Genomic DNA, 55,533 nt, shown 5'->3' on the forward strand with positions numbered 1-55,533 from the left:
ATCCAGTTCAGCGCATCCACATTGCCACCGGGCGCAGACTTGGCGGCCGCTTTGGCCCAGGCGTCCAGCGTGGCGGTTTTGAATTCAGGGTTCTGGTCAGTCATGGCGTGGTCCGCGGGTCGTTCATGGGCTCCCCCAAGGTGGAACCGGGAGGGTAATCCCGGCAGCGTTTGGGTGGAAGCGAGTTTACATTATTTATAATTATTGATTCAGAATATTGATGTCAGCTTACAATTCAACCCCATGCCCACCCTGATGCCTGAAACCCGCCCCGCCGTCTCGCTGGCCCCCCGCCCTCTGTATGAGGAAGTGGCCGAGCTGCTGCGCCAGCGCATCTTCAAGCGCGAGCTGGAACCCGGCAGCTGGATTGACGAACTGAAGATTGCTGAAGAATTTGGCATCAGCCGCACGCCGCTGCGCGAGGCGCTCAAGGTACTGGCCACCGAAGGCCTGGTGACCATGAAGGTGCGCCGCGGTGCTTATGTGACCGAGGTGTCGCAGCAAGACCTGGCCGATGTGTACCACCTGCTCAGCCTGCTGGAGAGCGACGCGGCTGGCGTGGTGGCCACCAAGGCCACGGATGCAGAGCTGAAAGAGCTGCAAGCCCTGCACAAGGCGCTCGAGACCGCCGCCACCCCCGCGACGAAAGCCGGCAAGGCCAATACCGACCAGTTCTTCGCGGTGAACGAGCAGTTCCACATGCGCCTGCTGCAGATCGCCAACAACCGCTGGCGCGATCAAATGGTGGCCGACCTGCGCAAGGTGATGAAGCTGAACCGCCACAACTCCCTGCTCAAGACCGGGCGCATTGAAGAGTCACTGGCCGAACACCGCGCCATCATGGAGGCGCTGGCTGCGCGCAATGCCGCGCTAACCGTGCAGCGTGTGCGAGAGCATTTTGCGAATGGGTTGGAGGCGGCGGAATAGCGTTAGGGCTAATGCGCCCGCTACCGCCTGAACCAAATTTTCTTATATTCAGTTCGATATCCGTTGTCAGGATCAAAATTATTGTTTTGCCCCCCATCGAACAGAATCGTCTGCGGGGTTACCAAATGCACCGGAGTGTTGTATCCACTCGGGACGGTCCCGGACATTGCGCGATTGAGCTCATCCACAATTTGCCAACCATGCAAATTCAGTGGCTCTGGCACGGTGCCGGCCTGGAACTGGTATTTGCGGATTCGCTCATATGCAGTGGTAGAGCCATCGCCCGCTGACAGATTCATGGGTTGGAAGCCCGCCGCTTCAAGCGTTGGTTTCATAAAATCAAAATAGACATCATTGATCGCGAGCGTATGGGTCCATTGCGCCCCATATTTCTGCATAAATCCTGCCGTCAGCGATGGCATCAGCTGCGCTGCGTTGGCCATGGGTATGTTCTCAATACCCAGCAACGTACAACCGCGACAGTTCTTCACAATGCGAGCCATAGCATCCGACTTTGCAAGTGCAATGGAATACGTTGAATCCGTCATGATGACAATGCCCGCGTTGCCCCTGGACTCTAAAACTGCATACAAAGCGGTTGCTTCAGCAACGTCTTGGGAATTCGTCGCTACGTTGTAAAAAAGCTCCGACGCACCGGCCGCCGTACCGCTGGAATGCCAACCCACCACTGGGATTTTTTTTCTGTTGGCTTCTTTCAACGCAATGGACTGTTCATTTGCGTCAAAACCACCCAAAACGACGCCATCCACATTGGCCTTCAACGCCTTCTGAAACGCCAGGGTTCTCACTTCAAGGGATCCCTGACCATCCCAAACCTGGCAACGCCACCCAATCACCAGGCATGCTTCATTCACCCCATTAGCGACCCCCGACACTCCCCCATTGCGCAGATCAGCGGCAATGTAGACCACCGTCTTACCCTGATTGGCGAGGGGTCCCGCAGTCGGACCGTCCCACATCTTCTTTCGCGCCAGCGCCCCTAGAACGCGCCGTTCAACATGCCGGGTGTACTGATCTCGGAAAACGCCAATGTTGGTTGACGCTGCATTGGAGGAAGCTTCAGCCTTTGGAAAAGCAGATGCTGTCTGCGCACAGACATACGGCCCCGAAATGCCAAAGATCAAGGAAGCCCATCCCAACAATAGAATTTTTTTTGCAGGCGATTTCATAAGAATCAGTAAAGCCCTCGCTACGAGGAAAAATCAGACCTGAAGGCGAGGCCTTTACGCAGTAAGTGCCAGCCGGGACAACCGAAAGACATTGGCGACTTGTAAGAGGTCCGCCGCTTGTTTGCCGGTACTTGCAGCAGCAGATGCCATTTCTTCCACAAGCGCCGCGTTCTCCTGGGTGAAAGTTTCCATAAACTTGATGGAATCCCATACTTGATTCACATCCCTGTTCTGGCTGGCTCCGCCCGCATGGATCTCTGAGATCAGCGCGTCGAGAGAATCAATGGATTGGGAAATAAGCTGGACGGCCTCGCCCACCTTCGCAATTTGCGCATTGCCTGAATTGACCCGTGAAGTACTGTCGTCGATCAGTACACGTATGCCCTTGGCAGCATCAGCACTCTTGCCAGCCAGAGATCGCACCTCTGAGGCCACAACCGCAAACCCACGCCCGTTCTCTCCTGCCCGGGCGGCTTCCACAGCTGCATTGAGGGCCAATATATTGGTTTGAAACGCGATGGAATCAATCAACCCCGTGATATCGGAGATCTTCTTCGAAGACTCATCAATGCTCGCCATCGTTTTGACCATTTGGTTGGCGATGGCGCGTCCAATTTCGGCTTGCTGGTTTGCCTGCTTGGCCAACACAGTGGCTTCCACTGAGCTCTTGACGTTGCTCGAAACAGTGACCTTGAGATCTTCAATCGAAGACGTCGCCTCTTCGACGGCCGCGGCCTGACTCTCTGTGCGGTTGGACAAGCTCAGATTGCCTTGTGCAATTTCAGCAGATGCCAATGCCACGTGTCCTGCGCCCGTTTGCACCGCCGTCACAATTTCGATCAGCTTCTCCTGCATCAAGCCGACTTCTTGCAAAATTTCAGCCACCTCGTCATGGCCACCAAACGCCACCTTCGAGGTCAAATCACCCGTGCCAATTCGACTGACACAATGCTTGACTTGCAAGAGCCCACGGACCACATACTTCGCTACACGGACACTGGTAAACAGCGAAACCAATAAGCCAAGGAGAAGAATCACTCCCCCTGACAGGTACAGACGTTTAAAACCCTGGTTCAAACCGTCGTGGGCCTGTCGTGCCTCCTCCGCCTGCATATCAATGAGTCGCTGCGACTTGAGATTCAACTGATTCACGACCTCCAGGAACTGGCTCTGCAACATTTCTCTTGCGGCCCCTACATCTCCCTCCGAACGGAGCTTGAGCATCTCTTGTTGTAAATTTCCCCAACCATCGATGAGCGTCTGGTGTGCCTTGAACTCAGGGGCCAGATCCACCGAGATTCCTTCGGCGGTGATGGCGTTCAGATGCTCATTGATCCTCTGTGCCGAACTGGCCAGATCCTTTTGGAATAACCCCAAGACTGTGCTGCCATCCGAAAACCCAATGGCAATGGAGCGCACGGAGTTTTGCCGAATCTCCTTCTCCAGAGCACCCAGTTTTTGGGTCAATGAGTTGGTCTTCAAAAGGCGGGCTGAGGCTTTGGATACCTCCGATATTTCGTAGGCAGTGACTACTGCAAAGGAAAAGAAGAAAAACAGAACCGTGCCGAACGCAAGGGTAAGTCTCTTGGCAATGGACATATGCATGGTTCCAATCCCTTTTACATGTGGATTCGACTACGTCAGGTATTCATGCCCTGAGCCAACAACTAGGCCAGAACATAGGATGTCTTCACCGTGGTGTAGAACTCACGGGCGTAGGCACCTTGCTCTCGGGGGCCGTAACTACTTCCCTTTCGTCCGCCAAATGGCACGTGGTAATCCACACCCGCTGTGGGCAAATTCACCATGACCATGCCGGCCTGTACGTGGCGTTTGAAGTGGGTTGCGTGCTTGAGCGATGTGGTCGCTATGCCTGCCGACAAGCCGAATGGGGTGTCATTGGAAACAGCCAAGGCTTCTTCGTAATCCTTCACACGGATGACGCTGGCCACGGGGCCAAAGATTTCTTCACGATTAATCCGCATGGAATTGGTACTCTCGGCAAAGAGTGCGGGTGCCAGAAAATACCCCTCTGTCGACCTTTGGAGGCGTTCTCCACCCAGCACCAGCCTTGCCCCCTCTGACTTGCCGATGTCGATGTAGGCGAGATCCTGGTCCAGCTGTGCCTGCGACACAACGGGACCGATATCGGTACCGATCTCGCAAGCATCACCGACTTTGATCCGTTCCATTCGCTTCTGCATCGCCTCAATGAAACTGGGATAAATCTTTTCAGTAACAATCAATCGGCTGGACGCAGTGCATCTCTGCCCGGTCGAATAAAAGCTGCTCTGAACGCTAAGTTCCACTGCTTGCGTCAGATCCGCATCGTCCAAAATGACTTGGGGGTTCTTGCCACCCATCTCCAGCTGCACTTTTTTGAGCTTCTGTGCACAAGTCTGCGCAATACGACTCCCCACACCCACAGAGCCTGTAAAGCTGATGGCCGACACACCGGGATGATTGACCAATGCGTCGCCAATGATCCGGCCCGGCCCCATCACCAAATTGAAGACTCCAGCAGGCAATCCGGCGCGGGAAATGATCTCAGCCAGTGCCCAAGCGCAGCCTGGCACTTGGTCTGCTGGTTTCAAGACCACGCAGTTGCCAAACGCCAATGCCGGAGCCACCTTCCACGCGGGGATAGCAATAGGAAAGTTCCAGGGTGTGATCAGCCCGACAACTCCAACAGGCTCTCTCGTGATTTCAACACCTATATGGGGTCGAACCGAGGGGAGCGTCTCGCCAGCCAAACGAAGACACTCCCCGGCAAAGAATTTGAAGATGTGCCCCGCCCTAGTCACTTCTCCAATACCTTCTGGCTTCGTCTTTCCCTCTTCGCGCGCAAGCAGTGTCCCCAACTCTTCCTTGCGAGCCAAAATCTCACTACCGATTTTGTCGAGCGCATCTGAGCGGGCCTGGATACCGCCATGGCTCCACGCAGGGAAAGCGGCAAGGGCTGCGGCGACCGCAATATTCACATCCTCTGCATCCCCTTGGGTGAACTCTCCGATCAGATCGGACAAATTGCTGGGGTTGAGATTCTGGCTTGTCGTGCTTCCCGCAACCCATTCACCATTGATATAGTTTTTAAAGATAGTCATGGAGCTCATCACTGTGTAGTTGTCTCGGTGGTGTTCTGATTTATCGGGTCCAGCGCAGCACCAGAGGATCCAAGCGCTTGGCCGTGTCCAGAAGCCCACGGCGGACCTCCGGGTGCATGGACGGAAATGGATGGCGCGGGGCATCGGAAGCGATGACGCCCCCCGCTTTCATCAAGGCTTTGGCCGTGAGAATGCCCCCCTGGCGGTTTTCATAGTTAATGAGAGGGAGCCAATGCTGGTACGCCTGCGTAGCGGCATCAACATCGCCAGCCGTCCAAGCATCCATGATCTGGCGAATGCCATCTGGAAATGCACCGCCCGTCATGGCCCCTGTGGCGCCTGCATGCAGATCAGGCAGAAGCGTGATTGCCTCCTCTCCATCCCACGGCCCTTCAATTGCCGCCCCACCCAGTCGAATCAACTCACGCAACTTGGATGCAGCGCCTGGAGTCTCAATCTTGAAATAGGCAACGTTTTCAATCTCTCGGGCCATGCGCGCCAAGAACGCCGCAGACAAGGGGGTACCACTCACAGGGGCGTCCTGGATCATGATGGGAATGTCAATGGCGTCGGAAAGACGTGCATAGAACTCATAGATCTGTTCTTCTGGAACACGGATCGTGGCGCCGTGGTACGGCGGCATCACCATCACCATGGCAGCACCGGCGTCTTGGGCACGCTTGCTGCGCTGAGCACAAACCTGCGTACCAAAGTGCGTGGTTGTTACGATGACAGGGATGCGTCCCTTGACATGCTCCAAGATAGTGGATGTCAGCACTTCTCTTTCGGAATCTGACAGTACAAACTGCTCTGAGAAATTGGCCAAAATACAGAGTCCGGTTGACCCCGCATCGATCATGAAATCAACGCATCGTTTTTGACTTTCCAGGTCCAGTTCTCCGGACTCGGTGAAGGTGGTAGGGACGACAGGGTATACACCTCGGTAGCGAGGCGAGGAAGGAGAAATCATCTGCGCCTCAATAGTTTTCATTGACGTTCTTGAACGGGCCAAATTTGGCGCGCTGGTACGCCTTGGGCTGGTCTACGAAATGCTCGGGAATCGCGAAACCTTGTGGGCGCAAAGCCGCATCGGTGTACAGCTTTATGCGGTTGGGATTCTGACCACGCAGGGTGCTGTCATCGTTGATGTATGCCGCAATATCAAGTGCTTGTGCAGGGGTCAGCTGCGGCCTGTCGGCCTGTGTTCCAAAAGGCATGGACGCACGTATGTACCGTGCAAACAGTGGGATGGCAAACATATGCCCTGCGTTGTCATAGGTGTCGCTCCCAGCCAGTGGGGGAAACAGATAACCGCCACCGGTATCAAAATCGGGTTTGCGTTGTCCAGTGGCATCGGCACCATGACAACTCTGGCACTTGCTTGCGTAAAGCACTTTTCCACGTACCGGGTCCGCGGCTCGCCCAATCGGCTTCATGGGCAACAAACCCACACCCACCATGGCACGCTCCGGTTGTGCCTCTGAGTTCAACCATCGCAAGTAGGCCATGATGGCCTGGAACTCTGGCTTGTCTACCGTCATCTTCACCGGTGCGGAACCGAACATGCCCAGTGCACGTTGCTCCAGCGAAATGATTTTTCCAGATTTGGTGTCGAATCGCGGGTAATCGTTCACGGCGTTCACGAGTGCCAGTGCAAACTTTTTAGTCCCAGGTAGCCCGGACGGTCCGGCCTGGTGGCAATTGACGCAGTTCAGGCTGTTCCAGTTCAGGCGTTTGTTTTCGTCAGGCGAGCGGTTGCCCACACGCTGCGACGTATGCAGCATCAGGTCTATACCTTCGCGTATCGCATCGCCCTCCGGGCCTGCCGGAATTTTGGCCGGATCAGGCTCGCGCCAGGGCTGCAGCGGGCGACTGGCATATCTGCTCAGCATGGCCTGTGCGTCTTCGGTAGACAAGGCGTCACCGACCTTGTAGGGGGAAACGTCGTTTGCGTGGGAGACACCCACCGCCAGCAGCAAGGCGCACAGACACAACAATGCTTTGCTCATCGTGCTACTCCGTAATGGTGAAGTGTTCCAGATACTCGGTCTTCAGCGACAAGCCGAGTCCGGGCTTGTTGTCATCCAGTTGCAGGAATCCGTTCTCCGCCGCAGGATCTCCATCAAAGATGTAATAGAACAGCTCGTTGCCGACCTCAACATCAAAGATTGGGAAGTACTCGCTGATCGGGCAGTTCAAACTGCTCATCGTGAGGTGGTAGTTGTGCATTTGCCCAGCGTGTGGGATGACCGGTACGCTGTAGGCTTCGCATAGCGCATTGATCTTGTGCGCCATCGTGATGCCACCTACCCGGTTCGTGTCGTATTGCACGACGGAAACCGCTTTGCGATCCAGCAACTGCTTGAATCCGTACAGGCTGAACTCGTGCTCACCGCCGGAAATCGGAATGCTGGTGAGCTGGTTCAGTTCAGCATACCCATCAATGTCGTCCGCAATGACAGGCTCTTCCAGCCAGCGCGGCTGGTACTTCTCCAGTTTGGGCAGAATTCGCTTGGCATATTCCACATTCCAACCCATATAGCATTCCAGCATCAGGTCGTTGTCATACCCAATGACTTCGCGGACCGCCTCCACTGACTTCAGGTTTTCAACTACGCCCAATTGACCATGGGCGGGACCATAGCCAAAACGCATCTTGAACGCCTTGAAGCCCTGGTCTTTGAACTTCTGCGCTTCAGCTTGCATTTCCTTCAAATCGGTGCGGTACAGCTTGCTGTAGTAACAAGGAATTTTTTCCTTGGTACGGCCTCCCAACAACTTGAAAACGGGCTTGCCTACGGATTTACCCAGGATGTCCCAAATGGCGATATCGATGGCAGAAATAGCCGCCATCCCCACACCTTTGCGCCCCCAAGCCTGCGTCGCGCGGTACATGCGTTGGTTCAGGTACTCGTAGTCCCATGGATCCTGGCCTAAAACGAGTGGGGTGAGGTATTCGTCGATGATGGCCTTGGCGATGCGGGGCGCCAAAGCCACGTTGCCCAAACCCACAATGCCGTCGTCCGTTTCCACTTCCACAACCGTCCAGCAGTGAAAGCGGAATGTGTTCATGGTGTCGGCACCCGCCGCATGCTGGTTGGCCTTGTTGTCGTACACCAGATCCATGGCGTTGGAACAGAAATTTCCTTGAGGAGGAACGGTCTTGCCCTTCCATTCATAAACGCGTGCGCGAACAGATTTGATTTTCATGAGAACCCTGATTGAAAGATGAAATGATTTGGAACGCTTTAGGCTGCGACTTGCTCTTGCAAACGGGCCAGGCCCATACGACAGGCGATCTTGAAAGCATTCGCCGTGGCGTCTACGCTGGCTTTACCCCTGCCGGAAATGTCGAAAGCAGTACCGTGTGCAGGAGTCGTAATGGGTATAGGGAGACCACCTTGAACCGTTACGCCCTGGGAGAAGCCCATTAACTTGATGGCAATTTGGCCCTGGTCGTGGTACATCGTCACGATCGCGTCGAGCTCTCCATCGCGCGCTTTGAGGAAGATGGTGTCAGCAGGAAATGGGCCTTGAACAGGGATGCCCATGTTCGCGAGCGCGGCTACAGCCGGAACAATGATGTCAATCTCTTCCCGACCGCATGTCCCGCCATCACCGTTGTGGGGGTTGAATCCGGCGACTGCAACACGAGGAGAGTCATTGCCGTTGCGTTGTAAGGATTTATAGATCAGCGTTGCAGCATCAATAATGCGCTGCTTGTCCAAGTATTGGGGAACGTCCTTGAGTGGGACATGCGAAGAGATTCGTGAAGTCCACAAACCGTTCAGCGTGTTGAATTCGCAGAAGTAGCTCTTAACGCCTAGATGTTGTGCAAAGTGATGCAGCTCATCCTCATGTTTGAGCCCCCCAAGTTTCATGGAGTGCTTGTTAAGCGGCGCGAATGTGATCGCATCGATATGGCCCGCCAAGGTCGCATCCATGCAGCGGTCCAGCACAGACAACACCGAGGCGCCAGCTGCGGCTCCAGGCTGGGACCTAGTCACCTGAGATGCATGCACTGTGTCCATCTCCAAAAATGCCGGGGTAGACAGCATGGTTCGATCACGTACTTCGGCGAAGTCGCCCACTGGCGCGGTTTGAACCTTGACACAAGCTATTGCCTGTCCCTCTTCCCACAGCCACCGGTCACCTACCAATACGACGTTGGCCAAGCGCATTAAGTCTGCACGTGAAAGCAGCTTGGCCACCAGTTCAGGGCCAATGCCAGCGGGATCCCCCAGTGTCACGGCGACTACGGGTTTGAGAGCGGTTTCTGTCATATCAGTCTTCTTGTGAGTTGAAAAGTGGGGCTGCAACCATGCGCGTTGCAGCCCGCCCGGGTTACTTCGCCCAGATTTTTTTGTACTCGTTGCGATAGCCGTTGTCTGGATCGAACAAGTTTTTGGGTCCACCGTCTTTGCTGACGTTGTCAGCAGTCACCAAGTGCACTTTGGGGATGTAGCCAGACCAGTTCACCTTGTTAAAGGCGCGGTTCAACTCATCCACAATCTGCCAGCCTTGCATGTTGAGCGGCTCTGGCACCGTGCCGGCTTGATAACGTTTGCTGCGAATACGCTGGTAGGCGGCTTCAGAGCCATCACCTGCAGAGACGGCCTTGGGCGCGCCATCACCCTTTTTGCCCGCTGCAGCCAGGGAGCTGCCCATGAAGTCAAAGTACAAATCGTTGATGGCCAAGGAGTGTGTCCACTTGTCTCCAAAACGCTGCAGCAATGAGGTGGTCAATTGCGGCATGCGAGTAGAGCTTTCAGCAATGGGGCTGTCCTCGAAGCTCAGAACTGTGCACCCACCACACTTCTTGATAACGGCTTCCATGGCACGGGCTTTGTAGACCGCAATGGCGTACTGCGAGTCGGTGAAGATCACCACACCAGCCTTACCACCAGAGTCCGCCACCGCAGACAGTGCCGCGACTTCAGACACATCGTCTGCCGTAGTTGTCACATTCGTAAACAAACCGGCAGTCGCATTCGGGCCAGGCTTTTCTCCAGAATGCCATCCCACCAGCGGGATGCCTGCTTTGGACGCGTTTTCAAACGCTACTTTTTGCTCTGTGGTGTCAAAGCCACCGACCACAATGCCAGCTGGCTTCAAGGCGAGCGCCTGATTAAGGGCCGCTGTGCGCGCACTAACGGAACCTTGCCCATCAAGTACGCGAACACTCCAACCAATGGCCGCGGCGGCCTCTTCAACACCTTTGGAAACACCCAGGATGCCGCCATTCTTCAAGTCTGCGGCGACGAAAACAATGGTCTTGCCAACGGAAGCCTTGGGGCCTGATGTTGGGCCATCCCACACACTCTTGGACATGGTCGCCACTTCGACTTTTTTCTTGGCGGCATCCAGGAAATCGTCAGCCATGACGTGGCTGGCGAAACTGGCAGCAGTCAGTGCAACCGCTATCGCTCCAAGGCGAACATTGAGTCTTTTCATTGTTGTCTCCAAAATAGTCTTTGTTTCAAGGGAAGATGAATACCGCTTACCCAGCGGTGGAGGGGGAACCGGGGACCGCGGCAGGAACCGCGTCATTGAGTTGGCGCTCTGCAATACGCCGTTTGATGGATTGGTTTCGGCGCTGCTGTGCCCAACCGGCAATGCCAATTGACACTAGCAATGTCAAGCCGTTGAACAAAGGCTCAACAAAGAATGCACCGCCAAACTGCTGAATACCGGAGATACCAATGGCCAGGATGGCAACCCCTACCAGGGTTCCCCATACATTGACCCGGCCAGGACGAATCGTGGTGGAGCCCAAGAACGCACCAACCAAGGCGGGAAGCAAAAACTCCAGTCCTACACTTGCTTGTCCAATCTGCAACCGGGATGCCAGCAATACGCCTGCAAAACCAGAAAGTGCACCCGACGCAACAAACGCTCCCATGACGTGCTTGCGCACTGCAATGCCATTGAGCTGTGCTGCCTTGGGATTCGCACCGATGACATACAACGCCCGTCCCAGTGGGGTGAACTCGGTGATCAGCCATATGACGATACTTACAACCAACACATAGAAGGCACCGATGGGCAAACCCAAGAAATTGCCACCGGCAATGTCGACAAAGCCTTCGGGCAACTCACCCACCACCTGGCGGCCACCGCTGTGCCACATCGCTACCGCGTAGACCACCGTTCCAGTACCTAGTGTTGCAATGAAGGAATCAATCTGGGCCATCTCCACAAGCAACCCGTTCAGCACGCCAAACAGTCCAGCACACACAACAACAATCACCACGGCAACGGGCCAGGGAATGCCAAATTTGGTCTGCAGACTAATGGCCAGGATGTGCCACAGCACAATTCCGTAGCCGACGGTGAGATCGATCTTCCCGGTGATCATGGGAATCGTCGCGGCCAAGGCCAAGATTGCAATGACGGACTTGTCCGCCAGAATGGCGCGCAGATTGAAGAGCGTAGGAAACGTATCAGGCAACATCACCGAAAACATTGCCGCCAAAAGGACGGTCAGAACGACCAGCCCATAGACAGGCATTGCACGCGTGAATCGCTGCACCAAAGTAGCGGCATCACCGTCCAAAGAGTGATCCGGCTCCAACGCCGTGGATTGGATTGAGGTTGTCATTTTTCTGTCTCCATTTCTGTAATCTCTTGCTCACTTTTCGCAGATCCACCGGCCGCCAGGGTCAACAAGCTCTCCACCGTGATGGAGTCGCCTTTAAGTTCTGCGGCGATCAACCCGTTTCTGAATACCAGCACACGCGTGCACACCGTGGCGACTTCTTCAAAGTCGGTCGACACCACTGCAATAGCAGTACCCCTATCGGCATGCTCCCTAAGGATTTCGTAGATCTGGCGCTTTGCACCAACGTCCACCCCGGCAGTGGGTTCTTCCAGGACAACCAGGTCCTTGTCCAGGTTGAACCACCGGGCCAGAACCACCTTTTGCTGGTTGCCGCCAGAGAGCTGCTGCGCCTCTGCCATAGGTGCAGGCGGGTTCACATCAAAAAGTTTGATGAGGCGCATGGCGTTGGCCGCCTCGCGCTTGCGTCGGTCAAATGCCAACCCCCTCTCTCCGGTGAGCGTTGGATTGGGAAAGAGGTTCTCCAACACGCTCATGGCTGGGGCCAGGTTCTCGTCGAGACGCTCACTTGCAACATACGCAACACCTGCCGCAATGGCATCAGCGCTGGTCTGAAAAGTCACTTGCTCGCCGGACAACTTCATTTTTCCGGCAGAGAGAGGTTCGCGTCCGAAAATTGCGCGACTGATGGCTTCGTGCCCCGCTCCACGCAAGCCGATCAAGCCGACAACCTCACCCTTGCGTATGCAAAAGTTCAATGGTCCCGCATTGCCGCTGGCCGCATTCTCCATTTCGAGAATTGCAGTTCCGGTGCCATCGGATTGGGCCTTGCGTACAGACTTGGACAACGACTTTCCAACAATCAGCTGAACCAGCTCGTTGGTATCCGTTTTGGCCGTTTCTTTGATGTCAACTAACTTGCCGTCTCGCATCACAGCGGCGCGGTCCGAGATTGCCATCACCTCGTCCAGGCGGTGGGACACGTAGATCATGGCCATACCCTGCTGACGCAGCTCTCGCAATACACCGAAGAGCCGCTCCACATCCGACATGGGCAAACTGGCCGATGGTTCATCCAGCACAAGAACCTTGGCCTGCACCTCAAGCGCTCGGCCAATGGCCAACAACGACTTCTCGGCACGGGTAAGCGAAAAAATACGACGACTAGGATCAATGTTGCATCCAACACGCTGCATCACACGTCGTGCCCGCGCGTCAGCTGCTTTCCAGTCAATCAAACCGAATCTCTTGGCGTAGCCCATTCCCAGGGCCACGTTCTCCGTCACGGTCATCCATTCCACCAACCCCAGGTCCTGGTGAATAAAAGCGACTGGTTGCTTGGATCGATCGTTGCTTCTCCAGCGGGACTGAGGCCGTCCGTCAAACAGAATCTCACCGCTGTCTGAAGGGTAGATACCGGCCAGCAATTTAATCAATGTGGATTTTCCTGCCCCGTTCTCACCTAACAAAGCCAGGATTTCCCCCCCGCATACATCAAAGGTGATATTGCTGACAGCTTGAGTGCCACCAAATCGCTTATTCAGCGCTTGAAACTCCAAAATCTTGGTCATCACAGCACCACAACCTTTGAGACGTCAGGCTCCTTCTGCGTTGCAATAAACCGCAAAATCTTCAGGCTGTTGATGTCCAGAACAGCCACGCGATCAGAGTCAAGGGAAATAAAGGCCAGTGGCTGGAAGGGATGGAACGTTAGGGCAATGGCCCTTCCGTCGAGCTTCAGATACGCCGTCTCTTTCAACGTCTGCGGGTCAACAACCGAAATGCTTCGATCACCGTAATTGCTGGTAAAGAGACGTCCATCTGCCGATCTGTAGATGCGAGTCACGTCCTCGCGCGAAGCTGCCGAGTAGCGAACCGCCATGGTGTCCGTATCGATAGCACTAAGCGTGTTGCTCCAGCGATTGCTCACAAACAGTGTCGTCTCATCGGCACTGAGGCAGTAGCCTTCCGGCTTTTGCCCTGGATGGCAGGCTACCGGTGCAAACAGAGGGTCCCAAGGTTTGACCTTCGTTACCGTGTGGCTGAGCAAGTTCATACAGAACGCCGTTTGGCCGTCCTGCGTGAGCGCAAAAAGATGACTCTTGATGCCACCAGAGGGTACCGCTCTACGCGCGGCCGTATCTGTAGCTGGCTGCTCCAATACCAGCAGCGTGGATTTCTCTTCACTCAATGCATACAGCCTGTCTTGCTGATCCATCTGCAATCCATGAATGCGATTGAAGGGCGACAGGTCTATAGACCGTACCAGTTCAGACGAACGAATATCAATTTGGAGAAGGGAATGGCCTCCTTCGCCAACATGACCGGATGTCTCAACGCCATAGTGGCCCACATAGGCATAGCGCTCGGCACGATCAGTGACAAATTCGTGCGGAAAATTGGGGAGTTGCACAGACCGCAGTCGTTCTCCACTGGCAATGTCGTACCAACTAAAGCAGTGCGAACATTTTTCGACCAACAACAAGGTATCTCGGGCCATAAAATTCCTTAGGGAGTTTGAATACCACTTGTGTTCAAGCGGATGCGATACAAAGAGGTACTAGCGCAGATATAAAGTTCGTTGCGAATAGCCCCACCAAACGTCAGATTTCCGACCTTTTCAGGAACATAGATTTTTGCGAGCAGCGTTCCATCGGGATGAATAACCTGCACGCTGTCGGCACTGCTGGTAAATATCCAACCTTGGCGATCAAGGCGAAAGCCGTCAGACAGACCAGGGGAAATCTCTACCAATACCTCTGGATTGAGCAATTCTTTCCCATTGACCACATCAAAGCGAACGATGTGGTGATTACCACCACCATCCTGACGCAAAGCCGCTGAGGTGTCAGATACATACAAGACCGATTCATCCGGTGAGAAGGCCAGCCCATTCGGCTCTTCTACAAAGTCCGTTGCAATTGAAAGCTCCCCATTGCTCGGTTCAAATCGAAACACGTAGTTGTCCCCCAACTCAGAATCCGCCTGATGACCTTCATGGTCAGACGCGATGCCATAAGGGGGATCGCTAAACCAAATGGTTCCATCCCGTTTAACGACCACATCGTTGGGGGAATTCAGCCGCCGTCCATTGAAACGATCGACCACTACTTCATCGATCGATTCATCGGGTCCAACCGGTGAGCGGGTTCTGATGATTGCCCTATGTCCATGCGAGCAATGCAGAAGTGATCCATCCGCCTCACGGCAATGGCCGTTGGTGTATTCGACATGATCACGCCACACCGACTGCCCCTCCGTGGGGTGCCAACGCAGCATGCGGTTGTTGGGTATGTCACTCCATAGGACACTTTCGTCCTCATGCATCCACACCGGCCCCTCGCTCCAGGTTGCGCTGGACGCAAGCCTCTCCAACTGGGCATTGGCGGGCACCAGAGCGCGAGCTCGATCGTCAAAAATGTCGACGTTGCCCATACTCAGCTCGCCATTTCTTTCATGGTCGTTTTCTGAACCTGATCCAAATGTCCACGCATCGCAGCAACTGCCGCATCCGGATTGCGGGTCTTCAACGCCTCAACAATATCTTTGTGATCTTGGACGCTGTGTTTGATGGCCCCTGGCCGTTGCAGCGCTCTGCGGCGGTATTCAAGCGCATAGTCATAGAAGTCTGAAACGACATCGACAAGCAGCGAGTTTCCACAGCTCTTGTAGAGAGTGGTGTGAAATTCGCGGTCCGAAATTTGAAACCCAACAGGATCCTTTAGCATCAGCTCCTGCTCTTTCACCAATGACGATAAACGAACAAGTTCATTGTCCGTAATCCTCTGGGCAGAAAGCCATATCACTTGAAGCTCCACCGCAGCACGGGCCTCCGCGACTTCCTCAAAACTGCGATCTTTGAGATTTCCCAAAGTACTGACCGACTCATGCATGGGAAGCAACCCAGGACCCACTACTTTGGTCCGCGCACCTTGGCTCACATCCACCATCCGGCGAGCATGCAAGACGCCAATCGCAGCCCTGACTGTTTCTCGAGAGACCTCCAAGGTAGTCGCAAGCGTGCGCTCTGATGGCAATTCATCTCCAGCGCGCAACAATCCCGAATGGATCATGTAGGCGAGCTTGTCGCTGATCTGATCCTTGACCGTGCGCTTGCTAACGCGGCCATGTTCTCCTGGGATTCGATCAATGAGTTCCATATTTGAAATTGTGCATACAAGTGGTCAACTGGTAGTGCCATCGTACCAGTTTAATCTCAATTGAATTCTAGGGTTTACCCTGTGTTTGAACTGAAAATCAGGGGATTTGCTTACGCTTACCGCGTTCGTTTGTCACCGTTTGCGCTGCAATAGCCCTCAAATGCATTTCACTGAGGTTTATAAGAGAAATAGTCCCGTAGCCCGCGTATAGACTGCGCAAGCAGCTTCTATTTTTATAGCAAATCAAGCCTACACCGCTGGCTTGCAGGCCGATCTCAGCCTTGCGCTTCTTTCTGCAACCCGAGGCCCCCACCTCTACCCCGCAGCCACTCCGCCGACATCCATTCAGCCCCTTGCCGACATACGACAGCGGCGCCTATATTTATCGGACGGGAAACGATTGAACTTCAAGGAGACTGCAATGAGCAACCGACACGGTACGCCGATCTGGTACGAATTGATGGCCAAGGATCCCTTGGCCGCACGACGCTTTTACAACGCCGTGGTCGGCTGGGAGATCGATGAGTCTGTGCCCGCCGGGTCCACCATGGACTACCGCATGATCAGTGCGAAAGACGGTTTGGTTGGCGGAGTTTTCACGCTGACCGAAGACATGTGCAAGAACGGTGCGGCCCCCTGCTGGATGATGTACATCGGCGTGTACGATGTCGATGCAAGCGTGGCAGCCATCACCGCGGCTGGTGGGTCCGTGCAAATGCCAGCGTTCGACATTCCCAATGTCGGGCGTATCGCGATGGTCTCGGACCCGCAAGGTGCTCCGTTCTACGTGATGCGGGGCGCGAGCAACGAGGCGAGCACTGCGTGCGACCCTGACCGTGCCGGACACGGTGCGTGGCACGAACTGCATACCTCCGACGGCCCGAAGGCGACAGATTTCTACTGTGCCCAATTCGGTTGGACCAAATCACGCGCGGTAGACATGGGGCCCATGGGCACCTACCAGTTATTTGACATTGGTAACCGCAATCTTGGGGGCACCATGACCGACGCCCATTTCCCGCGCCCGGCCTGGTTGGTCTACTTTCGCGTGGACGGGATAGAGAGCGCGGCCCAACGCATCGTCGCGGCGGGTGGCAAGGTCATCAATGGCCCCATGGTGGTGCCCGGCGGGGGCTGGATCTTGAATGGACTGGATCCAGAAGGTGTGATGTTCGCATTGACGGGCACCAAATAATTTTCTCTAGCCTGCGCGGCGCGCCTGAATCATCTTCCAGCCGTTGCCGGATGGATCACGAAAACCCGCGTCCACCGTGCCGTATCGGTCGATAGGCTCCTGCGTGAATTCCACGCCCGCAGCCAGCATGCGCGCATGGGCGGCACGGCAGTCGGCCACCTCCAGCACCAAGGGCGGCATCGCGCCTTTGGCCACCATGGCTTGCAACGTCTGTGCCGTGGCGGCGTCGTGCACCGGTGGACCGGGCCTGAACAGGCCTAGCTGGAAAGGCTGGCCCGGGCACTGCACGGTGAGCCACCGGTAGTCGCCATTGCGCACATCCGACTGGACCGTGAACCCCAGCTTGTCCACATAAAACGTACGCGCCTCATCCTGATCGCGCACATACACACCCACCATTTGAACTGTTTGAGTCATGGAACTTCCTTTCAAGAAGTTGCTTTTATATCGCTGGCCAAACGGCGGCGCTTCTCCAAAACTGCGGTCTTGAGGTCTGGCCGGTGTGCGGCGCTGACGATGCAGGCGGGCACCTGCTGAAGCCCATTCGCAGCGGCCCGGGCGCGTACCCTGAGTGCGCCCGGCGTCTCGCCGGTGATGTCGCGGAAGATGCGCCCGAACGTACCCAGACTGCGCCACCCGGTCTGGAAAGCGATGTCGGTAATGCCCATATCGCTGTCACGCAGCAGCGCGGTAGCCCGCTCGATGCGGCGGGTGAGCAGGTATCGGTGCGGTGGAACGCCAAAGGCCTCCTTGAACGAGCGTGCGAAATGGGCCGCAGACACATGGCTCACTTCGGCGAGCCGTTGCACCGGCCAGTCTTCGTGCGACGCTGCGTCCATGCGGTCTTTGGCACGCAGAAGGCGCCGCAGTAGCTCGGGACTTTGGCTTTCGCCGCTCTCAGCCATACACCCCCTTGAAGCTTTTAACGGCACCATTGTGCCGCGCGTCGGCTACTCGGGAGGGTTGGGCGCGACTTCGGGTGTCACCAGCTCGTGCAAGATACCGCCGCCAGCCACGCTGCCGCTGACCGTGCCTTCACCGCGCGCTCTAGCCACACAGGCCGCGTGGTCGTCTCCTGTCTGGGCATCGCAGCGCGCCTGGGCATTGCGCTCCAGTTGTTCGGCATTGGTGGGGGCGGCGGAACTCGGCTTGTCCGCCAACACGGCGTGCGCCTCTCGCATGCACGATTGATAGGCCGGGCCGGTTCTTCCGAGGAGGCAGGCTTGGCGGTCGGCTTCAAAGCGGCGCATTTTTTCGCTGCGGCTTTGTGCCGCAACAGAAAACGCCTGACCACAAACCAGAACCACCACGGCAACGCCGATGCCGCGGCGAAAGCCCTGCAGTGTGCGTTTCGCAGTTTTCATCATGGATCCTTTCCATCGCAAAAAGGCGATGAGAGGGAACCAGCGTGCCAAGGGCCCCAGCGACTGTCTGTTCGATAGCAGACGCATGGCACCGGCTTCAGATGCCTTCACCCGGATGCACCGCTTGACCCTCACGCTACGTTAGGGTTGATACTGGAGTTTTGAAAGGAAGCCTGGGTTTGTTACTCAAAGTGGGAGAACTGGCCACCCGCACGGGCCTGACGGTGCGCACTCTGCACCATTACGACACGATAGCGCTGCTCAAGCCCTCCGCGCGCTCGGATGCGGGCTACCGCCTGTACAACCAGGCCGACATCGCACGCCTGCACGCCATCCAGGCGCTGCGCCACCTGGGTCTGCCGCTGGCCGAAGTGGGCGAGATGCTGGAGCGCGGTGGCGAAGGCCTGGGCGATACCATCGCCCGGCAGATCCGTGCCCTGGGCCACGAGATCACGCAGGCCACGGAACTGCAGGCGCGGCTGCAGCTGCTGCAAGAGCGCCTGGCAGCCGGCAACGCGCCCGACATGGCGGACTGGCTGTCCACCCTGGCGCTGATGACCACGTACTCCAAATACTTCAGCGCGGCCGAGATCAAGCGCATTCTGGACAACCGCAAGGCGCAGGCGCTGAAGTGGGAAAGCCTGATTGCCGATGTACACGGGGCCATGCAGCAGCACCTGGCTGCCGATACCCGGCCTGTGCAGTCGCTGGCCCTGCGCTGGATGAACCTGACGCTGGCCATGATGGACGACGACTTCAATTTGATTGACCGTTGGGGCCAGATGTACAACGCCGAACCCGTCGGACTGTTCAAGAACGGCCCAGGCCCGGAGGTGGTCAGCTACATCAATGCCGCCATTGCGTTGCGCATGGAGGCCATGTTGCGCCACATGACGCTGGCCGAATTGCGCACCTTGCGCACGGGCTCCGAGGCGGACATTGCCCAACTCTGCCGCGATGCCCACGCACTGCATGCGGCCCAGGCCGACCTCAACGGCCCGGCCGCCCGGGCACTGGTGGCGCGGTGGGAGCAATTCATGCTGACGCTGTGCGGCAACCAGCCTGAACTGCTGCGCAAGTTGATAGCGGCCTACACGGCGGAGCCGCTGCTGCATGGCACCACCGTGTTTGACACGCTGACCCTGGAAACCATCAAGCGGGGATTGGATGTACAAGGCCACCCGCTGGCAACCCCCTTCATCCCCTCCAGCAAAAAGTAAAAAAACAGCTTGACCCTGACGCAACGTGAGGGCGAACCATTGCGGTTTTGAACATACCACCGCAATGAGAGGACACCCATGAGCCGCCCACCACGCCCGCCCAACCCCGACCGCGCCGCACTGATGCGCGACAAGAACTTTGTCTGGCTGATGGCCGGCGCCATCATCTCCATGCTGGGTGACCAGTTCACGCTGGTGGCCCTGCCCTGGCTGGTGCTGCGCATGACCGGCGACACGCTGGTGCTGGGCACCGTGCTGGGGCTGATGAGCCTGCCGCGCGCCGCCTTCATCCTGATCGGCGGCGCCGTGGTGGACCGCTACTCGCCCAAGAAGGTGCTGATGGTGACCAAATACATCAACACCGCACTGCTGGCGGCGCTGGCCGTGCTGGTGCTGGCGGGTGGCCTGACGCTGTGGACGGTGTACGCGCTGGCCTTTGCCATTGGCCTGGCCACGGCCTTCAGCATTCCGTCGGCCACGTCCATGCTGCCGCATGTGATGCCCCCCGCCCACCTGTCTGCGGCCAACGGCGTGATGATGGGCCTGCGCCAGTTATCCATGTTCCTGGGCCCGTTGCTGGCGGGCTTGCTGATCGTGCTGTTTGGCGACGGCCCCTCCGGCAGCGCCACAGAGGGCGCCGTGACCGACGCGACCGGCTTGGGTATGGCGTTTGGCTTTGACGCGCTGAGCTTTCTGCTGTCGACCTGGACACTGGCCCAGGTGCGCCTGCACAGCCGGGCTACCGCCAACCCGGGAGCGCCCGCCTCGGCCAGTCAGGCCGTATTCGCTGCGGTGGGTGCGGGCCTGCGCCATGTGTGGAACGACCGCGACATGCGCCTGTGCTTCATCTACTGGAGCGTGGTGGCGGTGCTGATCACCGGGCCGGTGCAGATTGCGGTGCCGGTACTGGCCACCACACTGAACCTGGGCGCTGCGGCGCTGGGCATTCTGCTGGGTGCGCACGGCGCGGGTACCCTGGTCGGCATGGCCGTATCTGGCGCCAAACCCGGCATGCGACTGGGCACACTGGGCATGACGATGTTGGTGATCGACGTGGTGGTGGGCCTGCTGTTCATGCCCATGGGGCTGATCCACGCTACCTGGCAAGGCGCGGCGTTGTTGGGAGCCATTGGCGTGCTGGGCGGGTTCATGCAGGTGTCCATCTTCACCTGGTTGCAGCGGCGCACGCCACCGGCGCTGATGGGCCGGGTCATGGGCATGTTCATGTTCATCTTCCTGGGTCTGGCCCCACTGTCGGGCGCGGTCACCGGCTGGATATTGCGCTCCATCACCCTGCCGCAGCTGTTCGCGGGCAGCGGCGGCCTACTGGTGTGCATTGCGTTGCTGGCCATGGTGGCCTCTCCCGTACGGCAGGTGACAGACGGGCTCCACCCTCTGGCCGGGCGCTAGCGCAGGTAACGGCCGGGGCCGTCTGGCGGTGTAGCGCGTCCGGCGCGCGGCTCACTCCCGTTTGCGCACAAACAGGCTCTGTGTCGCCCGCCCGATCAGCCCCACTTCGTCGTACAGCGCCGACTCGGCCAGCCCGCCGCCATGGCTGGACAGGTGCGTGCGCGCGTCCAGGCAGATCCATTCACCCACCTGGCGGCGCAGCAGGTTGATGGTGAGGTCGGAGTTGACGAACACGTGGGTGGACAGGTCGAGGATGGCGCTGATGCCGTTGCCTGAATCGGCCGCCACCGCCACGCGCTGGTAGGGGCTGGGCTTCTGGCCCTGCACCAGTGGGTAGCTCAGGCGGAACCACACGGCGCTGGGGCCTTCAAACATGCGCCCGGCGGCAATGCGGCTTTCTACCAAGTCCGGGTAACCAATTTCACCGTGAGCAAACGGGAAACGCTGCACGGGGGAATCTGCGGGCGTCTTGGGGGCCTTGGGCAAAGGGTGTCCTGGCAGGCCTTGCGGAATGTCCACCTCGCCTTCGCGCTGGAACAAGGCAGTCGCGCGGATCAGCTCCTTGCCGTCAGCCAGCGCCACGGCCGAAAAGTGGCCGGCGTTGCGGCCCACGTAGTCCTCTTGCACGCGCACCTCGATGTCAGCAATCGGCACCGGGCGCAGCAGGTTGGCGGTCAGCCGCGCCATGTGCAGCAGCCCGTGCGGCTGTGCGGCGGCCTCCAGCGCGTGGCTCACCAGCGCAATGGGCGGGCCAGCGTGTTGCTGCTGCGGGTGCCAGGGGCCCCGCGTGAGCTGGCTGGCGCGGAACACACGGGCGTCCAGCGGGGCAAAGGCGGCGACGGGTGCATGCTCTGCTGTCGGTTCAAGCGTTTTTGGCATGTCAGTTACTCCTCTTTTGATAGCTGCTCGCGCACATTCCACGGGGGCTAGCAGCCTATTTCGTCTAAAACTACGCCTGCCACACCCCAAACCCTGCCGCCCGCAGGCTGATGCCCAGTTCCACCTCCATGTCGCGCGCGGCCTCGTACTGCATGGGGTTGTAGGCCTCGTACAGGTCGGGCAGCAGGCGCAGGCCAAACTTCAGCACATAGCTGTTGGACTGAATGCCGGCCTTGTGCTTGTCAAAGCGGATGTCCGGGTCCAGCCCGGTCATGCCCACGTACACACAGGGCTTGCCGGTGATGTAGCCGGGGTTGGCGCGCATGAACTTGGCCTGCTCCAGCACCTTGGGGGACAACTCCACCACATACACATGGTGATGCGCGCGCTTGGCCATGGCTGTCTCCTGTGCGTCTGGTGCGCTAGCGGCGCGACACCCAGTACACGCCGGGCAGAATCAGCGCCGCACCCACCAGGTGGTGCACCCCCAGCGGCTCGCCCAGTACGCCCCAGGCGGCCACCGCGGCGTACAGCGGCCCCAGGTACAGCGTGACCGCCACACGGCTGGCACCCAGCACCTTTTGCGCAGCGCCGTAAATCCAGTAGGCGGCCAGGCCCGGCGCCAGCGCCGCGGCCAGCACCAGCCAAGTGGCGGCCCACGACCATGCGGGCGTCTCAGGCAGCTGCGCCTCCCACACCGCGCAGGGCAGCAGCGTCAGCACTCCGCCGGCGCAGATGGCCGCCAGCCGCGCAGTAGGCCCCAGCGGGCTGGGCCACAGCTTTTGCAGCAGCGCATAGGCCGCCCAGGCCACCATGGCCGCCACGATCCACGCGTCGCCCACCACCCACTGCACCTGGCCCAGCGCCAGCCACTGGCCTTTGACGATGACGTGCACCACGCCAACAAGCGCCACCACCACGCCCAGCACCTGTTGCAGGCGAAAACGTTCGCCCAGCCACAGCACAGCGCCCACGGCAATCAGCACGGGAGACGCGGCGTAGATGAGAGAAATGTTCATGGCGCCGGTAGTGCGGGCCCCCAGGTAAACCCAGGCGCCGCAGACCAGCATGCCGCAAAAGCCCAGCACCACGTACTGGTGCCACACGGCCAGAATGGCGCGTCGTTGTGCCCACAGCTCCTGGCGCGCCACAAAGCCCAACAGCACACCGGCAACTGCCCAACGGCCCAGCGCCAGCGCGTAGGGGGCGATGGTGCCGGGTGCCCAGCGTGCGACGATGAAATTCACCGCCCACAGCGCAGGAATCAGCCACAGCCCCAGCAGGGCCCAGCGTTCCTGCTCAGGCCGCGGCAAGCGCAGTGCCCCGGGCAATCGCCATCACGTCGCGGGCGGGCAGGGTTTTGTAGCGGTGGTCGCTCCACACCTGGCGCCACTTGCGTGCGCCCGGCAGGCCGTGGCGCAGGCCCAGCATGTGGCGGGCAATGCTGTACCACGAGGTGCCATGCTCCGCGGCCTCGCGCTCCATGTACTCCACCATGGTCAATTCGACGCTATCCCGCGTCAGCTCTGCGGGAGCAGCTCCGAAAAACGTAGCATCCCACTCAGCCAGCCAAAAGGGGTTGTGGTAAGCCTCACGGCCCAGCATCACGCCGTCCACGTGCTCCAACTGCTCCGCCAGCTGGGCGCTGGTGGTCAGCCCGCCGTTGATGGCGATGGTGAGGTGCGGGAAGTCTTGTTTGAGCTGGTGCACCAGCTCGTAGCGCAGCGGTGGAATTTCGCGGTTTTCCTTCGGGCTCAGGCCTTTGAGCCAGGCGTTGCGTGCATGGGCAATGAACACCGTGCAACCGGCATCGGCCACGGTGCCCACAAAGTCGCGTACAAAGCCGTAGCCCTCTTCCTTGTCGATGCCAATGCGGTGCTTCACGGTCACGGGAATGTCCACCGCATCCACCATAGCCTTCACGCAGTCCGCCACCAGCAAGGCCTCGTTCATCAGGCAGGCGCCAAACGCGCCGCGTTGCACGCGCTCCGACGGGCAGCCGCAGTTAATGTTGATCTCGTCATAGCCCCAGTCTTGCCCCAGCTTGGCACATTGGGCCAGATCGGCCGGCTCACTGCCACCCAGTTGCAGGGCCACGGGGTGTTCTTCGGTGTTGAAACGCAGATGGCGTGGCACATCGCCATGGATCAGCGCGCCCGTGGTCACCATCTCGGTGTACAGCAGCGCGTGGCGGCTTAGCAGGCGGTGAAAGTAGCGGCAATGGCGGTCGGTCCAATCCATCATGGGTGCCACAGACAGGCGCCAGGGATTGGAAACAGAGGAAGAAGCGAAGGGGTCAGAAGACGGCAGGACAGCAGACATGGGCAGAATTATCCCAGCCCTGGCGTGGGGGCGTCGTCAGAGGGTTACGCACCAGGGAGCTTGGTTGTGCACCAGCCCCATCCACAAAGCCCATGCCGAGCTGGCTGCCAAAGCGGCCCCGGCCAGGCGCACGCCCCACTGCCCGTCTCCCAGCAGTCCGCCGCGCAGGCGCAGCCACAACCAAGGCCCCAGCAGCATGGTCACCGAGGTACCGGCGGCAAACAGCGCCATGACCCCGGCGCCCCCCAGCACATCCCCCGCCAGTGCGGCTACCAGCAGCGCGGAATACAGCAGACCGCAAGGCAACAAGGCCCACAGCATGCCCAGAAACAGGGGGGCGCCCCGGCCCCAGCGCAGGCCCAGGTTGCGGGTACGGCGCCAAACGGCGCTGGCCCCAGCCTGCAACCACAACGGCTGGCGCGCCTGCCACAGCAGCAGCAAGCCCAGCACCAGCGCCGCCACATGCACCATGGACCACACCGGGCGCAGCGCAGCACTTTGCACCGTCAGCCAACCCAGGCCCTGCATGGAAGCAGCCGCCAGCGCACCCAGCGCAGAGTAGCCCAGTACACGACCAAGTTGAAAGCTGAGGAGTGCGGAGTTTTGGCGCGGACCGGCCGCCTGCCCGATGCCGGCACAGGCCGCACCGCACATGGCCACGCAGTGGGGGCCGCCCACCAGGCCCATCATCAGGGCGGTGAGCGCCAGAGAAGCTTGCATCCGACGATGCTAAATGATCTTGGAAAAGCGGGCGCGGGTACGGTCCGTCTGCAGGTACTTGTCAAACACCATGGCCACCGCACGTACAAAGAACCAACCCTGTGCGGTGACCTGGATGCCGCTTTCATCCACCGTCACCAGGCCCTGCTCCACCAGTGTCTCCAGGGCTTTCATTTCGGCGGCAAAGTAGCTTTTGAACTCCACCAGAAAGGCCAGATTGATGGACTCGAACTGCAGCTGGCCCTGGCACATCAGCGCCATGATGACGGCGCGGCGCACCAGGTCATCGCGCGTCACGGCCAGGCCGCGCACCACGGGGAAGCGGCCCTGGTCCAGGTAGTCGTAATACTCGTCCAGCGTCTTGGCGTTTTGGCTGTAGGTGGCGCCAATGCGGCCGATGGCGGACACGCCCAGTGCGATCAGGTCGCAATCGGGCTGGGTGCTGTAGCCCTGGAAATTGCGGTGCAGCCGCCCCTGCCGCTTGGCCACGGCCAGGGCGTCTCCCGGCAAGGCAAAGTGGTCCATGCCCACATACACATACCCGGCGCCCATGAAGGCTTCGAGCGAGCGCGACAGCATGGATACCTTGGAGGCCGCACTGGGCAGGGCCACGGTGGCAATGCGTCGCTGCGGCTTGAAACGCTCGGGCAAATGGGCATAGGCGTACAGCGCAATGCGGTCAGGCCGCAACTGGTTCACCTGGGCCAGGGTTCGGTCAAATGACTCGGGGCTTTGCTGTGGCAGGCCGTAGATCAAATCGACATTGATGGACTCGAAACCACGGGCGCGTGCGGCTTCCACCAGCGCAAACACCTGGTCGGCAGGCTGCACGCGGTGCACCGCCTTTTGTACCGCGGGGTCAAAGTCCTGCACGCCAAAGCTCAGGCGGTTGAAGCCCAGTTCAGCCAGGGTGTCCAGGCGCTGTGGATCGATGGTGCGGGGGTCTACCTCAATGGAATACTCGCCACCGGGCACCAGGTTGAAGTTGCGCCGCAGCATGCCCATGAGCTCGCGCAACTCGGCGTCGTTCAAGAAGGTGGGGCTGCCGCCGCCCAGATGCAGCTGGCTGACGGCCTGCCCCCGGCCGATGACGGCGGTGTGCAGGTCCACCTCGCGGCTTAGGTAGCGCAGGTAGGGCGCGGCGCGGTCATGGTGTTTGGTGATGATTTTGTTGCAGGCGCAGTAGTAGCACAGCGACTCGCAAAACGGAATGTGCACATACAGCGACAGTGGCAGCGCCAGCGCCGCGGCCCCGCTGCGGCGTTGTGACAGTGCCTGGGCGTAATCTTCGGCCGTAAAAGCCTCCACAAAGCGGTCTGCGGTAGGGTACGAGGTGTAACGCGGCCCGGACACGTCAAATCGGGTCAACAATCCTTCGGGTACAGAGGTGGGTTCGGCGACAGCGTTCATGAATGCTCCATCTAACGCAGCAACTGTGACGCAAACCGCGAAGCGTGACCTTGATCCAAATCAAGCCGCCCGCGCTTGGCAAGGCGGATAATTGACTTGCATCAGGGGAATACCATGTTTGAAGCAACTATGCGGACCGGAAAACCAGGCGAGGCCCAAACGCCCATCGCCATCACGCCGGTGTCTACGGCGCCTCTGAGCCCGCAGACCATCAAAGTGGCGTGCTCCAACTGCAATTTGCGTGAGCTGTGCATGCCCCTGGGCCTGAGCCCCAGCGAGCTGGACCGCATTGACGATGTGGTGGCCAGCCGGCGCAAGGTCAAGCGCGGCGACACCCTGTTTCGTAGTGGCGAGCGTTTTACCAGCTTGTACGCCATTCGCACCGGATTCTTCAAAACCTGTGTGGCCTCGGAAGACGGCCGCGACCAGGTGACCGGCTTTCAAATGGCGGGCGAAGTCATTGGGCTGGATGGCATCGTGAGCGAGCGCCACAGCTGCGATGCGGTTGCACTGGAAGATGCCGAGGTCTGCGTCATGCCGTTTGACCGCATTGAAGAACTCTCCCGCGAAGTGAATGCGCTGCAGCGCCATGTGCACAAGATCATGAGCCGCGAGATCGTGCGAGAGAACGGGGTCATGCTGCTGCTGGGCAGTATGCGGGCCGAGGAGCGTCTGGCCGCATTTTTGCTGAACCTGGTGCAGCGTCTGCATGCACGGGGCTTTTCGCAATCAGAGCTGGTGTTGCGCATGACACGCGAAGAAATCGGCAGCTACCTGGGCCTGAAGCTGGAGACCGTGAGCCGCACCTTCTCCAAGTTCGTGGACGACGGCATTGTGGAAGTAAAACAGCGCCACGTGCGCATTCTCAACACCGATGCACTCAAGGACATCGTCAATCCCAAGACCTGCAGCTGATCGTTATTCTTCGTTGATCTCGGCAGCACTCAGGCTGAGTACCGCGGTGAGTATGCTGGAGACCGACGTTACGGCCCAGAACGTGAAGAAAGCCAGGGTGTAGACGCCCTTGCGCGGGAGCTCCAATGGCAGCCCCAGCCACTGCAGGCCCTGCGGGTCCACCAGTGCGAACACCAGAATCTCCAGCACGCAGGCCATCAAAAAAGCCGGCCAGACGATGGCCATCCATTTGCCGCGCATAGGGCTCCTTTCAGGCACCCGGTCAGGGTGCTTTGCGCGCCGCAACGGGATCGACCACCCCGGTCGCTGCGTGGTTACGTGCCTGCATGGCTGGCGCCAGGCTTTGCGGGGCATCCGCTAGGGTGCGGTTGATCTCCACACCGTTTTGGTAGTAGTTCTCGTCCACCAGTGGGTCCGAGCCCACGGCCGCCAGATAGAACGTAAAGAAGCTTGCAATGACCACGGTCAGGGGGCCCGAGAGCACCAGCCACACATGGCCAAATTGCCACCAGGGACGGGAATCAACAGCTGCGGAATTGGACATAAAAATCTCCTCAACGGGGAACAATGAACACAGATTTTTCGGTAACCCGGGCGCCACCCTGCTCTGCGGTTACCGTGAAATGGATGGGGTGCGAACCGGCCGCAGCCCCCTCGTAGGGCAGCTGCACCCGCACGGCGACCCAGCGCGACTGCGTAGCGTCAATGTCTATGGCGGGCTCAGAAGCCACCGCCAACCCAGGCAGCCCCTCCACCGCAATTTGAAAGCGCTGCGAGGTCTCGGTTGCATTCATCACCTGCAGGCGGAACACATTTTCAATACGACCGCCCGAGGCGATCCGGGCCAATGCGCCGCGGTCGCGCTCCACATCGACCTTGAAGGCGGGCCGCAGGTACAGACTGACCAGCATGGCCAGCACCACCGCACCCAAAATTCCGGCGTACACCAGCACACGCGGGCGTAGCACATGGCGCAGGGTTTGGGCCGGGGTCCAATGCTGGCTTACGGCGTTTTGGGTGGAGTACTTCACCAGCCCGCGCGCATAACCCATCTTATCCATGACTGTGTCACACACATCGGCGCAAGCACCACAGCCAATGCATTCGTATTGCAGCCCCTTGCGGATGTCGATGCCTGTGGGGCACACCTGCACACACAAACTGCAGTCCACACAGGCCCCCAAGTTCAGGGCCGCGGGATCGGCTTTTTTGGACCGTGCTCCACGCGGCTCACCACGCTCCTGGTCGTAGGTGACCACCAGCGTGTCTTTGTCAAACATGGCGCTCTGGAAGCGCGCATAGGGGCACATGTACTTGCACACCTGCTCGCGCAGAAAGCCGGCGTTGCCATAGGTGGCAAAGCCATAAAACAGCACCCAAAAAATTTCCCACGGACCCAGAGTCCACGCCAGCACTTCGCTGGACAGCGTGTGGATGGGCGTGAAATACCCCACAAAGGTGAAACCGGTCCACAGTGCCACACCCATCCACAGCCCCTGCTTGGCCGTTTTGCGCAGCAGCTTGTCAGCCGTCCAAGGAGCGGCATCACGGCGCATGCGAGCTGAGCGGTCACCCTCGGTGAGCTTCTCCAGCCAGAGAAAGATCTCGGTGTAGACCGTTTGGGGGCAGGCATAGCCACACCAGAGGCGGCCCGCCACCGCGGTGAACAAAAACAGCCCCAGCGCGGAGATGACCAGCAAGCCGGTAAGGTAGACAAAATCCTGCGGGTACAGCACAAGATTGAAGATAAAGAAGCGCCGGGCTCCCAAATCAAACAACACGGCTTGGCGCTGGCCCCATTCCAGCCACGGCAGGCCGTAGAAAACCAGTTGGGTCAAGAACACACAAGCCCAACGCCAGCGTGAGAAAAAACCCGTCACGCTGCGCGGGTAGATCTTCTTGTGCGCCTCGTACAGGGCCACCATCTCCGCATCGGCCCCTTCAGGCGGCGCAATCGGCCCCTTGTCAGGCGACACGGCGATGGGAATCACCTTGTTGTGCGGGGCGTGGGCGGAAGTGGTCAAGCGGATTCCTGAAGGCAGGCCCTATTTGGGTCCCGCACCATTGGACAAGCCCCACACATACGAGGCCAGCACCTGGATCTGCGCGGCTGTGAGCTTCTCGGCCTGGGCGGGCATCTGGTTCATCTTGCCGTTGTTGACCATGGCGATGATGGCGCTCTCGCCATAGCCGTGCAGCCAGATGTCATCGCTGAGGTTGGGGGCGCCCAGCGCCTGGTTGCCCTTGCCGTCCGACCCGTGGCAGGCCGCGCAGGCCGAAAACTTGGACTTGCCCAGCGCAGCGCGCACCGAGTCATGCGGGCTGCCCGACAGGCTCAGCACGTAGTTGGCCACGTTCTTCACATCATCCGGCGTGCCCACTGCAGCAGCCATAGGAGGCATCTGGCCCACACGGCCCAGGGTGATGGTTTCCATGATTTTCTCGGGTGTGCCGCCATGCAGCCAATCGGAATCCGTCAGGTTGGGGAAGCCCTTGGAACCATGCGCATCCGAGCCGTGGCACTGGGAGCAGTTGTTCATGAACAGCCGCTCACCAATGGCATGAGCCTGGGGATCTTTGGCGATGTCTTCGGGCTTCATGGCCGCAAACTTGGCATACAAGGGAGCCACCGCCTCGTTGCCCTTGTCCACCTCGGTCTGGTACTGGCCCGCCTGGGTCCAGCCCAGCTTGCCCGCAAAAGTGCCCAGGCCCGGGTACAGCGCCAGGTACACCAGCGCGAACACAATGGTGATGACGAACAGCCACACCCACCAGCGGGGCAGCGGGTTGTTCATTTCCCGCAGGTCACCGTCCCACACATGGCCAGTGGTGTTGTCGTGCGCGGTCATGGCTTTGGCTTTGCCGCTGAACCACAGCAGCAGCAGGCAGGCCACGATGCCGATCACCGTGATGGCGGCGACATAAACAGACCAGAAGTTGTTGGTAAAGTCACTCATCTTGATTCCTTGTTCGGGTCAGTCCTGCTCGAAAGGCAGGTTGGCAGCTTCGTCAAAATCCGCAGACCGCTTGCGCGACCAGGCCCACCAGACGATGCCAATGAACACCACAAAACTGACCACCGTGGTCAACGAGCGCAGGGTATTGATATCCATGTTGTGCTCCGGGTCGGTTACTTGAGGGCCAAGCCCAAGGACTGCAGGAAGGCGATGGTCGCTTCCAGCTCGGTCTTGCCCTTGACGTCGGCGGTGGCCTTGGCAATTTCCTCGTCCGTGTAGGGCACACCCACCTTGCGCAGGGCCGTCATGTGGCTAGGCAGGCTGTCAGCGTCTACCAGGGTCTTCTCCAGCCAGGGGTAGGCCGGCATGTTGGACTCAGGCACCAGGTCACGCGGGTTGGTCAGGTGGATGCGGTGCCATTCATCGCTGTACTTGCCACCCACGCGGGCCAGGTCAGGCCCGGTGCGCTTGCTACCCCACTGGAAGGGGTGGTCATACACCGACTCACCGGCCACCGAATAGTGGCCGTAGCGCAGCGTCTCGGCGCGGAAGGGGCGGATCATCTGCGAGTGGCAGTTGTAGCAGCCTTCACGGGTGTAGATGTCGCGCCCGGCCAGTTGCAGCGCGGTGTAGGGCTTGATGCCCTTGATAGGCTCGGTGGTGGATTTTTGGAAGAACAAGGGCACGATTTCCACCATGCCGCCGACCAGCAGCACCAGCAGGATCAGCACAATCATCAGAAAGTTGTTGGTCTCTACCTTCTCGTGCGAGAGACCGGATTGGGGTGTGGGAGTTGTCATGTGAATAGCCTCTCAAGCGTGTGCGACGGCTGCAGGAATGTTGACGGCCACGGCGCGCCCCGCAGTCGCGGTCTTCAGCGTGTTCCACAGCATGATCAGCATGCCGCCCAGGTACAACAAGCCACCCAGCAGGCGCAGCACATAGAAGGGATAGGTTGCCTTCACCGATTCCACGAAGGTGTAGGTCAGCGTGCCGTCGGGGTTGATGGCGCGCCACATCAGGCCCTGCATCACACCGGCAATCCACATCGCGGCGATATAGATCACGATGCCGATGGTGGCAGTCCAGAAGTGCAGCTCGATCGCCTTGACGCTGTACATCTGCTTCTGGCCGAACAGGCGGGGAATCAGGTAGTACATGGAACCCATGGTCACCAGGCCCACCCAGCCCAAGGCACCGGAGTGCACGTGGCCAATGGTCCAGTCGGTGTAGTGGCTCAGGGCGTTCACGGTCTTGATGGACATCATGGGGCCCTCGAACGTGGACATGCCGTAGAAGGACAAGGACACGATCAGGAAACGCAGGATGGGGTCATCGCGCAGCTTGTGCCATGCGCCGCTGAGCGTCATGATGCCGTTGATCATGCCGCCCCAGCTAGGTGCCAACAGGATCAGGGAGAACACCATGCCGACAGATTGCGTCCAGTCAGGCAAGGCGGTGTAGTGCAGGTGGTGAGGACCCGCCCACATGTAGGTAAAGATCAGCGCCCAGAAGTGGACGATGGACAGGCGGTAGCTGTACACAGGGCGCTCCGCCTGCTTGGGGATGAAGTAATACATCATGCCCAGGAAGCCGGCGGTGAGGAAGAAGCCCACGGCATTGTGGCCGTACCACCACTGCACCATGGCATCCTGCACACCGGCGTAGGCGGAGTAGCTCTTCATCCAGCCGGCAGGAATCGCTGCACTGTTCACCAGATGCAAGATGGCCACTGCCAGAATGAAGGCACCAAAGAACCAGTTGGCCACGTAGATGTGCTTGACCTTGCGCGTGCCGATGGTGCCGAAGAACACAATGGCAAACGACACCCAGACCAAGGTGATCAAGATGTCAATGGGCCACTCCAGTTCCGCGTATTCCTTACCCTGGGTGTAGCCCAGGGGCAGGGAAATGGCGGCGGCCAGAATGACCAGTTGCCAGCCCCAGAAGGTGAAGGCGGCCAGCTTGTCGCCAAACAGCCGGACCTGGCAGGTGCGCTGCGCCACGTAGTAGGCGGAGGCAAAAAGACCGCAACCGCCGAACGCAAAAATCACTGCGTTCGTATGCAGGGGACGCAAGCGTCCGTAGGTCAGCCAGGGAATACCGAAGTTCAGTTCGGGCCAGGCGAGCTGGGCGGCGATGATCACCCCCACCAGCATGCCGACCACACCCCACACCACGGTCATGATGGCGAATTGGCGCACAACGGTGTCGTTGTACACGGTCGCCTGTTGATTTGGAAATGCCATTGGTACCTCTTCTTGGATAACTGCTAAGCGAGTGTCAGTCCGGGCGCCTGTGCCTGGGTTGACCCATATCAACTGCGGGCCATAAAACCCGCCTACGGCTCAGGGGTCGCGCAGGATGCGCTCGCCCTCGGACTCGATGTCCTCGAACTGCCCCCGGTCTATGGCCCACCACAACCCGCCCAGGATGAAGAAGACCAGCACCACAGACAACGGAATCAGCAAATACAAAATGTCCATCAAGCCCCCTGCTGTGCGACGGATGTCAGAGTGGTGGTGTCGCGGCTCAGACGCAAGGCGTTGAGCACCACCAGCAGTGAGCTGCTTGCCATGCCCAGCCCAGCCAGCCAGGCGGGCAACCAGCCCAGCACGGCCAGTGGCACGCAGGCGGCGTTGTAAAGCAAGGCCCACCAGAGGTTCTGTCGCACTACCTGCATGGCTTTGCGGGCCAGCTGGACCGCCAGCACCACCTGCTGCAGGCTGCCGCCGAGCAGCACAAAGTCAGAACGCGCCTGGGCCAGTGGCACTGCATTACCAAACGCAAACGAGACGTGGGCCCCCGCCAACACCGGGCCGTCATTGAGCCCGTCGCCCACCATGGCGACCGTGTGGCCGGCACGCTGCAGCTGCTGCAAATAGGCCAGCTTCTCGGCGGGGGAGCAGCCACCCTGCGCCTGCGCAATGCCCAGCCGGCTTGCTACCTGCGCCACCGACGCCATGCGGTCACCTGACAGCAGGTGAACGGCAATACCCTGCGTCTGCAGGGCCTGCACCACCGCCACGGCCTCGGTGCGCAAGTCTTCATCCAAATCAAAGGTGGCAAGCCAACCCTGCGTATCGCTCAGGTGCACCTGCAGGCCGGTCTGGTCCGGCGCGGGATTGCTGACTTGGCAAAACACGGCGGCGCCCAATCGCAGCAAACTGCCCTGCCCGGCTGGGTTTATCCCCGTGCAAACCACCACCCCCTGCACGCCCTGGCCCGCAAACTCCTCTGCAGCGGCACAGGTCCAGCGATGTGCCTCTTGGGCCTGACGTGCCGCGGCCACCAGTGCCCGTGAAGCCGGATGCAAGGAGTGCTGCGCCACGGCGCTGGCCATAGCCAGTGCATCATCCCGCGAAACTCCGGCGCGGGTATGCACAGCATGCAGGCCCATGGCCTCACGCGTCAGGGTGCCGGTTTTGTCAAACACCACAGTGTCCACCGTTGCCAGTGCCTCCAGCGCCGGCAACCTGCGCACCATCAGGCCGGCACGGGCCAGGCGGCCGGCCGCTGCCAGCATGGCGGCCGGTGTAGCCAGCGACAGTGCGCACGGACAGGTCACCACCAGCACCGCCACGGCCACCATCAGTGCATGGCCGGGGTCACGCACCCACCACCAGGCACAGGCCAGCACCGCCGCGACCAGCACCGACAACAGAAAAGGTTTGGCCAGGCGGTCCGCCAGCAACGCACCCTGTGGCTTGGTGGTGGAGGCGCTGTCCATCAGCGCCACGATCTGGGCAAACCGCGTGCCCTCGCCCACCTGCTGTACCCGCACCAGCACCGTGGCATGCAGGTTGTGGCTGCCCGCCACCACACGGGCGCCCACACCCCGTGGCAGTGCGCGCGACTCGCCCGACAGCAGTGCCTCATCCACCAGCGTATGGCCCTGCTCCACCACCCCATCAGCGGCAAAGGCCTGGCCAGCCTGCACGCGGATCAAGTCGCCCACCTGCAAGCGGCGCACCGCCACGGGCACAAAGCTGCCGTCTGCCATCTGGCGCTCCACGCTGTCGGGCAGGCGGTTCATCAGCGCCTCCAGCGCCCCCGCCGTGCGGTCCCGCAGGCGCAGCTCCAGCCAACGACCGGTCAGCAGGAAGAAGACAAACATGGTGAGCGAGTCAAAGTAGACCTCGCGGCCAAACAGGCCCTGCGGGTCAAAGGTGCCCGCGGTGCTGACGGCGAAAGTAATCGCCATGCCAAGGGCCACCGGCAGGTCCATGCTGATGCGCACGTGCACGATGTCCTGCAAGGCACTCTTGAAGAACGGGCCGCAGGAAAACAGGATCACCGGCAGCGTCAGCACCCACGAGGCCCAGCGCAACAGCTGCTCCATCTCGGCAGTCAGGTCGCCGGGCTGGGCAATGTAGGCGGGCCACGCGTACATCATCACCTGCATCATGCACAGGCCCGCCACCAGCCAGCGCCATAGCGCCTGGCGAGCGGCCACACGGCGGCGTTCGCTGGCGAACACATCGTTGGCGGGCACGGCACGGTAGCCGGCACGCTGCACGGCCTGCATCCAGCGGGAGGGCTGAACGGCAGACGCCAGCCACACCACGCGCGCACGCTGGCTGGCGGCGCTGACGTGCGCACTGAGCACACCGGGCACCTGGCGCAGGGCGTCTTCCACGGTCAGCGAGCAGGCTGCGCAGTGCATGCCCTCGATCACCACGCTGGACTCCCACTGGTCTGGCATCTGGGCGTTGGCCCGGCTGAATGCGCTCCACTCCTGCGGGTCGTCCAACAAAGCCAGCACGGCTGGGGCGTGCGGCGCAAAAGCGGGACTGGGCAGGGTTGCAACGTTCATGAGATGAAGTGTGCGGGGTTACATGTGTAAAAAGCTTGATACAGATCAAGCGGCCATGTGGAAACCAGCGTAACCTGAAAGCCTCTTACCTACAAGGAGCCTTTATGTACCAACGCATCCTCGTCGCTACCGATGGCACCTCCCTGTCCGACAAGGCCGTCAACAGTGCCATCGACCTGGCCGCCCTGTGCGGTGCAGAACTGGTCGCACTGCAGGTGGTGCACCGCTACCCGCAGGCCTACTTTGATGGCGGCATTGCGCTTGAATCTGCAGACGTGCAGCGCGTCGAAAAAAGCTGGGCCGACGCCGCCCAAGTGGTGGTGGACGCTGTGCAACAAGCGGCCCTGGCCAAGGGGGTCAAAGCCCAGGCCCTGGTGGTGCGCGGCGAAGTCGTGTCAGATGCACTGCTGGCTGCGGCCAAGCAGCAGCACTGTGACCTGATCGTGATGGCTTCGCATGGACGGCGCGGCTTGCAGCGCCTGCTGCTGGGCAGCGAAACCCAGCACGTGCTCACGCACAGCCATATCCCCGTACTCGTTTTGCGATAAATCGGGCGCTAGCCCCCGGATATCCTTCCCGACACGCTACAAGATCGATAGCAGCTTCGACTCGCCATCGTCGGCATGCAGGGCGCGCACTGCCGTGATGTCGTCCCAGACGTTGAGGAAGCTCTGCACGCAGCGTGGGTCGAAATGGGTACCAGCACCTGCGGTGAGAAAGTCCACCGCCTCCTCCAGCGTCCAGGCCTTCTTGTAAGGGCGCTCGGAGGTCAGTGCATCAAACACATCGGCCACCGCCACGATGCGACTGAACAGGGGAATGGCCTCGCCCTTGAGACCCTGGGGGTAGCCGCTGCCGTCAAACTTTTCGTGGTGGCCTAGCGCAATCTCGGCCCCCGTTTGCAGAACACGCGAGGCGCTACCTTGCAGGAGTTCGTACCCGTAGACCGCATGCTGCTTCATGATGACAAATTCCGCCTCTGTTAGCCGCCCGGGCTTGAGCAGGATGCTGTCAGCAATGCCCACTTTGCCCAGGTCGTGCATGGGTGCCGCTTCCAGCAGCAGGTCCTGCTCGGCCTCGGTCATGCCCAGCCCCTTGGCAATCAATCTGGAGTAATGCGCCATGCGTGAGATATGGGCACCGGTCTCGGGGTCGCGGAACTCGGCAGCGCGCGAGAGGCGCATAACGGTGTCGCGTTCGCGCGCCAAAATCTCGGCCGTGGCTTTCTGTACCTCGTCCGCCAGCCAGGCGGCCCGGTCGGCCAGCTTGGTACGTGCATCGCTGAGGATCAGCAGGTTCTTGGCGCGCGCCAGAAACTCCACCTTGTCCACCGGTTTGGCCATGAAGTCATTGGCCCCTGCGTCCAGCGCGCGGTACCGCACGGGCTTTTGGTCACTGGCGGTCACCATCATGATGGGGGCAATGTCGCGGCCCGGAATGCTGCGAAAACGGCGGATGAACTCCAGCCCGTCCATGCCATCCATGGTGTAGTCCACGATCACCAGATCGACCGGAGTGCGCTCGCACCAGGCCAATGCTTCGGAGGAGTTTGCAAAAGGAACGGCCCGGCAGTCCCCCAGTTTTTCCACCAGCTCGCTCAGCAAGGCCAGGGTGGCGGGGGTGTCGTCAACGATGAGTGCGTGCTGCATGACCAAAATATGACAAAGTTCTGGCTACTGTAGTCGACGCAGGCCCGCCCCCTCTTTTAGCCGGTACGGTATTGCTCGCGCAGCAGGTTTTTCTGTACCTTGCCCATGGCGTTGCGCGGCAGCTCGGCCACCACCACACAGCGCTTGGGCACCTTGAAGTTGGCGAGCATGGATTTCAGCGTGGCAACCACCTGAGCAGGATCGACCGTGGCGCCCGCGAGCGGCACGACCACAGCCACGCCCACCTCGCCAAAGTCGGCATCAGGCACGCCCACCACAGCGCTCTCGGCTACGCCGGGCAGGTTGTTGATGTAGCCCTCGATCTCGGCCGGGTACACGTTGTAGCCACCGCTGATGATGAGGTCCTTGCTGCGGCCCACGATGGTCACATAGCCCTGGGCGTCCACGCGGCCCACGTCACCGGTCTTGAAAAAACCGTCGGCCGTGAATTCTTGTGCGGTCTTCTCGGGCATCTGCCAGTAGCCCTGGAACACATTGGGCCCGCGCACCTCAATGCCGCCGGTTTCGCCCTGGGGCAAGTCTTTGCCGGCCTCGTCGCGCACACGCAGCTGCACGCCGGGCAGCGGCTTGCCCACGCTGCCGACCACACGCTCACCATCGGCCGCGCGGCCGGGGTTGGAGGTGAGCATGACGGTCTCGGACATACCGTAGCGCTCCAGAATGGTGTGGCCGGTGCGGGCCTGCCACTGGTGGTGCGTGTCCACCAGCATAGGTGCGGAGCCCGAGACAAAGAGGCGCATGTTCTTCACCACCTGCGGCGTGAGCCCGGCCTCGGCCAGCAGGCGCACATAGAGCGTGGGCACGCCCATGAACACGGTGGCGCGCGGGAAGTACTGCAACACCACCCTGGAGTCGAACTTGGCGCACCAGACCATCTTGCTGCCGTTGATGAGCGCGCCGTGGATGGCCACGAACAGACCGTGCACATGGAAGATGGGCAGCGCGTGGATCAGCACGTCGCCGGGCTTCCAGTCCCAGTAGGTCTGCAGCACGCGCGCATTGCTCAGCAGGTTGCCGTGGCTCAGCATGGCCCCCTTGCTGCGACCCGTGGTGCCACTGGTATAGATGATGGCGGCCAGGTCATTCACATCGCGGTGAGCAATGGTGTGCGTCTTGGGAAACTGCGATGCACGGTCCAGCAGCGAGCCGGTACGGTCCTCGTTCAGGGTGAACACGTGTGCCGTACCGGCCAGAAACGCCATCTTGCTGATCCAGCCGAAGTTACGCCCGCTGCACACCACGACCGAGGGCTTGGCGTCTTCGATGAAGTAGGCCATCTCCGCGCTCTGATAGGCGGTGTTGAGCGGCAGGTAAACCAGGCCGGCGCGCAGTGTGGCGAGGTACAGCACCAGCGCCTCCACGGATTTTTCCACCTGCACGGCGATGCGCGCGCCCTTGGGCAACTCCAGAAATTCCAGCAGGTTGGCCACCATGGCGGTAGCCTGGTCCAGGTCTTGCCAGCTGTACTGCAGGCCGTTGTCGGTCTCGACGGCGCAGGCGCTCAGGTCGGCAGGAAAAGCGGCGCGCAGCGCGGCAAACAGGTTGGCGTTGTCGGGTTGGGTGGCCATGGTCGGGTCTCGGGTATCTGGTTTAAAACTGCGGCTGGCGCTTGGCCAAGAAGGCGGCAATGCCTTCGCGGTGCTCGGCGCTGTCGGCATAGGTGTAGGCACTGGTGGTCAGGCTTGCTATTGAATCAGGAGCTTCTGGCGCAATGTTTACGGGGGCTAGAGGCCTGTTTTGTGCCTGAATCGCCCGCAGGGTCTGTTTGTTCATGCGCGCTGCCTGTGGGGCCAGGCCGGCCACACGCCGGGCCAGAGCTTCACAGTGTCCGGCCATTTCCGCATCGTCGGGCACCTGCAAAAGAAAACCGCGCGCCAGCATGGCCGGAGCGTCGAACACTTCGGCTGCCAGCAGCATGGCGCGCGCCACCGTGTTGCCTGCGGCCTGCGCCACCAACGCCGCTTCACGCGGGGCCATGGGAAAACCCAGGCGCGCAATGGGTGCGCCAAAGCGGGCTGAAGCACCCGCCACGCGCAGGTCACAGCAGCTCGCGATCTCCACACCCGCGCCCATGCAGTTGCCTTCGATCTGCGCGACGATGGGCACATCACAGTCCAGCATCGCCTGCAGGCCGCCCCACACCTCGTCCTCGTGGAACTGGCGCAGCGCTGCCTCGTTGAAGCGGAAACTGGGGTACTCGGCAATGTCGCCACCGGCGCAGAAGTGGCCGCCCTCCCCGCGCAGCAGCACGCAACGTGCTTCTGGGTCAGCTTGGATGGCGTTGAACACCACTTTGAGTTCGCGCCACATGGCGCGTGACATGGCGTTGAACTTGCCGGGGTGCGACAGTGTGAGCGTCACGATCCCCGCCTCCTCGCCTGCGCCGTGCGCGACCGCTATGTTTCCCGCCATGCCAGCCTTTGTTCTGTCAGTCCAGCTTGGCGCCAGACGCTTTCACCACCGCGGCCCAGCGCTTCACCTCGGCCGCCACAAATGCGCCAAATTGCGCAGGCGTGAGTTTGCCAAACTCGGCGCCGTTGTTGGCCCAGCTGGTCTTGATTTCATCCGCTTGGGACAGGCGGGTCACCTCTTCCACGATGCGCGCCTGCACATCGGCCGGCGTACCCTTGGGGGCCCACAAGCCGTACCAAGTGGTCACGGTGTAATCGGGCAGGCCCAGCTCGGCCGCGCAAGGCACATCGGGGAAAGCCGGGTTGCGCTTGTTGCCCGACACCATGAGCGCCTTGATGCGCCCGCCCTTGATGTGGCCCGCTGAAGAACCCAGGCCGTCAAACATCATGTCCACACTGCCCGCCATCAGGTCTTGCAGCGCAGGGCCCGCACCGCGGTAGGGAATGTGGGTGATGAAGGTGTTGGTCTGCTGCTTGAACAACTCGCCCGCCAGGTGGTGCGAGGTGCCGCCGCCAGCCGAGCCGTAGTTCATCTTGCCGGGGTTGGCCTTCACCTGGGCCAGGAAGGCCTTGAAGTCGCCGGGCACGTTTTTCGGGTTCACCACCAGCACCTGGGGCACGTTGGCCACCAGCGCCAGGGGGATGAAGTCTTTCTGAATGTCGTAGTCCAGCTTGGGGTACATGCTGGGGGCGATGGCGTGGTGCACGGCGCCCATGAACAGCGTGTAGCCATCGGGCTGCGCCTTGGCCGCAATGCTGGCACCCAGCGTGCCGCCAGCACCACCGCGGTTGTCAATCACCAGCTGGGTTCCGGTGAGCTTGGCGAATTGCGCAGACAGCGGCCGCGCAAACGCATCGGTACCACCGCCTGCGGGAAAAGGCACGATCAGCGTGACCGGCTTGGCAGGCCAGCGCGCCTGGGCTAGCGCGGTCAGCGGCGCGGCCGCCCAGGCCAGGCCAGCAGTGGCGGCCGATTGCAGCCACTGGCGGCGGGCGGTGTTGGGAAATCGGTTCATGCGTGTCTCCTGAGAATAGTTATTGGAAAGTCAACTCGCTGATGGCAGACGCCACCGGAATCTTGCCCTGGGCCAGCATCTCGCGGTGCTTGTCCAGGCGTTTGAGGTCGTACAGGTAATTGACCATGAGCCCGTACGACTGTTTGAGCCCCTTGGGGGACGGATCACTGGCCCAGTTCAGCCGCTCCACGCGGGCGCCGTTGCCCAGGTGAAAACGGGCCACACCGTCCAGCGGCTTGCCCTGCGTGGTCTCGTGCCCCAGGTACTGCGCGGCACAGCGCAGCAGCATGTGGCGCACGGCCGATGAGGGTTTGAGCGAGAGCGCCGTTTCAGCCGCGGCCAGAAAGTGGGTGGCCGTCACCGGCTCAAACCCCACGGCCCGGCCCAACTCGTCGCGTGCGTTCGCATCCAGCCGTTCGATCAGGCTGGCAGCATTCTTGCCAAGCCACTGGCGGAAGCCGGGAATAGGCGAGAGCGTGGCAAAGGTCTTGAGCTTGGGAAATTCGGCCTTCAGTGTCTCCACGACACGCTTGATGAGCGAGTCGCCAAAACTCACGCCGCGCAGGCCATCTTGCGTGGTGCTGATGGAATAAAAAATCGCGGTGGTGGCGGTGCTCAGGTCCGCCGCGTCGGCCGACTCGTCCAGCAGCGGCGTGATGCTGTCCGCCAGCACATCCACCAGCGCCACCTCCACAAAAATCAGCGGCTCGTCGGGCAGACGCGGGTGGAAGAAGCCGTAGCAGCGGCGGTCCGAGTCGAGCCGGTTTTTCACATCGGCCCAGCTCTTGATGTCGTGCACGGCCTCGTACTTGATGAGCTTTTCCACCAGTGAGGCGGGTGAATCCCAACTGATGCGGCGCAGGTCCAAAAAGCCCACGTCAAACCAGGTGGAGAACATGTACTCCATCTCCACATCTAGCGCCTGCAAGCGTTTGTCGCCTTTCAGGCTGGGCTGCATCTCGGCCCGCAGGTTCACCAAAAAGCGGATGCCCTGCGCATCTACACTGAAGCGTTGCAGCAGGCGCCGGCGTGGCGACACCGTGGCGCGGCGGTAGTGCACCTCGGCCGCAGCTTCATCTGGCGTACCCACCGCAGCGGCAAAGGTGGCTTGGGCCGCTTTCACTTTCTGCGCATCGGCCACAAACATCTCGCTCATCAGCAGCCACATGTCGCGCCGGCGCGCCAGCGTGGCTCCGGCATACCAGGCCGCCAGCGCTGTGGCACGACGCCCGCCCTCGACCTCACTCACGCGCTCGTCGATCACGGCCTGCAGCTCGTGCAACGTGCGGCGCAGCATGCGAGGTGACAGGGCTTCGTCCCCATGGCGCAGCGTGGCGTGCAGACGCTCGCGCGTGGAACGCGCCGAGCCAGACGCCTTGGTGCCCGCTGCAGAACCTGCGGGCGGCACGTGAGGCGCTATGGTTTTGGGAGCTGCTTGCGCATGTTCCACGGGGGCTACAGCCTCTTTTGGCTTGGAACTCTTGGGCAAGAGCCGCGCCACGTTGCGGTTGATCCAGGAATCTTGGTTCATGCGAGTAACCTGCTTTTCTGGGTGCGGGACAGTTCACGCAGCGCCTCGCGCTGGCGCAGCAGGTGGTTGCGCATGGCCGCCTCAGCCGCATCGGCATCGCGCGCCTTGATGGCCGCAAACACCGCCAGGTGCTCGCTCAGGCTTTGTTCCAGCCGGCCCGGCGCATGCAATTGCTGCAGGCGCGCCAGCTTCAATATCTTGCGTAGGTCGGCAATGCTTTGCGCCAGCCAGCGGTTGTTGGCCAGCGTGATGATGGCTTCGTGGATGGTGAAGTTGACGGCGTAGTAGTCGGTGATGCGCTTGGCAGCGGCATGCTGCTGCAGGCTGGTGTGCAGGGTTTCGAGCGCGGCAATGTCGGCGTCGGTCGCATGGCGGGTGGCTTCCAATGCGCAGCGGCCCTCCAGCAGCGCAATGACGGGGAATATCTCATCCAGGTCCTGCTCGGTCACCTGGCTCACAAAGCTACCGCGCCGTGGCTCGTGGCGCACCAGGCCCTCGGCCGCCAGCACCTTGAGCGCCTCGCGCAGCGGCGTGCGCGAGATGGCCAGGTCCGCACACAGCGCCACCTCGTCAATAAAACTACCCGGCGCCAGCACCCCATCAAAAATCCGCGCACGCAGGCCATCGGCGACTTCATCGTGCAGGGAGTTGTGGATCAGGCGCATGGAGGTGGGCAATCAAGAGGGCATAATTTTCTGTAATTATGGGTAATTATCTAAACGCCGTAAAGAGCCCGGACAGGGTCCGGGCATGGGGACTTACCCTAGATGGAGATCAGGATTGCGTGCTGCGGCCGCCGGCCCAGCGCCACAGCAAGGCGCCACCCACAATCATGGGCACGCACAGCCACTGGCCCATGCTCATGCCCAGGCTCAGCAGGCCCAGATGGGCATCGGGTTCGCGGAAGAATTCGGCAATGAAGCGGAAGACGCCATAGCCGAACAGAAAAGCCGCAGCCACCTGCCCCTGCTTGCGCGGTGTGCTGGCGTACCACCACAGCAACACAAACAGCAGCAGCCCTTCCATGAGGAACTGGTAAACCTGCGAGGGGTGGCGCGGCGCATCGCCCGCGCCGCGAAACACCATGCCCCAGGGCAGTGCGGGGTCAGCAAGGCGTCCCCACAGCTCGCCGTTAATGAAATTGCCAACCCGCCCCGCGGCCAGGCCCGTGGGCACGCAAGGCGCCACAAAGTCGGCCACCTGCCAGAACGGCTTGCTGCGCGAACGCGCAAACCAGACCATGGAGGCGATCACGCCCAGCATGCCGCCATGGAAGCTCATGCCGCCCTGCCAGACGTAGAACACTTCCAGCGGGTGGGTGGCGTAGAACACCGGCTTGTAAAACAGGCAGTAACCAATGCGCCCGCCCAGCACCACCCCCACCACGCCTAGGAACAGGATGTCCTCCACGTCCTTGAACGACCAGGCCTGCGGGCCGGTTAGCGCGTTGAACGGCGCGTGGCGCAGTCGGCGGCTGCCAAGAAACATGAACAGCGCAAAGGCCGCGAGGTAGGTCAGGCCATACCAGTGCACGGCCAAGGGGCCCACTTGCAGGGCGATGGGATCAATGTTGGGATGGATCAGCATGGGCCGCATTGTGCCCGTTGGCGGCATGGGCAATATCGTGGAAGGCCATGAACCGCTCCAGGGCCGGACTGCTGCGCTGCCACACCAGGCTGGTCTCGCAACCCGGCACGGCACCCTGCACCTGGCGGTACACCACACCGGGCCGCTGGAACTGCTGCACGCTGGCCGGCACCCAGGCCACGCCCAGCCCGGCAGACACCAGATTCACAATGGTCTGCATCTGGATGGCCTCTTGCGCCACCACCGGGAGCTTGCCCGCGTCGTGGTACATGCCAAAGATGGCGTCAAACAGCGAGGGCACGATGCGCCGCGGAAAGGTCACCAGCGGCTGGACCCAGACATCTTGCAGGCGCAGGTTCTTGCGCTTCGCCAAGGGATGCGACTCGGGCAGCGCCAGCACCAGCGGCTCTTGCGCCACCGTCAGGCGCTGCAGGCCTTCAGTGGCAAAGCCGCTGGCATGCAACACAAACCCGGCGTCCACCTCCTCCGACTTGAGCAGTTGCAGTTGCACATCACCTGTGGCCTCGACCAGATCGAGCTGTACGCCTGGGAATTCGCGCCGGAACGCCATCACCCACTGTGGCAGGAGCGAGAAACCCACGGTGGACACAAACGCCAGCCGCAGCCGCCCGGACTCGCCCATGGCCAGCGCCCGCGCCTGCAGCACCAGGCCCTGGGCGCGCTGCAGCAGTTCCTGCGCCTGCGGCAGCAGCGCCAGGCCCTGGGGCGTGAGTTGTACGCTGCGCTTGGTGCGCGCAAACAGCGGCAGGCCCAGGCTGCGCTCCAGCTGGGCAATCGCCTGCGTGAGTGGCGGCTGCGTCATGTGCAGGCGCAGGGCCGCGCGGCCAAAATGCAGCTCTTCGGCCACGGTGACGAACTGGCGCCACAGGCGCAGCTCTATCCAAGGCAGTTGCGGGCTGGGTTTACTCATATGTAAAACATATTAAACCACCCTGAAAAATGGATTGGAACCAATCACCGACAGCAGGCATACTCCGGCCAGCTTTTTGAACAACGCCAGCCCGGCACCACCCTGTGAGAGACCCCATGGACACCAAACCCGTCATCCTCAATCCCCGCAGCAAGAACATCACCGAAGGCAAGAGCCGCGCGCCCAACCGCTCCATGTACTACGCCATGGGTTACGAGGAAGGCGACTTCAAAAAGCCCATGGTCGGCGTCGCCAATGGCCACAGCACCATCACCCCCTGCAACAGCGGTCTGCAAAAGCTGGCGGATGCTGCCATTGCAGGTATTGAAGAAGCCGGCGGCAACGCCCAAGTGTTTGGCACGCCCACCATTTCCGACGGCATGGCCATGGGCACCGAGGGCATGAAGTATTCGCTGGTCAGCCGCGAAGTCATTAGCGATTGCATCGAGACGTGCGTGCAAGGCCAATGGATGGACGGCGTGGTCGTTGTCGGCGGCTGCGACAAGAACATGCCCGGTGGCCTGATGGGCATGCTGCGTGCCAATGTGCCCGCCATCTATGTCTACGGCGGCACGATTCTGCCCGGCACTTACAAGGGCAAAGACCTGAACATCGTCAGCGTGTTCGAAGCCGTGGGCGAAAACGCCGCGGGCCGCATGAGTGACGAAGACCTGCTGCAGATCGAGCGCCGCGCCATTCCCGGCACCGGCTCCTGCGGCGGCATGTACACGGCCAACACGATGTCGTCGGCCTTCGAGGCGCTGGGCATCTCCCTGCCCTTCTCGTCCACCATGGCCAATCCGCACGACGAAAAAATGAACTCGGCCAAGGAATCGGCCAAGGTACTGATCGAAGCCATCAAGAAAGACCTGAAGCCACGCGACATCGTCACCAAGAAGTCCATCGAAAATGCCGTAGCCGTGATCATGGCCACGGGCGGCTCCACCAACGCGGTGCTGCACTTCCTGGCCATCGCCCACGCAGCGGGTGTGGAGTGGACCATCGACGACTTTGAGCGCGTGCGCGTCAAGACCCCCGTGCTGTGTGACTTGAAACCATCTGGCAAATACCTGGCCGTGGACCTGCACCGCGCAGGCGGTATTCCGCAAGTGATGAAGACGCTGCTGGCTGCTGGCCTGTTGCATGGCGACTGCATCACCATCACCGGCCAGACCGTGGCCGAAGTGCTGAAAGACATCCCCGATGTGCCACGCGCTGATCAGGACGTGATCCGTCCCATCACCAACCCCATGTACGCCCAAGGCCACCTGGCCATCCTCAAGGGCAACCTGAGCCCTGAGGGCGCCGTTGCCAAGATCACCGGCCTGAAAAACCCGGTGATGACCGGCCCGGCCCGTGTGTTCAATGATGAGCAATCCGCGCTCAAGGCCATTCTGGACAACAAGATTGTTCCCGGCGACGTGATGGTGCTGCGCTACCTGGGCCCCAAGGGCGGCCCCGGCATGCCCGAAATGCTGGCGCCCACTGGTGCCTTGATTGGCCAAGGCCTGGGCGAAAGCGTGGGCCTGATCACCGATGGCCGCTTCTCGGGCGGCACCTGGGGCATGGTGGTGGGCCACGTAGCGCCTGAAGCGGCGGCGGGTGGTGTGATTGCGCTGGTCGAAGAAGGCGACTCCATCACCATCGATTCGCGCCAGCTGATTCTGGAGTTGAATGTGCCCGAGGCCGAGCTGGCCAAACGCCGCGCGGCGTGGACGGCACCAGCACCGCGCTACAACCGCGGCGTGCAAGCCAAGTTTGCGTTCAATGCGTCGAGCGCTAGCAAGGGCGCCGTGCTGGACAACTACTAAGCCAAACAAAAGCCCGCACAAGCGGGCTGCACTTGCAAACGCCGTTCAACAGCGCAGGCTGTTAGCGGCGTTTTTTGCTGCCCAGCGTACCGATGGCCTGGCGATTTTTGTCGATGCGGGCCTGCTTACGGGCGTTTTCGCGCTCCACGGCTTTTCGCTTGGTGTAGCCGGTGCCGTCGGCCCACGCCCACCAGGCCATGGCCAAGCCGAAGGGGGCGAGCACAATCAACCACGACCAAGTGGCCACGGGACCGATTTCCATGTATTTCAATACCATCAGCAACAAACCAATTCCCAGGAAATACATTGCCTTCTCCTACTCTGTGTGGCCCTGGTAAGACTCGGGTCAACCCGCGTCACTACAATGGCGTTGAGTGACTGTAAACCAACCGACGAGGCCCTGATGAAAAAAACCCTGATCACCCTTGCGCTGAGTGCCACTGCTGTGCTGTCGGCAACACCCGCATTTGCCGACCTAGCGCTGGCCACCTCCAAGAACTGCCTGGCCTGCCATGCGGTGGACAAGAAGCTGGTGGGCCCCGCCTACAAAGACGTGGCGGCCAAGTACAAAGGCGACAAAACGGCTGCCGACAAACTGGCAACCAAGATCATCAAGGGCGGCAGCGGTGTCTGGGGCGCAGTGCCCATGCCCGCCAACTCGCAGGTCAACGAGGCCGAATCCAAAAAACTGGCGGCCTGGATCTTGAGCCTCAAGTAAGCGCTCAACATACAAAAAGCCCGCTGCACCGAAAGTGCAGCGGGCTTTTTCATGCCCGGCTTACGCCCGCCTCCAGTCGCTTAGTACGCCTGGCCCAGCTGGTCCAGGATGGCGGGGTTTTCCAGCGTGCTGGTGTCTTGCGTCACGGCCTCACCCTTGGCCAGCGAGCGCAACAGGCGGCGCATGATCTTGCCCGAACGCGTCTTGGGCAGGTTCTCGCCAAAGCGGATGTCCTTGGGCTTGGCAATCGGGCCGATCTCCTTGGCCACCCAGTCGCGCAGTTCCTTGGCAATGGCCTTGGCCTCGTCTCCCTTGGGCATGGGGCGCTTGAGCACGACAAAGGCGCAGATCGCCTCGCCGGTCAGGTCGTCCGGACGCCCCACCACGGCGGCTTCGGCCACCAGGTCGGTCTTGGAGACCAAGGCCGATTCGATTTCCATGGTGCCCATGCGGTGGCCCGACACATTGAGCACATCGTCAATCCGGCCCGTGATACGGAAGTAGCCGCGGTCGGCACTGCGCACCGCACCGTCACCGGCCAGGTACAGCTTGCCGCCCATTTCTTCGGGGAAGTAGCTCTTCTTGAAACGCTCGGGGTCGTTCCAGATGGTGCGGATCATGGACGGCCAGGGGCGCTTGACCACCAGAATGCCGCCAGTGCCGTTGGGAATGTCATTGCCCACCTCGTCCACGATGGCGGCCATGATGCCGGGCAGCGGCAGCGTGCAGCTGCCAGGTACCAACGGCGTGGCGCCGGGCAGCGGGGTCATCATATGGCCGCCGGTTTCGGTTTGCCAAAAGGTGTCCACGATGGGGCACTTCTCGTGGCCCACGTTCTTGTAGTACCACATCCAGGCCTCGGGGTTGATGGGCTCACCCACCGAGCCGAGGATGCGCAGGCTGGACAAATCGGAGCGGTCCGGGTGCACCGCCGCGTCGCCTTCTGCGGCCTTGATCAGCGAGCGGATGGCGGTGGGTGCGGTGTAGAAGATGCTGCACTTATGGCGCTCAATCATTTGCCAGAAGCGGCCCGCGTTGGGGAAGGTGGGAATGCCTTCAAAGATGATTTGCGTGGCGCCTGCGGCCAGCGGGCCATAGGCCACATAGGTATGGCCAGTGATCCAGCCGATGTCAGCCGTGCACCAGAACACATCTTCGGGTTTCAGGTCAAATGTCCAGTCCATCGTCAGCTTGGCCCACAGCAGGTAGCCGCCGGTGGAGTGCTGCACGCCCTTGGGCTTGCCGGTGGAGCCCGAGGTGTAGAGGATGAACAGCGGGTGCTCGGCGCCCACGGGCACGGGGGCGCATTCAGTGCTCTTGCCGGCCAGGGCCTCGTCAAAGGTTTTATCGCGGCCCGCCACCATGTTGCAGGCGGTTTGCGTGCGCTGGTAAACGTACACGGTCTTGATGGTGTCGCAGCCCCCCATGCCCAAGCCTTCGTCCACGATGGCTTTGAGTGGCAGCTCTTTGCCGCCACGCATCTGGTAGTTGCTCGTGATCACGGCGACAGCGCCGGCGTCAATGATGCGTTCCTGCAGGGCTTTCGCCGAGAAGCCGCCAAACACCACGCTGTGCGTGGCACCAATGCGCGCGCAGGCCTGCATGGCGATCACGCCTTCCAGCGTCATGGGCATGTAGACCAGCACCCGGTCGCCCTTCTTCACGCCATCGGCCTTCAGGGCATTGGCAAATTGGCTCACACGGGCCAGCAGTTCCTTGTAAGTGGTCTTGGTGACGGTACCGTCGTCGGCTTCAAAGATCACGGCCACCTTGTTTTCTGTGGGCGTGCCGATGTGCTTGTCCAGACAGTTGGCGGAGGCGTTGAGTTCGCCGTCGTCGAACCATTGGTAGAACGGCGCGTTGGATTCGTCCAGCGTGCGGGTAAAGGGCTTGTTCCAGACCACGTTTTCACGCGCCAAGCGGGCCCAGAAGCCTTCAAAGTCTTTCTCGGCTTCGGCACACAGGGCGTTGTAGCCATCCATGCCGGATACGCGCGCCGCTTTGACCATGGCTTCGCTAGGGGGGAACACGCGGTTTTCAACCAGCAGGGATTCCATAGCAGATGTCGATGTACTCATATTCTTATCTCCTGGGGACGATTCAAAACTGCTCGCAATGTCGCGGTTTGCACTTACAAGCCACTGACTTGCTGTTGGCTTACGAATTTACGCCAAAAACTCATCAGCGCCCTACCATCTCCGAAGGCACTACCCACTGGTCAAACTGCTCCGCCGTCACATACCCACTGGCCACGGCAGCATCGCGCAAACTCGCCCCCTCCTTATGCGCCTTCTTGGCAATGAACGCGGCCTTGTCGTACCCAATGTGCGGGTTCAGCGCAGTGACCAGCATGAGTGAGCGGTCCACTAACTCCGCAATGCGTTCACGGTTGGGCGTGATGCCCACTGCACAGTGGTCGTTGAAACTCTTTATGCCGTCGGCCAGCAGCCGCACGCTTTGCAGGAAGTTGTGCGCCACCATGGGCCGAAACACATTCAGCTCGAAGTTGCCCGAGGCCCCGCCAAAGTTGATCGCCACATCGTTGCCAAACACCTGGGCGGCCAACATGGTCAGCGCCTCGCTCTGCGTGGGGTTGACCTTGCCCGGCATGATGCTGGAACCAGGCTCGTTCTCCGGAATGCTGAGTTCGCCGATGCCGCTGCGCGGGCCGCTGGCCAGCCAGCGCACATCGTTGGCAATTTTCATCAGGCTGACGGCCAAGGTCTTCAAGGCGCCGTGCGCATGCACCAACGCGTCCACGCTGGCCAGCGCTTCAAACTTGTTGGGCGCCGTCACAAACGGCAGGCCGGTTAGCGTGGCCAATTCAGCTGCCACCTGCTCCGCATAACCCTTGGGAGCATTCAGCCCCGTGCCCACCGCCGTGCCGCCCAGCGCCAGTTCGCACAGGTGCGGCAACGCGGCGCGCACATGCGCCTCGCCATGCGCGAGCTGTGCCACATAGCCCGAGAATTCTTGGCCCAGGGTCAGCGGTGTGGCGTCTTGCAGATGGGTGCGGCCAATCTTCACGATGTCGTCAAAGTCGGCAGACTTCTGCGCCAACGTGGTACGCAGTTTGGCGATTGCGGGCAGCAGCTTGTGCGTGATCGCATCCACCGCCGCCACATGCATGGCTGTGGGGTACACATCGTTGCTGGACTGGCTGCGGTTCACATCGTCATTCGGGTGCACCAGCCGCCCTTCGCCACGCGCGCCACCCAGCAGCTCGCTGGCGCGGTTGGCCAGTACCTCGTTCACGTTCATATTGGTCTGCGTGCCCGAGCCGGTTTGCCAGACCACCAGGGGAAACTCATCCGGGTGTTGACCTGCGATCACCTCGTCCGCCGCGGCGACGATGGCCTGCGTCTTGGCAGCATCCTGCAGGCCCAGCGCGTGGTTGACCCGGGCAGCGCTACGCTTGGTCTGCGCCAGTGCGCGGATGATCTCTGTGGGCTGGCGTTCGCCCGAGATATCGAAGTTCTGCAGCGAGCGTTGGGTCTGCGCGCCCCAGAGCTTGTGGGCGGGCACCTCAATCGGGCCAAAGGTATCGCGTTCGGTACGGGTGTGCATGGCTGTATTCTCCGCCCGTCTGCGGCCCGGGGTGTATCAATGCGCAACCGTAACGCCCGAGCAGCATTTTTCGGCGAACTGGACAGCCTTTGGCATAAAACATGCCTCTAGCCCCCGTCAATACTGCGCGAGAAGCTATGATTAATATAGCAAGTGGTTTCCCGTAACCGGGCTATACCCGGCCCCCGCGGCCAAGGGATAATTGAGGGCGTTTCGTTTCCTTCCACCCCAGCCAGGCCCTCCATGACCACGATCATCCGCCAAGCCGACCTCATCGAATCGGTGTCCGCCGCCCTCCAGTACATCAGCTACTACCACCCCACGGACTACATCGCCCATCTGGCCCGCGCCTACGAGCGCGAGCAAAGTCCGGCGGCCAAAGACGCCATTGCTCAGATCCTGACCAACAGCAAGATGAGCGCCACGGGCCACCGCCCGATCTGCCAGGACACCGGCATCGTCAACGTGTTCCTAAAGGTGGGCATGGACGTGCGCTGGGACGGCTTTACCGGCTCCATTGACGACGCCATCAACGAAGGCGTGCGCCAGGGCTACAACCACCCCGACAACACGCTGCGCGCGTCTGTCGTGGCCGACCCGGAATTCCTGCGCAAGAACACCAAGGACAACACGCCAGCAGTGATCTTTACCGAGCTGGTGCCCGGCAACACCGTGGAAGTGACCGTGGCCGCCAAGGGCGGCGGCTCTGAAAACAAATCCAAGATGTACATGCTCAATCCCGGTGACAGCGTGGTCGACTGGGTCTTGAAGACCGTGCCCACCATGGGCGCGGGCTGGTGTCCGCCCGGCATGCTGGGCCTTGGCATTGGCGGCACGGCAGAAAAAGCCGTGCTGATGGCCAAGGAAAGCCTGATGGACGACCTGGACATGTACGAACTGCAAGCCAAGCAGGCCTCCGGTGCTGAACTCGACAACGTCGAAAAACTGCGCCTGGAGCTGTTCGAGAAGGTCAACGCACTGGGCATTGGCGCGCAGGGCTTGGGTGGCCTGACCACGGTGCTGGACGTCAAGATCAAGATGTACCCGACCCACGCGGCCAGCAAACCGATTGCCATGATTCCCAACTGCGCCGCAACACGCCACGCGCACTTTGTGATGGACGGTAGCGGCCCGGTCTACCTGACTCCACCGTCGCTGGACCTGTGGCCCAACGTCAACTGGACACCCGACTACCAGCAAAGCAAAAAGGTCGACCTGAACACGCTGACTCCTGCCGAAGTGGCGAGCTGGAAACCCGGCCAGACCCTGCTCTTGAACGGCAAGATGCTGACCGGCCGCGACGCCGCCCACAAGCGCATCCAGCAAATGCTGGCCAAGGGCGAAAAGCTGCCAGTGGACTTCACCAACCGCGTCATTTACTACGTGGGTCCGGTCGACCCGATCCAGGGCGAAGCCGTCGGCCCCGCCGGCCCGACCACGGCCACCCGTATGGACGGTTTCACCGAAATGATGCTGGCCCAAACCGGCCTGATCTCCATGGTCGGCAAAGCCGAGCGCGGCCCGGTGGCGATTGAAGCCATCAAGAAACACAAGAGCGCTTACCTGATGGCCGTGGGGGGCGCGGCTTACTTGGTGTCCAAGGCCATCAAACACGCCGAAGTGGTTGGGTTTGCAGACCTCGGCATGGAAGCGATTTACGAATTTGACGTGGTCGACATGCCCGTGACCGTGGCGGTGGATTCGGGCGGCACCAGCGCCCACATCACCGGCCCGGCCGAGTGGCAAAAGAAGATTGCCACGGGCGAGTTCAAGAGCATTCCCGTCACTTCGCGCTAAGCCCTTGGTGGCTACCACAGCAATGTCGACTGCCTCACGCCCCATCGGGGTGTTTGACAGCGGCGTGGGCGGCTTGAGCGTGCTGCGCGCGCTGCGTGCCGAGCTGCCGCACGAGCGCTTTGTCTATGTGGCCGACAGCGGCAATGCACCCTACGGCGAGCGGGACGACGACCATGTCACCACCCGCTCGCACGCCATTGCGGATTACCTGCTGGCGCAACACCAGATCAAGGCGCTGGTAGTAGCCTGCAACACGGCCACGGCGGCGGCCATCAAAACACTGCGCGCGGCCTACCCCAGCATTCCACTGGTGGGCATTGAGCCTGCGCTGAAGCCCGCGGCAGCCGCCAGCCAGACCAAAACCGTGGGCGTCATGGCCACACGCGGCACGCTGCAGAGCGAGAAATTCCAGGCCCTGCTGGCATCGTTGCATGGCCAGGCCACCTTTGTGCTGCAGCCCTGCGATGGCCTGGCGATTGCCATCGAACGTAACGACGCTACAAAAACAGAAGCACTCTGCGCAGAGTACACGCGGGCCATGGGTTTATTTGGCTTAAATCCAGACGCCATGGACACGCTGGTGCTGGGTTGCACGCACTACCCATTTGTCGAGGCTGTGCTGCGCCGCTCTATTGGCAATCAAGTGGCGTTGCTGGAAGGCGGCGCGCCGGTGGCACGCCACACCCGGCGCCTGCTGGACGCTGCGGGCCTGTTGGCGGCAGCGACCACAGAGCCGGTGGCTCCTACCCAGTTTTTGACAACCGGTGAGATCGAAGACCTGCGCAGCGCGGCGGCGCGCTGGCTGCAACTGGACACCAGCGTCGGCGCTTTGGCGATTTAGGAACAGGAAGAGAAGCGGAGCAGAAAGCCCAGTGGCCTGTCCGACAGGAATCGAACCTGTGACCTACAGCTTAGAAGGCTGTTGCTCTATCCAACTGAGCTACGGACAGAAAAAACAAAGGCCCTTGAAGGGCCTTTGTTTTTGAATAGTGGTCGGCGTACAAGGATTCGAACCTTGGACCCCCTGCTCCCAAAGCAGGTGCGCTACCAGGCTGCGCTACACGCCGACAGCTGGTATTCTAACCTCGGTTGGTGGCCCACTTTGGCGAGCCGCTTCAATTAATTTGCTTCGCACGCGCACCATGGCTCCCCCTTCCCTCACCCTCCCCTGGCTGGAACCCGGCGAACCTTTCCCGGAGGTTGCCACCGCTTGGGGTACTGACAGCGACGCCCCTGGCCTGCTGTGCATGGGTGCCGACCTGCAGCCGCAGACGCTGCAAGCCGCCTACGCCCAGGGCATCTTCCCCTGGTTCAGCGAAGGCCAACCCACACTGTGGTGGAGCCCCGACCCGCGCATGGTGCTGCAGGTGGCGGACTTTCGCTTGCACCGCTCCCTGTACAAAACCATCAACCGCCTGTTGCAAGAGGGTCGGCTGGAGATCCGCATGGACCATGCGTTTGACGAGGTGATCCAGTCCTGTGCCCAGACCGCCCGTCGCGGCCAGCCGGGCACCTGGATTCTTCCCGAGATGGTGCAGGCCTACGGCAAGCTGCACGCCCTGGGCGTGGCCCACAGCGTGGAGACCTGGATTAACGGCGAACTGGCAGGCGGGCTGTACTGCATAGGCCTGGGCCGTGCGGTGTTTGGCGAGTCTATGTTCACCCGCGTGCCCGATGCCTCCAAGATCGCGTTGACCGCCCTGATGGCCTTTTGCCAGCAACACGGCATCCGCATGGTGGACTGCCAGCAAAATACTCCGCACCTGGCCTTTATGGGCGCCAAGGAGATGGCACGGGCTGCGTTTTTGCAGCATGTGCGCCACGCGCGTGCAGAACCCACCCCAGCATGGCGGTTTGACCCCGTATACTGGAATCAGCTTTTGTCTGCTTGATGCCGAATCACCATGACAAACCTGACCGACCTCCCCCTTCAGACGCTGCAGTTTTATGCGACTGCGCCCTACGACTGCAGCTACCTGCCGCAGCGCCAAGCGCGCTCGCAGGTGGCCACCCCCAGCCATGTGATTGACAACGCCACCTACTCGGATTTGGTGGCCAAGGGTTTCCGGCGCAGCGGCATGTTCACCTACCGCCCCTACTGCGATGGCTGCCAGGCATGCACCCCGCTGCGGGTGCAGGCGCAAAACTTCCAGCCTGATCGCAGCCAGCGGCGCGCGTGGAAACAGCATCAGGCGCTCAACGTGCGCGTGCTGAACCTGGGTTTTGTGGCGGAGCACTACGCCCTGTATTTGCGCTACCAGACCAGTCGCCACGCAGGCGGCGGCATGGACGAAGACAGCGTGGACCAGTACACCCAGTTTTTACTGCAAAGCCGGGTGAACTCCCGGCTGGTGGAGTTTCGCGAACCGACCACCGATGGCAGCCTGGGCACGCTGAAGATGGTCTCCATTCTGGACGTGCTGGAGGATGGCATTTCGGCGGTATATACCTTCTTCTCCCCAGAGGCGGGTACCAGTTTTGGCACCTTCAATGTGCTGTGGCAGTTGGCCCAGGCCAAACGCTTGGGGCTGGATTTTGTCTACCTGGGCTATTGGATCGAGCAAAGCCCCAAAATGCGCTACAAGTCCCGTTTTCAGCCCACGCAACTCTTGGTGGACGGGCAATGGGTTGCGCAAGGTAACATCGGGCGCACAAACCCACCATGACCAAAAAAGACCTCGATCCCCCCAGCACCCCGGCCGTTCAGGTCATTGAACGCATGTTCACGCTGATTGACGTGCTGGCCTCCCGCGAAGAGGCCATCCCCCTGAAGGAGATCAGCGAGCGGGCCGGACTGCACCCCTCTACCACCCACCGCATCCTGAACGACCTGGTATCGGGCCGTTTTGTGGACCGTCCCCAGTCGGGCAGCTACCGGCTGGGTATGCGTTTGCTGGAGCTGGGCAATTTGGTCAAAGCACGCCTAAACGTGCGCGACGCAGCGCTGATTCCCATGCGCGAGCTGCACAAACTGACGCAGCAACCCGTCAACCTCAGCATGCGCCAGGGGGACGAGATCATTTATGTGGAACGCGCCTACAGCGAACGCTCCGGCATGCAGGTGGTACGCGCCATTGGCGGACGTGCGCCACTGCACCTCACGTCTGTGGGCAAACTGTTTCTGGCGGCCGATGACCCGCAACGGATTCGCGCCTATGCCACCCGCACCGGTTTGCAAGGCCATACAAAAAACAGCATTACCGATTTAGCAGCGCTAGAGCGCGAACTGTCCAAGGTACGCCAGTACGGCCAGGCCGGGGACAACGAAGAACTGGAGTTGGGCGTGCGCTGCATGGCTGCAGGCATTTACGACGACCAAGGCAAGCTGGTCGCGGGCCTGTCGATC

General features: G+C 60.8%; 56 protein-coding genes and 2 tRNA genes (2 of these 58 cut by a window edge). 13 read left to right on the top strand and 45 right to left on the bottom strand.

Annotated features, from left to right (window positions below):
• A protein-coding gene (gene scpA / locus J2X15_RS18705; protein WP_310345786.1) for a methylmalonyl-CoA mutase crosses the window boundary here: on the bottom strand, positions 1–104 show its beginning. The gene continues 2,068 nt to the left of window position 1, outside the view; 104 of the gene's 2,172 nt are visible here — the first part of the coding sequence; the start codon lies at positions 102–104; the stop codon falls past the left edge of the window.
• 139 nt (positions 105–243) lie between these two features.
• Here scpA and J2X15_RS18710 point away from each other — a divergent pair, with 139 nt between their 5' ends.
• Positions 244–927, top strand: a complete 684-nt coding sequence (locus J2X15_RS18710) for a GntR family transcriptional regulator (RefSeq protein WP_310345789.1) — start codon at positions 244–246, stop codon at positions 925–927.
• A gap of 20 nt (positions 928–947) precedes the next feature.
• Here the strand turns inward: J2X15_RS18710 and J2X15_RS18715 are convergent, their stop codons facing one another.
• The 13 genes from J2X15_RS18715 to J2X15_RS18775 form a co-directional block, all read right to left on the bottom strand.
• Entirely contained in the window at positions 948–2,117 is a 1,170-nt protein-coding gene (locus tag J2X15_RS18715; RefSeq protein ID WP_310345790.1) for a substrate-binding domain-containing protein, read from the bottom strand.
• 54 nt (positions 2,118–2,171) lie between these two features.
• On the bottom strand, positions 2,172–3,716 hold the full coding sequence (locus J2X15_RS18720) for a methyl-accepting chemotaxis protein (protein WP_310345792.1): 1,545 nt from the start codon (positions 3,714–3,716) through the stop codon (positions 2,172–2,174).
• 68 nt (positions 3,717–3,784) lie between these two features.
• Entirely contained in the window at positions 3,785–5,221 is a 1,437-nt protein-coding gene (locus J2X15_RS18725; protein ID WP_310345794.1) for an aldehyde dehydrogenase family protein, read from the bottom strand.
• Positions 5,222–5,261: 40 nt separating this feature from the next.
• Entirely contained in the window at positions 5,262–6,212 is a 951-nt protein-coding gene (locus J2X15_RS18730; RefSeq protein ID WP_310345796.1) for a dihydrodipicolinate synthase family protein, read from the bottom strand.
• Positions 6,199–7,230 (bottom strand): c-type cytochrome, encoded by a 1,032-nt coding sequence (locus J2X15_RS18735; protein ID WP_310345800.1) that lies wholly within the window; start codon positions 7,228–7,230, stop codon positions 6,199–6,201. The genes J2X15_RS18730 and J2X15_RS18735 overlap by 14 nt, the downstream gene beginning before the upstream one ends.
• 4 nt (positions 7,231–7,234) lie before the next feature.
• Positions 7,235–8,431 carry an L-rhamnonate dehydratase gene (locus J2X15_RS18740; protein ID WP_310345802.1) on the bottom strand — a complete coding sequence of 399 codons (1,197 nt, stop codon included), beginning with the start codon at positions 8,429–8,431 and terminating at the stop codon, positions 7,235–7,237.
• Between the two features lie 38 nt (positions 8,432–8,469).
• Positions 8,470–9,504: a 4-hydroxythreonine-4-phosphate dehydrogenase PdxA gene (locus J2X15_RS18745; protein WP_310345804.1), complete on the bottom strand. Its 1,035-nt coding sequence runs from the start codon at positions 9,502–9,504 to the stop codon at positions 8,470–8,472.
• Between the two features lie 61 nt (positions 9,505–9,565).
• Positions 9,566–10,675, bottom strand: coding sequence for an ABC transporter substrate-binding protein (locus tag J2X15_RS18750; protein WP_310345806.1), 1,110 nt, complete (start codon positions 10,673–10,675; stop codon positions 9,566–9,568).
• Positions 10,676–10,721: 46 nt separating this feature from the next.
• Complete coding sequence (locus J2X15_RS18755; RefSeq protein ID WP_310345808.1) at positions 10,722–11,822, bottom strand: ABC transporter permease; 1,101 nt, start codon at positions 11,820–11,822, stop codon at positions 10,722–10,724.
• A complete protein-coding gene (locus tag J2X15_RS18760) occupies positions 11,819–13,351 on the bottom strand; it encodes a sugar ABC transporter ATP-binding protein (RefSeq protein ID WP_310345811.1) in 1,533 nt (510 codons plus the stop codon). The genes J2X15_RS18755 and J2X15_RS18760 overlap by 4 nt, the downstream gene beginning before the upstream one ends.
• Positions 13,351–14,280, bottom strand: coding sequence for a YncE family protein (locus J2X15_RS18765; RefSeq protein ID WP_310345814.1), 930 nt, complete (start codon positions 14,278–14,280; stop codon positions 13,351–13,353). The genes J2X15_RS18760 and J2X15_RS18765 overlap by 1 nt, the downstream gene beginning before the upstream one ends.
• 8 nt (positions 14,281–14,288) lie before the next feature.
• Complete coding sequence (locus J2X15_RS18770) at positions 14,289–15,215, bottom strand: SMP-30/gluconolactonase/LRE family protein (protein ID WP_310345815.1); 927 nt, start codon at positions 15,213–15,215, stop codon at positions 14,289–14,291.
• Between the two features lie 2 nt (positions 15,216–15,217).
• Positions 15,218–15,940 carry a FadR/GntR family transcriptional regulator gene (locus J2X15_RS18775; RefSeq protein WP_310345818.1) on the bottom strand — a complete coding sequence of 241 codons (723 nt, stop codon included), beginning with the start codon at positions 15,938–15,940 and terminating at the stop codon, positions 15,218–15,220.
• A gap of 421 nt (positions 15,941–16,361) precedes the next feature.
• Here J2X15_RS18775 and J2X15_RS18780 point away from each other — a divergent pair, with 421 nt between their 5' ends.
• Positions 16,362–17,135 (top strand): VOC family protein, encoded by a 774-nt coding sequence (locus tag J2X15_RS18780; RefSeq protein ID WP_310345821.1) that lies wholly within the window; start codon positions 16,362–16,364, stop codon positions 17,133–17,135.
• A 6-nt stretch (positions 17,136–17,141) separates the two neighbouring features.
• Here the strand turns inward: J2X15_RS18780 and J2X15_RS18785 are convergent, their stop codons facing one another.
• Genes J2X15_RS18785 through J2X15_RS18795 form a run of 3 tightly spaced genes read right to left on the bottom strand, consistent with a single transcriptional unit; the run spans position 17,142 to position 18,502 of the window.
• Positions 17,142–17,552 (bottom strand): VOC family protein, encoded by a 411-nt coding sequence (locus J2X15_RS18785; RefSeq protein ID WP_310345823.1) that lies wholly within the window; start codon positions 17,550–17,552, stop codon positions 17,142–17,144.
• An 11-nt stretch (positions 17,553–17,563) separates the two neighbouring features.
• A complete protein-coding gene (locus tag J2X15_RS18790; RefSeq protein WP_310345824.1) occupies positions 17,564–18,040 on the bottom strand; it encodes a helix-turn-helix transcriptional regulator in 477 nt (158 codons plus the stop codon).
• 45 nt (positions 18,041–18,085) lie between these two features.
• A complete protein-coding gene (locus J2X15_RS18795) occupies positions 18,086–18,502 on the bottom strand; it encodes a hypothetical protein (protein WP_310345827.1) in 417 nt (138 codons plus the stop codon).
• A 176-nt stretch (positions 18,503–18,678) separates the two neighbouring features.
• Between J2X15_RS18795 and J2X15_RS18800 the strand changes: the two genes are divergently transcribed.
• Both J2X15_RS18800 and J2X15_RS18805 read left to right on the top strand, forming a co-directional pair.
• A complete protein-coding gene (locus J2X15_RS18800) occupies positions 18,679–19,719 on the top strand; it encodes a MerR family transcriptional regulator (protein ID WP_310345829.1) in 1,041 nt (346 codons plus the stop codon).
• A gap of 78 nt (positions 19,720–19,797) precedes the next feature.
• Positions 19,798–21,129, top strand: coding sequence for an MFS transporter (locus J2X15_RS18805; RefSeq protein WP_310345832.1), 1,332 nt, complete (start codon positions 19,798–19,800; stop codon positions 21,127–21,129).
• A gap of 51 nt (positions 21,130–21,180) precedes the next feature.
• Here the strand turns inward: J2X15_RS18805 and J2X15_RS18810 are convergent, their stop codons facing one another.
• The 6 genes from J2X15_RS18810 to hemN form a co-directional block, all read right to left on the bottom strand.
• Entirely contained in the window at positions 21,181–22,008 is an 828-nt protein-coding gene (locus tag J2X15_RS18810) for a thioesterase family protein (RefSeq protein ID WP_310345834.1), read from the bottom strand.
• Positions 22,009–22,078: 70 nt separating this feature from the next.
• Positions 22,079–22,405, bottom strand: coding sequence for a hypothetical protein (locus J2X15_RS18815; protein WP_310345836.1), 327 nt, complete (start codon positions 22,403–22,405; stop codon positions 22,079–22,081).
• Positions 22,406–22,430: 25 nt separating this feature from the next.
• A complete protein-coding gene (locus tag J2X15_RS18820) occupies positions 22,431–23,339 on the bottom strand; it encodes a DMT family transporter (RefSeq protein WP_310345839.1) in 909 nt (302 codons plus the stop codon).
• Complete coding sequence (gene dusA / locus J2X15_RS18825) at positions 23,308–24,330, bottom strand: tRNA dihydrouridine(20/20a) synthase DusA (protein WP_310345841.1); 1,023 nt, start codon at positions 24,328–24,330, stop codon at positions 23,308–23,310. Before dusA ends, J2X15_RS18820 begins: the two co-directional genes overlap by 32 nt.
• A 36-nt stretch (positions 24,331–24,366) precedes the next feature.
• Positions 24,367–25,050 carry a sulfite exporter TauE/SafE family protein gene (locus J2X15_RS18830; RefSeq protein ID WP_310345842.1) on the bottom strand — a complete coding sequence of 228 codons (684 nt, stop codon included), beginning with the start codon at positions 25,048–25,050 and terminating at the stop codon, positions 24,367–24,369.
• A 9-nt stretch (positions 25,051–25,059) separates the two neighbouring features.
• Complete coding sequence (hemN, locus tag J2X15_RS18835; RefSeq protein WP_310345845.1) at positions 25,060–26,460, bottom strand: oxygen-independent coproporphyrinogen III oxidase; 1,401 nt, start codon at positions 26,458–26,460, stop codon at positions 25,060–25,062.
• A 195-nt stretch (positions 26,461–26,655) separates the two neighbouring features.
• Between hemN and fnr the strand changes: the two genes are divergently transcribed.
• Positions 26,656–27,375: a fumarate/nitrate reduction transcriptional regulator Fnr gene (fnr, locus tag J2X15_RS18840; protein WP_310345947.1), complete on the top strand. Its 720-nt coding sequence runs from the start codon at positions 26,656–26,658 to the stop codon at positions 27,373–27,375.
• Positions 27,376–27,378: 3 nt separating this feature from the next.
• Here fnr and J2X15_RS18845 read toward each other — a convergent pair whose 3' ends face one another.
• The 9 genes from J2X15_RS18845 to J2X15_RS18885 all read right to left on the bottom strand — a co-directional run bounded on the left by J2X15_RS18845 (position 27,379) and on the right by J2X15_RS18885 (position 35,148).
• Positions 27,379–27,615 carry a hypothetical protein gene (locus J2X15_RS18845; protein WP_310345848.1) on the bottom strand — a complete coding sequence of 79 codons (237 nt, stop codon included), beginning with the start codon at positions 27,613–27,615 and terminating at the stop codon, positions 27,379–27,381.
• Between the two features lie 22 nt (positions 27,616–27,637).
• Complete coding sequence (locus J2X15_RS18850) at positions 27,638–27,919, bottom strand: FixH family protein (RefSeq protein WP_310345851.1); 282 nt, start codon at positions 27,917–27,919, stop codon at positions 27,638–27,640.
• 10 nt (positions 27,920–27,929) lie between these two features.
• Complete coding sequence (ccoG, locus tag J2X15_RS18855; RefSeq protein WP_310345949.1) at positions 27,930–29,300, bottom strand: cytochrome c oxidase accessory protein CcoG; 1,371 nt, start codon at positions 29,298–29,300, stop codon at positions 27,930–27,932.
• Positions 29,301–29,420: 120 nt separating this feature from the next.
• On the bottom strand, positions 29,421–30,332 hold the full coding sequence (gene ccoP / locus J2X15_RS18860; RefSeq protein WP_310345854.1) for a cytochrome-c oxidase, cbb3-type subunit III: 912 nt from the start codon (positions 30,330–30,332) through the stop codon (positions 29,421–29,423).
• An 18-nt stretch (positions 30,333–30,350) separates the two neighbouring features.
• On the bottom strand, positions 30,351–30,488 hold the full coding sequence (locus tag J2X15_RS18865; RefSeq protein WP_310345857.1) for a cbb3-type cytochrome oxidase subunit 3: 138 nt from the start codon (positions 30,486–30,488) through the stop codon (positions 30,351–30,353).
• A 17-nt stretch (positions 30,489–30,505) separates the two neighbouring features.
• Positions 30,506–31,132, bottom strand: coding sequence for a cytochrome-c oxidase, cbb3-type subunit II (gene ccoO / locus J2X15_RS18870; protein WP_310345860.1), 627 nt, complete (start codon positions 31,130–31,132; stop codon positions 30,506–30,508).
• 12 nt (positions 31,133–31,144) lie between these two features.
• On the bottom strand, positions 31,145–32,581 hold the full coding sequence (ccoN, locus tag J2X15_RS18875) for a cytochrome-c oxidase, cbb3-type subunit I (RefSeq protein ID WP_310345865.1): 1,437 nt from the start codon (positions 32,579–32,581) through the stop codon (positions 31,145–31,147).
• Between the two features lie 99 nt (positions 32,582–32,680).
• Positions 32,681–32,818, bottom strand: a complete 138-nt coding sequence (gene ccoS / locus J2X15_RS18880; RefSeq protein WP_094478692.1) for a cbb3-type cytochrome oxidase assembly protein CcoS — start codon at positions 32,816–32,818, stop codon at positions 32,681–32,683.
• Positions 32,818–35,148 carry a heavy metal translocating P-type ATPase gene (locus J2X15_RS18885; RefSeq protein ID WP_310345871.1) on the bottom strand — a complete coding sequence of 777 codons (2,331 nt, stop codon included), beginning with the start codon at positions 35,146–35,148 and terminating at the stop codon, positions 32,818–32,820. The genes ccoS and J2X15_RS18885 overlap by 1 nt, the downstream gene beginning before the upstream one ends.
• 104 nt (positions 35,149–35,252) lie before the next feature.
• Between J2X15_RS18885 and J2X15_RS18890 the strand changes: the two genes are divergently transcribed.
• Positions 35,253–35,696 carry a universal stress protein gene (locus J2X15_RS18890; RefSeq protein ID WP_310345873.1) on the top strand — a complete coding sequence of 148 codons (444 nt, stop codon included), beginning with the start codon at positions 35,253–35,255 and terminating at the stop codon, positions 35,694–35,696.
• A gap of 36 nt (positions 35,697–35,732) precedes the next feature.
• Here J2X15_RS18890 and J2X15_RS18895 read toward each other — a convergent pair whose 3' ends face one another.
• The 8 genes from J2X15_RS18895 to J2X15_RS18930 all read right to left on the bottom strand — a co-directional run bounded on the left by J2X15_RS18895 (position 35,733) and on the right by J2X15_RS18930 (position 44,294).
• Positions 35,733–36,797: an HD domain-containing phosphohydrolase gene (locus J2X15_RS18895; RefSeq protein ID WP_310345875.1), complete on the bottom strand. Its 1,065-nt coding sequence runs from the start codon at positions 36,795–36,797 to the stop codon at positions 35,733–35,735.
• A 56-nt stretch (positions 36,798–36,853) separates the two neighbouring features.
• The gene (locus J2X15_RS18900; RefSeq protein WP_310345878.1) at positions 36,854–38,386 is read right to left on the bottom strand and encodes a malonate--CoA ligase; all 1,533 of its coding nucleotides are present in this window, start codon (positions 38,384–38,386) and stop codon (positions 36,854–36,856) included.
• A gap of 22 nt (positions 38,387–38,408) precedes the next feature.
• Positions 38,409–39,230, bottom strand: a complete 822-nt coding sequence (locus tag J2X15_RS18905; RefSeq protein WP_310345880.1) for an enoyl-CoA hydratase/isomerase family protein — start codon at positions 39,228–39,230, stop codon at positions 38,409–38,411.
• 16 nt (positions 39,231–39,246) lie between these two features.
• On the bottom strand, positions 39,247–40,245 hold the full coding sequence (locus J2X15_RS18910; protein ID WP_310345882.1) for a Bug family tripartite tricarboxylate transporter substrate binding protein: 999 nt from the start codon (positions 40,243–40,245) through the stop codon (positions 39,247–39,249).
• A 19-nt stretch (positions 40,246–40,264) separates the two neighbouring features.
• Complete coding sequence (locus J2X15_RS18915; protein WP_310345884.1) at positions 40,265–41,776, bottom strand: malonyl-CoA decarboxylase domain-containing protein; 1,512 nt, start codon at positions 41,774–41,776, stop codon at positions 40,265–40,267.
• Positions 41,773–42,441 (bottom strand): GntR family transcriptional regulator, encoded by a 669-nt coding sequence (locus J2X15_RS18920; RefSeq protein ID WP_310345887.1) that lies wholly within the window; start codon positions 42,439–42,441, stop codon positions 41,773–41,775. Before J2X15_RS18920 ends, J2X15_RS18915 begins: the two co-directional genes overlap by 4 nt.
• 109 nt (positions 42,442–42,550) lie before the next feature.
• The gene (lgt, locus tag J2X15_RS18925) at positions 42,551–43,363 is read right to left on the bottom strand and encodes a prolipoprotein diacylglyceryl transferase (RefSeq protein ID WP_310345889.1); all 813 of its coding nucleotides are present in this window, start codon (positions 43,361–43,363) and stop codon (positions 42,551–42,553) included.
• A complete protein-coding gene (locus J2X15_RS18930) occupies positions 43,341–44,294 on the bottom strand; it encodes a LysR family transcriptional regulator (protein ID WP_310345890.1) in 954 nt (317 codons plus the stop codon). The genes lgt and J2X15_RS18930 overlap by 23 nt, the downstream gene beginning before the upstream one ends.
• Positions 44,295–44,410: 116 nt before the next feature.
• Between J2X15_RS18930 and ilvD the strand changes: the two genes are divergently transcribed.
• Complete coding sequence (gene ilvD / locus J2X15_RS18935; RefSeq protein ID WP_310345893.1) at positions 44,411–46,105, top strand: dihydroxy-acid dehydratase; 1,695 nt, start codon at positions 44,411–44,413, stop codon at positions 46,103–46,105.
• A 61-nt stretch (positions 46,106–46,166) separates the two neighbouring features.
• On the opposite strand, the gene J2X15_RS18940 is transcribed toward ilvD, so the two are convergent.
• Positions 46,167–46,412, bottom strand: coding sequence for a TIGR04438 family Trp-rich protein (locus J2X15_RS18940; protein ID WP_310345896.1), 246 nt, complete (start codon positions 46,410–46,412; stop codon positions 46,167–46,169).
• A 96-nt stretch (positions 46,413–46,508) separates the two neighbouring features.
• On the opposite strand from J2X15_RS18940, the gene J2X15_RS18945 reads away from it, so the two are divergent.
• A complete protein-coding gene (locus tag J2X15_RS18945; RefSeq protein WP_310345898.1) occupies positions 46,509–46,823 on the top strand; it encodes a c-type cytochrome in 315 nt (104 codons plus the stop codon).
• Positions 46,824–46,903: 80 nt separating this feature from the next.
• Here J2X15_RS18945 and acs read toward each other — a convergent pair whose 3' ends face one another.
• Both acs and fumC read right to left on the bottom strand, forming a co-directional pair.
• Positions 46,904–48,901, bottom strand: coding sequence for an acetate--CoA ligase (gene acs / locus J2X15_RS18950; protein WP_310345900.1), 1,998 nt, complete (start codon positions 48,899–48,901; stop codon positions 46,904–46,906).
• Between the two features lie 103 nt (positions 48,902–49,004).
• The gene (gene fumC, locus J2X15_RS18955; protein ID WP_310345904.1) at positions 49,005–50,390 is read right to left on the bottom strand and encodes a class II fumarate hydratase; all 1,386 of its coding nucleotides are present in this window, start codon (positions 50,388–50,390) and stop codon (positions 49,005–49,007) included.
• A 243-nt stretch (positions 50,391–50,633) separates the two neighbouring features.
• On the opposite strand from fumC, the gene J2X15_RS18960 reads away from it, so the two are divergent.
• Both J2X15_RS18960 and murI read left to right on the top strand, forming a co-directional pair.
• On the top strand, positions 50,634–52,187 hold the full coding sequence (locus tag J2X15_RS18960; protein WP_310345907.1) for a fumarate hydratase: 1,554 nt from the start codon (positions 50,634–50,636) through the stop codon (positions 52,185–52,187).
• 22 nt (positions 52,188–52,209) lie between these two features.
• Positions 52,210–53,028, top strand: a complete 819-nt coding sequence (gene murI / locus J2X15_RS18965; protein ID WP_310345910.1) for a glutamate racemase — start codon at positions 52,210–52,212, stop codon at positions 53,026–53,028.
• 32 nt (positions 53,029–53,060) lie between these two features.
• Here the strand turns inward: murI and J2X15_RS18970 are convergent.
• Together J2X15_RS18970 and J2X15_RS18975 are read right to left on the bottom strand one after the other, a co-directional pair.
• A tRNA-Arg gene (locus tag J2X15_RS18970) sits at positions 53,061–53,137 on the bottom strand.
• A 40-nt stretch (positions 53,138–53,177) separates the two neighbouring features.
• Positions 53,178–53,254: transfer RNA gene (locus J2X15_RS18975), tRNA-Pro, on the bottom strand.
• Positions 53,255–53,329: 75 nt separating this feature from the next.
• Between J2X15_RS18975 and aat the strand changes: the two genes are divergently transcribed.
• The 3 genes in view from aat to J2X15_RS18990 are tightly spaced (at most 12 nt apart) and all read left to right on the top strand, a layout consistent with a single transcriptional unit that may run on beyond the window.
• Positions 53,330–54,079 (top strand): leucyl/phenylalanyl-tRNA--protein transferase, encoded by a 750-nt coding sequence (aat, locus tag J2X15_RS18980; RefSeq protein WP_310345912.1) that lies wholly within the window; start codon positions 53,330–53,332, stop codon positions 54,077–54,079.
• A 12-nt stretch (positions 54,080–54,091) separates the two neighbouring features.
• On the top strand, positions 54,092–54,853 hold the full coding sequence (locus tag J2X15_RS18985; protein WP_310345915.1) for an arginyltransferase: 762 nt from the start codon (positions 54,092–54,094) through the stop codon (positions 54,851–54,853).
• Positions 54,850–55,533, top strand: partial view of an IclR family transcriptional regulator gene (locus J2X15_RS18990; RefSeq protein WP_310345918.1) — the 5' portion only. Its footprint extends 96 nt past the window's final position; only the first 684 of its 780 coding nucleotides appear in the window; it begins with the start codon at positions 54,850–54,852; the stop codon falls past the right edge of the window. The genes J2X15_RS18985 and J2X15_RS18990 overlap by 4 nt, the downstream gene beginning before the upstream one ends.

The organism is Rhodoferax saidenbachensis, from assembly GCF_031457975.1.
Taxonomy (GTDB): Bacteria; Pseudomonadota; Gammaproteobacteria; order Burkholderiales; family Burkholderiaceae_C; genus Allorhodoferax; species Allorhodoferax saidenbachensis_A.

Excerpts from the sequence above, each read along its gene's own strand:
- J2X15_RS18710 (WP_310345789.1), top strand. The coding sequence starts at position 244 with ATGCCCACCCTGATGCCTGAAACCCGCCCCGCCGTCTCGCTGGCCCCC.
- J2X15_RS18715 (WP_310345790.1), bottom strand. The coding sequence starts at position 2,117 with ATGAAATCGCCTGCAAAAAAAATTCTATTGTTGGGATGGGCTTCCTTG.
- J2X15_RS18720 (WP_310345792.1), bottom strand. The coding sequence starts at position 3,716 with ATGTCCATTGCCAAGAGACTTACCCTTGCGTTCGGCACGGTTCTGTTT.
- J2X15_RS18725 (WP_310345794.1), bottom strand. The coding sequence starts at position 5,221 with ATGACTATCTTTAAAAACTATATCAATGGTGAATGGGTTGCGGGAAGC.
- J2X15_RS18730 (WP_310345796.1), bottom strand. The coding sequence starts at position 6,212 with ATGAAAACTATTGAGGCGCAGATGATTTCTCCTTCCTCGCCTCGCTAC.
- J2X15_RS18735 (WP_310345800.1), bottom strand. The coding sequence starts at position 7,230 with ATGAGCAAAGCATTGTTGTGTCTGTGCGCCTTGCTGCTGGCGGTGGGT.
- J2X15_RS18740 (WP_310345802.1), bottom strand. The coding sequence starts at position 8,431 with ATGAAAATCAAATCTGTTCGCGCACGCGTTTATGAATGGAAGGGCAAG.
- J2X15_RS18745 (WP_310345804.1), bottom strand. The coding sequence starts at position 9,504 with ATGACAGAAACCGCTCTCAAACCCGTAGTCGCCGTGACACTGGGGGAT.
- J2X15_RS18750 (WP_310345806.1), bottom strand. The coding sequence starts at position 10,675 with ATGAAAAGACTCAATGTTCGCCTTGGAGCGATAGCGGTTGCACTGACT.
- J2X15_RS18755 (WP_310345808.1), bottom strand. The coding sequence starts at position 11,822 with ATGACAACCTCAATCCAATCCACGGCGTTGGAGCCGGATCACTCTTTG.
- J2X15_RS18760 (WP_310345811.1), bottom strand. The coding sequence starts at position 13,351 with ATGACCAAGATTTTGGAGTTTCAAGCGCTGAATAAGCGATTTGGTGGC.
- J2X15_RS18765 (WP_310345814.1), bottom strand. The coding sequence starts at position 14,280 with ATGGCCCGAGATACCTTGTTGTTGGTCGAAAAATGTTCGCACTGCTTT.
- J2X15_RS18770 (WP_310345815.1), bottom strand. The coding sequence starts at position 15,215 with ATGGGCAACGTCGACATTTTTGACGATCGAGCTCGCGCTCTGGTGCCC.
- J2X15_RS18775 (WP_310345818.1), bottom strand. The coding sequence starts at position 15,940 with ATGGAACTCATTGATCGAATCCCAGGAGAACATGGCCGCGTTAGCAAG.
- J2X15_RS18780 (WP_310345821.1), top strand. The coding sequence starts at position 16,362 with ATGAGCAACCGACACGGTACGCCGATCTGGTACGAATTGATGGCCAAG.
- J2X15_RS18785 (WP_310345823.1), bottom strand. The coding sequence starts at position 17,552 with ATGACTCAAACAGTTCAAATGGTGGGTGTGTATGTGCGCGATCAGGAT.
- J2X15_RS18790 (WP_310345824.1), bottom strand. The coding sequence starts at position 18,040 with ATGGCTGAGAGCGGCGAAAGCCAAAGTCCCGAGCTACTGCGGCGCCTT.
- J2X15_RS18795 (WP_310345827.1), bottom strand. The coding sequence starts at position 18,502 with ATGATGAAAACTGCGAAACGCACACTGCAGGGCTTTCGCCGCGGCATC.
- J2X15_RS18805 (WP_310345832.1), top strand. The coding sequence starts at position 19,798 with ATGAGCCGCCCACCACGCCCGCCCAACCCCGACCGCGCCGCACTGATG.
- J2X15_RS18810 (WP_310345834.1), bottom strand. The coding sequence starts at position 22,008 with ATGCCAAAAACGCTTGAACCGACAGCAGAGCATGCACCCGTCGCCGCC.
- J2X15_RS18815 (WP_310345836.1), bottom strand. The coding sequence starts at position 22,405 with ATGGCCAAGCGCGCGCATCACCATGTGTATGTGGTGGAGTTGTCCCCC.
- dusA (WP_310345841.1), bottom strand. The coding sequence starts at position 24,330 with ATGTCTGCTGTCCTGCCGTCTTCTGACCCCTTCGCTTCTTCCTCTGTT.
- J2X15_RS18830 (WP_310345842.1), bottom strand. The coding sequence starts at position 25,050 with ATGCAAGCTTCTCTGGCGCTCACCGCCCTGATGATGGGCCTGGTGGGC.
- hemN (WP_310345845.1), bottom strand. The coding sequence starts at position 26,460 with ATGAACGCTGTCGCCGAACCCACCTCTGTACCCGAAGGATTGTTGACC.
- J2X15_RS18845 (WP_310345848.1), bottom strand. The coding sequence starts at position 27,615 with ATGCGCGGCAAATGGATGGCCATCGTCTGGCCGGCTTTTTTGATGGCC.
- J2X15_RS18850 (WP_310345851.1), bottom strand. The coding sequence starts at position 27,919 with ATGTCCAATTCCGCAGCTGTTGATTCCCGTCCCTGGTGGCAATTTGGC.
- ccoG (WP_310345949.1), bottom strand. The coding sequence starts at position 29,300 with ATGGTGGCCCTGTACGAGGCGCACAAGAAGATCTACCCGCGCAGCGTG.
- ccoP (WP_310345854.1), bottom strand. The coding sequence starts at position 30,332 with ATGAGTGACTTTACCAACAACTTCTGGTCTGTTTATGTCGCCGCCATC.
- J2X15_RS18865 (WP_310345857.1), bottom strand. The coding sequence starts at position 30,488 with ATGGATATCAATACCCTGCGCTCGTTGACCACGGTGGTCAGTTTTGTG.
- ccoO (WP_310345860.1), bottom strand. The coding sequence starts at position 31,132 with ATGACAACTCCCACACCCCAATCCGGTCTCTCGCACGAGAAGGTAGAG.
- ccoN (WP_310345865.1), bottom strand. The coding sequence starts at position 32,581 with ATGGCATTTCCAAATCAACAGGCGACCGTGTACAACGACACCGTTGTG.
- ccoS (WP_094478692.1), bottom strand. The coding sequence starts at position 32,818 with ATGGACATTTTGTATTTGCTGATTCCGTTGTCTGTGGTGCTGGTCTTC.
- J2X15_RS18885 (WP_310345871.1), bottom strand. The coding sequence starts at position 35,148 with ATGAACGTTGCAACCCTGCCCAGTCCCGCTTTTGCGCCGCACGCCCCA.
- J2X15_RS18890 (WP_310345873.1), top strand. The coding sequence starts at position 35,253 with ATGTACCAACGCATCCTCGTCGCTACCGATGGCACCTCCCTGTCCGAC.
- J2X15_RS18895 (WP_310345875.1), bottom strand. The coding sequence starts at position 36,797 with ATGCAGCACGCACTCATCGTTGACGACACCCCCGCCACCCTGGCCTTG.
- J2X15_RS18900 (WP_310345878.1), bottom strand. The coding sequence starts at position 38,386 with ATGGCCACCCAACCCGACAACGCCAACCTGTTTGCCGCGCTGCGCGCC.
- J2X15_RS18905 (WP_310345880.1), bottom strand. The coding sequence starts at position 39,230 with ATGGCGGGAAACATAGCGGTCGCGCACGGCGCAGGCGAGGAGGCGGGG.
- J2X15_RS18910 (WP_310345882.1), bottom strand. The coding sequence starts at position 40,245 with ATGAACCGATTTCCCAACACCGCCCGCCGCCAGTGGCTGCAATCGGCC.
- J2X15_RS18915 (WP_310345884.1), bottom strand. The coding sequence starts at position 41,776 with ATGAACCAAGATTCCTGGATCAACCGCAACGTGGCGCGGCTCTTGCCC.
- J2X15_RS18920 (WP_310345887.1), bottom strand. The coding sequence starts at position 42,441 with ATGCGCCTGATCCACAACTCCCTGCACGATGAAGTCGCCGATGGCCTG.
- lgt (WP_310345889.1), bottom strand. The coding sequence starts at position 43,363 with ATGCTGATCCATCCCAACATTGATCCCATCGCCCTGCAAGTGGGCCCC.
- J2X15_RS18930 (WP_310345890.1), bottom strand. The coding sequence starts at position 44,294 with ATGAGTAAACCCAGCCCGCAACTGCCTTGGATAGAGCTGCGCCTGTGG.
- ilvD (WP_310345893.1), top strand. The coding sequence starts at position 44,411 with ATGGACACCAAACCCGTCATCCTCAATCCCCGCAGCAAGAACATCACC.
- J2X15_RS18940 (WP_310345896.1), bottom strand. The coding sequence starts at position 46,412 with ATGTATTTCCTGGGAATTGGTTTGTTGCTGATGGTATTGAAATACATG.
- J2X15_RS18945 (WP_310345898.1), top strand. The coding sequence starts at position 46,509 with ATGAAAAAAACCCTGATCACCCTTGCGCTGAGTGCCACTGCTGTGCTG.
- acs (WP_310345900.1), bottom strand. The coding sequence starts at position 48,901 with ATGAGTACATCGACATCTGCTATGGAATCCCTGCTGGTTGAAAACCGC.
- fumC (WP_310345904.1), bottom strand. The coding sequence starts at position 50,390 with ATGCACACCCGTACCGAACGCGATACCTTTGGCCCGATTGAGGTGCCC.
- J2X15_RS18960 (WP_310345907.1), top strand. The coding sequence starts at position 50,634 with ATGACCACGATCATCCGCCAAGCCGACCTCATCGAATCGGTGTCCGCC.
- murI (WP_310345910.1), top strand. The coding sequence starts at position 52,210 with ATGTCGACTGCCTCACGCCCCATCGGGGTGTTTGACAGCGGCGTGGGC.
- aat (WP_310345912.1), top strand. The coding sequence starts at position 53,330 with ATGGCTCCCCCTTCCCTCACCCTCCCCTGGCTGGAACCCGGCGAACCT.
- J2X15_RS18985 (WP_310345915.1), top strand. The coding sequence starts at position 54,092 with ATGACAAACCTGACCGACCTCCCCCTTCAGACGCTGCAGTTTTATGCG.